Source organism: Cupriavidus sp. L7L (assembly GCF_004353535.1).
Classification (GTDB): Bacteria; Pseudomonadota; Gammaproteobacteria; order Burkholderiales; family Burkholderiaceae; genus Cupriavidus; species Cupriavidus oxalaticus_A.
In genome coordinates this window covers 449,679-507,349 of record NZ_SMNY01000009.1, presented here as the reverse complement: position 1 = coordinate 507,349, position 57,671 = coordinate 449,679, and the positions used below count along the sequence as shown (strand labels likewise).

Genomic DNA, 57,671 nt, shown 5'->3' with positions numbered 1-57,671 from the left:
GCTGAAGCTGCTGTTTCCGCTGATCTTCACGATCTTCCCGTCGCTGCTGCTGGTACTGCTCGGGCCAGCCTTTATCCAAATCTATCGCATCCTGCTGCCGACCATGACCGGACAGGGGGGGTAGAACTTCCGGGAAACCGCGAACGGTTCCCCCGGCTGTCTCCCGGTGCAACGCCGGCCAGACAGTCCCTTGCCCGGACCTGGTTCCGGGCTTTTTTGCGTGTTGCTCGTACTTGATGCGGGCCAATGGCTCCTGCCGCGGCCGGATGGACTTGACCAGATCGCCGGTCTTCTTAAAAATGCAAGCACCGTCGACCTTGGCGCGACGCATGCCGTCCGAACAAAATCGCCCCGGAGTTCCGATGAAGCTACGCATCCTGAGCGACCTGCATATCGAACACAACATGCCGCAGGCGGTGCCAACCTGCGACGCCGATCTCGTGGTGCTTGCCGGCGATATTGCCAACGGCCGCGATGGCATCGACTGGGCTGCACGCACCTTCGAGCAGCCTGTAATCTATGTGCCAGGTAACCATGAGTATTACGAAAGCAATTTCGACGCCGTAGACGAGCTGATGGCAGATGCAGCCGCAGCACATCCCGGCATGCATTTGCTCAATGGGGCTGTGACCGAGTTCAGCGGGGCGAAGGGACGGGTGCGCGTCCTGGGCACGACCTGGTGGAGCGACTACACCCTGTTTGGCACGGAGAGGCGCGACGCATCGATGCAGGCCTGCGCAGCAGTGATGCTGGACCACCGGCTGATAGAACTCAGCGGCAGCGACGGGCGCTTGCGGCATTTCATGCCCGAAGATGCGCTGGTGCGCCATGAGACCGCGTCTGCCTGGCTAGCAAAGCAGCTAGCCCAACCTTTCGACGGCAAGACGGTAGTAGTCACCCACCACGGCCCGGACCTTGGTAGCCTGGATCCACGCTATTCACACGATCTGGTCTCTGGCGGCTTCCTGTCGCGGCGGCCCGACCTGGTGGCGCAGGCCGACTTGTGGATCCACGGCCATACGCACACCAGTTTTGATTACTGCATTGATGACTCGCGCGTAGTGTGCAACCCACGCGGATACGTAAGCCGCCGCACTGGCGAGCCGGAAAACCGGTTCTTCGACTGGTGCTGCGTGATCGATATCTGACGCCCACACCGTCATCGCAGCCGATTTCCCGGCAACCCCAGCGCCAAAAAACAAAAAGCCCCCGCTGGCTCGCACCGGCGGGGGCTGCTGGACCAGGGCTTAGATGCCGCAAACAGCGCTGCTCCCGGGATCCTCGCCCATGATTTCGCGTGGAAGGTAAGTTACAAATCCGGGCACGGCCAAACTGGAAAATCCGACCCAGGCTGCCGGGGATACCGGAGAGGCAGTCAGTCCCGTCACGCTGACGGAGACACCCGTGCAGGAAGCGCTGTCGCAACTGGCACTGAGGCCGCTTGCGTCGTACCAGTCGACCGAAACGTTGCCGGACTTGAGGGTTGGCAGGATTTCCTGCATCTTGCTGAGCACTGACGACGATCCCCTGCCACAGACCACAGCCTGTCTTGCCCCCCACCGGGTAGCTTCTGCCACCGCATTCCAGGTGTACAGCACCCGCCCGAATTCCAGTATGCCAAGCAGCAATGAAAAGAAGAGCACTGCCGCAATGGCAAACTCCACCGCTGTCGCACCTCGCTGACGCTTATTCATAAGCCTGCCTCATCGTAGCTGAGATGTCACTGAAGGGAATTGACGTGAGAGTATCGCTGCCGCCGGTATAGAAGCGCGTGAATCCGAGCAAGTCCAGGATAGGTGTGAACGTATAGCCGCTGATCCGAACTGTTACGGTGTTGATGGCAGGGTTGCTGCCTTGGCCCATATTGGAAGTGCAAGCCGGATTTGCTGCATCGCAGATTGTCACCATACTCGTCTTCAGGCCCGGCGCCAGTGTCGGCTGGTTCTCGACAGCCACCGGCGTACCGTACACGACGAGCTGTTTGGCCATGCTATGGGCAGTCGTGCTGCCCGCTGCCTGCGTGCTCAGGTAGCGGGAAGCATCCCGAACCGACTTTGCCAGCGTGTTGTACGTGTAGATGGCCCGGCCAAACTCAGTCACGGCGAAACAGATCGCCAGCAGCAAGGAAATCGTGATGCCGAGCTCGACGAGCGCCACACCTTTTTGTCGCTTCTTCATCGATTCCCCCTACTGGACAAGTGCCGGGATCATGGGGCCGAAATTGCCGCCGGCCAGGCCGTTAGTCGTGCAAGCGCTACTGATCGTAGCCGCATTACCCAGGTATTCGAACTGAACTGATTCAGTGGGTCCGCTGATCGGCTGCAGCATGAGCATGCAGGCAAAATCGACGACTTTTGAAGCCGCCGAGACAACCGGCACGATCACAAGCCGGCGGCTCATCCCCAGCGTTGCATGCTCGCCAGTACTACCTGGCTTGGCCAGATCTTTGTATCCACCTTTCATGTTCAGATTGGTGATGGCGTCGCCGACCTGAACATCCGTGCTTGTATCCGCATAGCTTGCGAACGAGAGCCGCTTAATCTTGAAATTGGCTGCAGTCGGGTCGGTACCACCTGATGACCCGGAATACGCCTGCTTGCCATTCGGCCAGTTTTTAATTGTGTAGGCGTAGCCGGTAAAGTCCGGCCGCATGAGCGACATGTCGCCGTTGTTCTTGTAAATACCAAAGCGGCTGTTCCACTGGTCATCCACAGCAACTTTCGCCCCCGGAGTCCCAAGCGTATCGCCAATCTTGGAGTCACAATAGCCGACGGCCATTTCCTTCTTTGTCTCATTGGCGTCCTTCGAGCCATCCAGGTTGTACCAGCCCATTTCCCCGGGGGAGGCCGACTTGGCACCATCGTAAAGTACGGTTACCCAGTCGCCAGGTGCGAAGCCATAGTCGGGAGCCGTGGCGCCGGTCTTAGGCAGCAAGCCAACGGGGATTGGGCAAGTGCTCTGGGCATGGGTGCGTGTTGCAACGCCAAGCGCCGCCACAGAATTGCTCGCAGGCCCCCCAACCATCTGGATCAGGTAAGCCGCGATCCCGTTCGTCACGTGATGGCACTTTGCGTAGCGCGCGTTGGCGACAGGCGTGAAGGTCGAACTGTAGGAGCCGTTGAGCGTATCGCTGAAAGTGATGTCCGTGTCGACGATAGCTGCCGAGCCCTTCTGGTATTTGACCTTGTTGGCATTCCCAGCGGTCATTCCGGCACTCGTGGCCCGTGTCAGGGCATCCGGAGCACCATCCAGTTCCTGCGCCGCCGCCAGCGCGCAGCTGTCCACCGCGGACTGCAGCTCGGTCTTCGCGACGAACATTGCCCCGAGGTCGATGACCAGCCCGGCCATGCCTAGCAGCACGGCCAGAGTCAGGCCGACAATTGGAAGAATGACCCCTTTTTCCTTCTTGTTGCTGTACCTGGACATATGGCATCGTCCTTTGATAATAGGTATGAGCATCGGGACCGGTCCGCAGGCCTCTTGTCTTAGCCTCGCACTACGGCAACCAGCGACGCATGCGCGTACGGCTGACAATGCCGAAAAGATCCCGATACCAGCTTCGTACAGGCATTCTTGGCCATGCCAACGACAATTGGTATCGATCCAATGGCGGAACAAGTAGGTGCGCTCACAGCGCGGCGGGGAGTACGAAGACAGACCTGAGCACTGCTCATTGAGGTACTACGCCCGAGTTACAGCCTGGGTAAATCAGTGTTGCAGATCCTAATTATGAAACCAACGTCACTTGCCGAATGCGAAAGTCGGGAATGCGTACCAGCCGAGACTGAAAGCAAGTGGGAAAGGGATTCCCGCACCGATGAAGAGCGTTACAGATTTGACTCATACCTTCGGCGGCAACTTAGCATCTCGTGGTCAACCGTAGTTCGATAGCCCGATCATCTTCACGTCCAGCGGCATGCGTCGGTCCAGCCTCGTGACACATGCACCTCCTGTCAAACCGGCGTTCCCACACCCCAAACAAAAACCCCCGCGGATTCACACCCGCGGGGGTTTTTGCTGTGACAGCCTGCCAGCCCGGGTTATGACACCCCGCCAGCAGTCGGTCGGCACAAATTACATCATGCCTTCCATGCCGCCCATGCCGCCCATGCCGCCCGGCATTGCCGGAGCCGACTCTTCCTTCGGCGTTTCGGCAACTGCGCAGTCCGTGGTCAGCATCAGCGAAGCCACCGAAGCGGCGTTCTGCAGTGCGGTGCGGGTGACCTTGGTCGGGTCCAGCACGCCCATTTCGACCAGGTCGCCGTACTCGCCCGAAGCAGCGTTGTAGCCGTAGTTGCCCTTGCCTTCGATGACCTTGGCAACGACCACCGAAGCTTCTTCACCAGCGTTCAGCACGATCTGGCGCAGCGGCTCTTCCATGGCGCGCAGCACGATCTTGATACCGGCGTTCTGGTCGGCGTTGTCGCCGGTCAGTGCCGAGATCGCAGCGCGGGCACGCAGCAGGGCCACACCGCCGCCGGGGACGATGCCTTCTTCCACCGCAGCGCGGGTGGCGTGCAGGGCGTCTTCCACGCGGGCCTTCTTTTCCTTCATTTCGACTTCGGTGGCAGCGCCAACCTTGATCACGGCAACACCGCCGGCCAGCTTGGCCACGCGCTCTTGCAGCTTTTCACGGTCGTAGTCCGAGGTCGCTTCTTCGATCTGGGCGCGGATCTGCTTCACGCGGCCTTCGATCGCACCTGCGTCGCCGGCGCCGTCGATGATGATGGTGTTTTCCTTGCCGATCTCGATGCGCTTGGCCTGGCCCAGGTCGTTCAGGGTAGCCTTTTCCAGCGTCAGGCCGATTTCTTCAGCGATGACGGTGCCGCCGGTCAGGATGGCGATGTCTTCCAGCATGGCCTTGCGGCGGTCGCCGAAGCCCGGGGCCTTGACGGCGGCGGTCTTCAGGATGCCACGGATGTTGTTGACCACCAGGGTCGCCAGGGCTTCGCCCTCGACGTCTTCAGCGATGATCAGCAGCGGGCGGCCAGCCTTGGCCACTTGCTCCAGCACCGGCAGCAGGTCGCGGATGTTCGAAACCTTCTTGTCGAACAGCAGCACGAACGGGCTGTCCAGCTGGACAACTTGCTTTTCCGGGTTGTTGATGAAGTACGGCGACAGGTAGCCGCGGTCGAACTGCATGCCTTCCACGACTTCCAGCTCGTCGGCCAGCGACTTGCCGTCTTCGACGGTGATCACGCCTTCCTTGCCGACCTTGTCCATGGCTTCGGCGATGCGCTCACCGATCGAGGTGTCGCTGTTGGCCGAGATGGCGCCAACCTGGGCGATTTCCTTGCTGGTGGTGGTGGGCTTGCTGACCTTCTTCAGCTCTTCCACGGCGGCGGCGACGGCCTTGTCGATGCCGCGCTTCAGGTCCATCGGGTTCATGCCGGCGGCAACGAACTTCATGCCTTCGCGCACGATCGACTGGGCCAGCACGGTAGCGGTGGTGGTACCGTCACCGGCGTTGTCGCTGGTCTTGGAAGCCACTTCCTTGACCATCTGGGCGCCCATGTTCTGCAGCTTGTCCTTCAGCTCGATTTCCTTGGCCACGGACACACCGTCCTTGGTCACGGTCGGGCCGCCGAAGCTGCGCTCCAGCACCACATTGCGGCCCTTCGGGCCCAGGGTCACTTTAACGGCGTTGGCGAGGATGTTCACGCCTTCGACCATCTTGGCACGTGCGGCGTCGCCGAACACTACGTCTTTAGCTGCCATTCTTGAAATCTCCTGAAATCTGTACGGGTGGCGGTCAGTTGGTGATTACTTGTTCACCACGGCCATGATGTCTTCTTCGCGCATGACCAGCAGTTCCTGGCCTTCCACCTTCACGCCCTGCCCGGCATACTTGCCGAACAGCACGCGGTCGCCAACCTTGACGTCGAGGGCGATGTTGTTGCCCTTGTCATCCTTCTTGCCGGGACCGACTGCCAGCACTTCGCCTTGATCGGGCTTCTCGGCAGCGTTGTCGGGAATCACGATACCGGACGCGGTCTTGGTTTCGTTGTCCAGACGCTTCACGATCACGCGGTCGTGCAGAGGACGCAGGTTCATACGGACTCCTAGATACAAAAGTGAGTGTTTAATCACAATCGGCCGGCTACCGAGGCGACGGCCGTCTGATATTTTCAGGTGTCGCAAGGGGCACAGAATGCTGTTAGCACTCACCCCCGACGAGTGCTAATTATAGGGACGGGGTATGGCCATTTCAAGACAGCGGCCAAATGGGGGTTTTCCCGGACGGAGGGAATTTGAGGTGGGAGCGGCGGGAACGGCGGGTCTCAACAGTCCCGGGGGCAACGGGTGGCAAGCCTTCAGGCCGTCAGGTGCTTGTCCCGTGCCATGGAAAGCGGAGGGAGGACAGCCATGGCTTCCTCCAGCCTCTGAACCAGCGCGGAACTTGCCGGGCGCAACGGCAGGCGGTAGATCAGGCCGACGCATTAAATCGATATCGAAAACCGGCGGCATCAAAACCAGCGGCGCCGGCAAGGCGCGCTCAGAACGTCTTGGTCAGGGAAGCCCATGCGGTGCCACGGCCCATGTAGCGGCCCTTGGCATTGGTGTACACCGCCTTGTCGGCATTGTGTCGATATAGGCCACAGCCAGCGCGAGTCCCTTGCCCAGGTCCTTGGTCAGGCCGATCTTCCAGTCCACGTACGAGGCATTGGCGACCTGCACCTTCTGGTAACCCAGGTGGGCGTTCAGCGTGAGGTCCCAGACATCGAGCGGCACGATGGCGGTCAGGTCTGCATACCAGCTGTGCTTCGTTGCACACAGGCGGGACGATCCCGCACGCAGCGAAATCGTCCCGCATCACCGGCACCGTGCTACTGCCGTGCCATGGCATCCAATGCAAGGTTCAGCTTCAGGACATTGACGCCTGGATCGCCCAGCACCGGCAGTAGCGGCGTGTCCGTGTTGGCGGCAACCAGTTGCTTCACCTGTTCAGTCGGTATCCCCCTGGCGCGCGCGACGCGCGCCACCTGGTATTCGGCGGCCGCAGGGCTGATGTGCGGGTCGAGCCCGCTGCCGGATGCCGTGACCAGGTCCACGGGCACCGGCGCCTGGTTGTCCGGATCCACGGCGCGCAGTGCGTCGAGGCGCGCGCGTGCGGCATCGGTCAACGCCGGGTTGGTAGGACCGAGGTTCGAACCGACCGAAGCCGCGGCGTTATACGGCATCGGCGCCGTGGCCGACAGCCGGCCCCAGAAGTACTTCGGGTCGGAGAACGGCTGGCCGATCAGTTCCGAGCCAAGCGTGCTGCCATCCTTTCCGATCAGCGAGCCGCCGGCCTGATGCGGGAACACGGCCCTGGCGATTGCCGTGATCACGCCGGGATACAGCAGGCCGGTCACCAGCGACAGGCCGACGAACGCCACCAGCATTGGCCGCAACAGGCCGCCCTGCACCGGAGCCGGCAACGGCTGCCGGGATTGCACTTGCGTATTCATGAATGCTCCGAATCGTTGGAGAGAAAATCAGACCCAGCCGAACAGGGCCAGGATCATGTCGATCAGCTTGATGCCGGCAAACGGCACCAGGATGCCGCCAACACCGTAGATCAGCAGGTTGCGGCGCAGCAGTACCGCGGCGCCGAGCGGCCGGTAGACCACGCCCTTGAGCGCCAGCGGAATCAGCACGACGATGATCAGCGCGTTGAAGATCACCGCGGACATGATGGCCGACGCCGGCGTGGCCAGCCCCATCACATTGAGCAGGTTGAGCTGCGGATACGTGGTGGCAAACGCCGCGGGAATGATCGCGAAATACTTGGCGATGTCGTTGGCCACGCTGAAGGTCGTCAGCGAGCCGCGCGTCATCAGCATCTGCTTGCCGATCTCGACGATCTCGATCAGCTTGGTCGGGTTGCTGTCCAGGTCCACCATGTTGCCGGCTTCCTTGGCCGCCTGCGTGCCGCTGTTCATCGCCACGGCCACGTCGGCCTGGGCGAGTGCGGGAGCGTCGTTGGTGCCGTCGCCGGTCATCGCGACGAGCCGCCCTTCGGCCTGGTACTGGCGGATCAGCTTGAGCTTGGCCTCCGGCGTGGCTTCGGCCAGGAAGTCGTCGACGCCTGCTTCTGCCGCGATCGAAGCCGCGGTCAGCCGGTTGTCGCCGGTGATCATCACGGTCTTGATGCCCATTTTGCGCAGCTCGCCGAAGCGCTCGCGGATGCCGGTCTTGACGATGTCCTTCAGTTCGATCACGCCCAGAACGCGCACCGAATCGCCGTTGGCGTCGGCAACCACCAGCGGCGTGCTGCCGGCGCGCGCAACCTCGTCGACCGCCTGCAACACCGCGTCTGGGAACTTGCCGGCGCGTTCCGTGACGTACCGGCGCACGGCATCGGCGGCGCCCTTGCGCACGTGGCGTTCGCCGCCGCCGTCGCGCAGGTCCACGCCGCTCATGCGCGTCTGCGCGCTGAATGGCACGAATTCCGGCTTCAGGCTTGCCATCGCCGGCGCGGCCAGCCCGGGCAGCTGGCGTGCCAGTGTGATGATGCTGCGCCCTTCCGGCGTTTCGTCGGCCAGCGACGACAGCCACGCCGCTTCCGCGAGCTGCAATGGCGATACGCCGGGCGCCGGGATAAAGCGCGAGGCCTGGCGGTTGCCATGGGTGATGGTGCCGGTCTTGTCGAGCAGCAGTACGTCCACGTCGCCGGCGGCTTCCACCGCGCGGCCCGAAGTGGCGATCACGTTCGCTTCCATCATCCGGCTCATGCCGGCCACGCCGATCGCGGAAAGCAGCCCGCCGATCGTGGTCGGGATCAGGCACACCAGCAGCGCCACCAGCACGGTGATCGTCACCGGCACGCCCGCCTTGGCCGCCAGCACGCTGTAGAGCGAGAACGGCTGCAGCGTGGCCGTGGCCAGCAGCAGGACAACGGTCAACCCGACCAGCAGGATCGTCAGGGCCAGCTCGTTCGGCGTCTTCTGCCGCTTGGCGCCCTCGACCATCGTGATCATGCGGTCGATGAAGCTTTCGCCCGGGTTGGTCGTGATGCGCACCACGATCCAGTCGGACAGCACGCGCGTACCTCCGGTCACCGACGAAAAGTCGCCGCCAGACTCGCGGATCACCGGCGCCGATTCGCCGGTGATGGCGCTTTCGTCGACCGAGGCCACGCCGTCGATCACTTCGCCGTCGCCGGGGATCATCTCGCCAGCCTCGACCAGCACTACATCGCCGCGTCGAAGCGCGGTCGCGGGGCGCGCTTCGGTGGCGCTTCCGCGTTTGCCGTCCTTTAGCACGCGTGCGGTCACCGTGGTCTTCAGCCCACGCAGCGCCTCGGCCTGTTGCTTGCTGCGGCCCTCGGCGAGCGCCTCGGCAAAGTTCGCGAACAGCACCGTGAACCACAGCCACACCGATACCGCCAGGATGAAGCCGGCGGATTCGCCGCCCGCTGCCGGCGCCGCCACTGCCTTCAGGAACAGGATGGTCGTCAGGATGCTGCCGGCGTAGACCACGAACATCACCGGGTTGCGCAACTGGTCGCGCGGCGACAGCTTGCTGAAGGCCGCAATCAGCGCGGGCTTCACCAGCTCCGGCGCGAACATGCTGCGCGCGGGCGGGCGATGATGGTGGGAACCGGGTTGCCGGTCCGACACCGGTGCGCTCTTCACCTGGGGCGTGTTGGAGGACGATGCGCCGGTCCTGTTGGCGCTGCCCTTGGCCACTGGGGCCGTCGATTCATGTTGCATGGTTTCTCCGCAATCCGCTAGAGACAGCGGCACCTGCATTGGCCGGGCCATGCAGGGGCTGAACTGGTGGGAATGCTCGCTATGTCTTCGTCAGTGATCGATCTACTTGGCTGCCGTTGCCGTCACCGCGCCCTGCAGTTGCTCGGCGACTGGACCCAGCGCCAGCGCCGGGACATAGGTCAGCGCGCCGACCAGCAGTACCGTGCCCACCAGCAGCACGACAAACAGCGGGCCGTGCGTCGGCATGGTGCCGCCGCTGGGCGGGATACGCTTCTTGGCCGCCAGCGATCCGGCCAGCGCCAGGACGGGGATGATGATCCAGAACCTGCCGAACCACATCGCCGCAGCCAGCAGCGTGTTGTAGAACGGCGTGTTGGCGGAGAGGCCCGCAAAGGCGCTGCCGTTGTTGTTGGCCGCCGACGAGAGCGCGTACAGGATCTCCGAGAAGCCGTGCGTGCCGGGGTTGAACACACCCGCGCGTCCCGCCTCGGCCATCACCGCCACCGACGTGCCGAGCAGCACCAGCAGCGGCGTGACCAGGATCGCCACGGCCACCATCTTCATCTCATAGGTTTCGATCTTCTTGCCGAGATACTCCGGCGTGCGGCCGATCATCAGCCCGGCGATGAACACCGCCAGCACGGCGTAGAACAGCATGCCGTACAGGCCCGAGCCAACGCCGCCGAACACGACTTCGCCCAGTTGCATCAGCAGCATTGGCACCAGCCCGCCGATGGCGGTGAAGGAGTCATGCATGGCATTGACCGCGCCGCAGGATGCCGCGGTCGTGATGGTGGCGAACAAGGCCGAGGCAGCGATGCCGAAGCGTGTTTCCTTGCCTTCCATATTGCCGCCGGCCTGCAACAGCGAACTGGCATGGTCGAGCGGCAGACCCGACAACGCGGGATTGGCCATCTGCTCGGAGATCGCCGCAACGCAAGCCATCGCCACGAAGATGACCGTCATGGAGCCCAGCACGGCCACGCCCTGCCGCCTGTCCCCGACCATCTCGCCGAAGGTGAAGCACAGTGCCGCCGGGATCAGGAAGATCGCCAGCATCTCGATGAGGTTGGCCAGGGCATTCGGGTTCTCGAACGGATGCGCCGAGTTGGCATTGAAGAAGCCGCCGCCGTTGGTGCCGAGCATCTTGATGGCTTCCTGCGAGGCCACCGGACCCATTGCCAACGTCTGCTTGTCGGTCTTCAGGTCTTCCGTCACCGGCATGCCTTGCGCATCGAGCACCGGCTGCCCGGCCGCGTCGACCTTCGGCTGGCTGTATTCGACTGGCGTGACCAGGCTCACTTCCTTGTAGGCATCGAAGTTCTGGATCACGCCCTGGCTGACCAGCGCCAGCGCGATCACCGTCGCGATCGGCGCCAGCACGTACAGCGTGACCCGGGTCATGTCGGCCCAGAAATTGCCGATGGTGGCGGCGCTCTGGCGCGCAAAGCCGCGAATCAGCGCAAACACCACGGCGATGCCGGTGGCCGCGGACAGGAAGTTCTGCACGGTGAGCGCGAGCATCTGCGTCAGATAGCCCATGGTCGACTCGCCGGCATAGCCTTGCCAGTTCGTATTGCTGACAAAGCTGATGGCCGTGTTGAAGGCCGAGTCCGGCGTGACCGCGCCGAAGCCTTGCGGGTTCAGCGGCAGCATGCCTTGCACGCGCTGCAGCGCATACACCGCCACCACGCCAAGCAGGTTGAACGCCAGGACTGCGATGGTGTACTGCTTCCACCCCATCCCGGACTCGGCACGCACGCCACCCAGGCGATACAGCAGCCGTTCCAGCGGACGGCCCCAGGCGGTCAGCGAATAATTGCCGTCCTCGACAGCGCGCCGGATATAGCGTCCGAGAGAAGGCGCGCATGCCAGCAGGACGGCGAGATAGAGGACCAGCAGGCCCACGAATTGGGAGGACATCAGAATTTCTCCGGCCGGAACAACGCAATGAGGAGGTAGACCAAAATGGCAACGGCCAGCGCGCCGCTCAACAGATCCGTCCAGCTCATCACAGCCCCCTGTCCGTTGCGCTGTTCTTGCCCAGCACCTGGTGGTGCGAGCCGGCATGTTCGCCGCCCGCGGAAGACTTCGGTGCAAGCACAGCGCAAAGCCCCAGCAGGGCCGCGCTCAGCACTGCAAAGCAGATCAATACGATCAAGTAGATCCCGTCCATGACAAAGCACCTTTGAATGGTTTCGGCTTGCAGCTTAGCGACGGGGTCGTAAAAACCGGGTAGAAAGGTGACGGGTGCGTGTAAAGAACGCATAAAGATTCGTTCGGCCGCGATGGCAACCAGATCGCCCGGCACGCCTACCGTGCCCTAGCGTTGTGCTCGGACTCGATGCACGGGACCAACCCCGGTTGTTTGCGGACCTTGGCGCGCTTGCCGCCCGCTCACTGCTGGCGGCGGCCCTTGCGCCCGCCGCCGCCGCGGTCTCGCCCAGTCGCACCATCAATTCGACGAACGCGCGCAGGTGCAGCGGCTTGTCGGCATCGCGCGGCGCTGCAAAGTGGCGTCCGGCGCTCTCCATCCGGCGTTTGTTGCGGCCAGGCATCAACGCGGCCATGTAGGAGTAATGCCGGCACCGCATCAGCGCGCGACTGACAGCGCAACACGGCCCCGCTGCCTAGACTGAGGGCTACCGCTGCACTGCCGCCACGGTGGCGATGCGCGGTCCCAGCCGCGCCGGACCCCTCCACTGCCGGCGCGTCCGACAACAACTCTGGAGGTTTTCCATGGATCCGAAACAGCCCGCTCGCCTTCCCAAGATCGTCGGCGCGATTGCCGCCGGCCTGGCAGGCCTCAGCTGTGCCACCGTTTTCGCCCAGACCACGGCCGCGCCCGCGGCACCCCCGGCCGGCGCGCAAGGCGTGCCGCCCGGCATGACCCAGATCGAGCCGCCCAAGGACCCGCTGGTCGAGCGCCGCGAGGCACGCAAGCGCGCCTCCGACGAATACAAGGCGAAGAAGAAGGCCGCCAAGGGCGAGTACAAGGAAGAAGTCGGCGAGGCCAAGCAGGAGCGCAAGGTCGAGAACAAGGCCGCGGACGCCGCGGCCCGCCAGGAAATGGCAGCGCCCAAGCAATAGCGCGATCACGCAAGCCGCGAATGAGATCGATGGCCGGCGCAAGCCGGCCATCTTCTTTCCTGTCTCAACGCGTTCCTACTACTCTGCCCATGTCTGCGCTTCCTGCAGGCTGCGTACTGCCTCCCCGCTCTCGAGTCGCGCGCTTGCAAGTCCACGCTTGCAAGTCCATATTCCGCGCCTAGACTCCATATGGGCAAACCGCGCGCTTGCTTGCGCGGCTTGCAATCCCCGCCATGTCCGCTGTCCGCCCTTCCCGCTGGTTGGCAGGCCTGCTTGTGTCCGGCCTGATGGGCGCGTTCAGCCTTTGCGGACCTGCTGCCGTAGCCCAGCAAAAACCGCCATCGCAAAATCCGCCAGCCGCTGCGTCGGCCCCTGCCGCTACCGCTGCGACAGGCCAGGCAGCTCCCGCGAAGCCGCGCGGACTGAGCCTTGCCAACAAACCCCGTACCGGCGACTTCGACGTGATGCTCAAGAGCCGCGTCATCCGCGTACTGGTGCCATACAGCCGCACGCTTTACTTCAGCGACAAGGGCCGCGAGCGCGGGCTGACCGCGGAGCTGGTGCGTGACTTCGAGCGCTATCTGAACAAGAAGTACGCCGACCAGCTCGGCAAGCGCCCGCTGACCATCATCATCATCCCGACCACGCGCGACCGGCTGCTGCCCGACCTGATGGCGGGGCTTGGCGATATCGCCGCCGGCAACCTGACCGAAACCGAGAGCAGGCTGAAGCAGGTGGACTTCACCGCGCCGCGCGACCGCAAGCCGGTGCGCGAGCTGGTGGTCACCGGGCCGAAGGCGCCGCCGTTGCAGCGCCTCGACGACCTCGCGGGAAAGACCGTGCACGTGCGGCGCGCCAGCAGCTACTTTGAAAGCCTGACCGTGCTGAACGACGGCCTGCGCCACGCCGGCAAGGCGCCGATAAAACTGGTCATGCTGCCCGATGCGCTCGAAGACGAAGACGCGCTCGAGATGCTCAACGCGGGCGTGCTGCAGATCCTGGTGGTCGATGACTGGAAGGCCGCGATGTGGGCGCAGATCCTGCCGAACATCAAGGTGCGCGAAGACCTGGCCGTGCGCGAAGGCGGCTATACCGGCTGGGCCTTCCGCAAGAACAGCCCGCAGCTGCGGCAGGCGATCGAAGACTTCTACGTCAATTTCGTCAAGAAACAGGGCGGTGCGGAGTACCGGCTCAAGCAGACCATGCTGCGCATCAAGCAGATCAAGAACAACACCGACGATGCGGAGTACAAGCGCTTCCAGCAGACCATCGCCTTCTTCGAGAAGTACGGCAAGGACTATGGCTTCGACCCGCTGATGCTGGCCGCGCAGGGCTTCCAGGAATCACAGCTGAACCAGGAGGCGCGCAGCCATGTCGGCGCGGTCGGCATCATGCAGATCATGCCGGCCACCGGCAAGGAGCTGAATGTCGGCAATATCCGCATGGCCGAGGCCAACGTCCACGCCGGCGCCAAGTACATGGACCGGCTGATGACGAAGTACTTCCCCGACGCGCATTTCTCGGAAGCGAACCGGCCGCTGTTCGCCTTTGCCAGCTATAACGCCGGGCCGGGCAATATCGCGAAGATGCGCAAGGAAGCGGCGGCGCGTGGACTGGATCCCGACAAGTGGTTCAACAATGTCGAGATCGTGGTGGCGGAGAAGATCGGCATCGAGACCACCACCTATGTGCGCAATATCTTCAAGTACTACGCAGCGTACCGGCTCATGCAGGACATGCAGGCGGCGCGCGATCGGGCGGTCAAGCAGATCCAGAAATAGCGGCTGGCGCGTCCCGCCAGCCGTGGCGGTCCGCGCGGCGCCCGATGCGCTTTGTGCCTGCTTAGTCAGCCAGCCCGCTGGCGTCGATGTAGCCGAGCGCTTCGGTCACGGCGCGCCGCGCCTTGAGCACATAGCAGACCTTGCGTTCCTGGATCGACAGCGCCAGTACTTCGGCCTGCACCAGTTCCTGGAACAGGTGGCCGGCGCGCGCCAGGCTGACCTGCGCGATGTGGGCCAGGTCGGCCGCGGGCAGCCCGTTCTCGCCCGCATCGAGCAGCGCGCGGCACACGCGGGCCCGCGCGGGCTCCGTCATCAGGGCAAGGGTTAGGGTACTTTCCTGGGTCTCCATGGCCACACCTCGAACGTCCGGCGCGCCGGCCCGGTGCTGCCCGGGACGGCCGCCGCCAGTAGGCAGGGGGGCAGCGGGGCAGCCGGACGGCGCAGTGTCTCCACTTTCTACGCGGCCCGGCGCGCAAACGCAATAGGGTGCAGCCATGCCGGCGCAAACACTGGTGCGGTTACAACAAACGCACCCGCCAGCCGCGTTCGGGGGATGCGCCGGCGCGGCGCCCGGTGCAGGGCGCCACGCCACCCCTTGCGTCAGGCCGGTCAGGCCAGCACGAACGGCAATTGCCGCTGCCGCTTGCCGGTCAGCCGGAACAGCGCGTTCGCCACCGCGGGCGCGATCGGCGGCACGCCGGGCTCGCCCAGGCCCGTGGGGTTGTCCTGCGACGGCACGAAGAACACGTCCACCACCGGCGCGTCGGTGATGCGCGGCGGCGGGAAGTCGGTGAAGTTGCTGTTCTTCACGGCGCCATTCTCGATCTCGATGGCAAACCCCGGCTTCGTCATCGCCAGCCCGAACACGCAGCCGCCCTGGATCTGGGCCTCGGCCGACAGCGGGTTGACCACGCGGTTGGCATGCACGCCGGCGGTCACGCGGTGCACGCGCGGCTCGCCCTTCACCAGCGACACGTCGACCACATAGGCCACCACGGTGCTGAACGACTCGTGCACCGCCACGCCCCACGCGTGCCCCTTCGGCAGCTTGCGCTTGCCGTAGCCGGACTTGTCCACCGCCAGCTGCAGCGCGGCACGGTGGCGCGCGTGCTTCTTGTCGTCGAGGCGCGCCAGCCGGAACGCCACCGGGTCCTGCTTCGCCGCGGCGGCGATTTCGTCGGCCAGCGTTTCCTTGACGAAGGCGGTATGCGTGTTGCCGACCGAGCGCCACCACAGCACCGGCACATCCACCTGCGGGTGATGCACCGACATCTGCAGCGGCAGGTCGTAGTCGTTCTCGACGATGCCCTCGGTCATGGTCGCGTCGACGCCGTTCTTGACCATGAACGGTTCGAACGGCGTGCCCTTCAGGATCGACTGCCCGACCACGGTGTGCTGCCAGCCCACCACCTTGCCCTGCGCATCGAAGCCGATGCGCGCGCGGTGCAGGTGCAGCGGACGGTAGTAGCCGCCGCGGATATCGTCCTCGCGGCTCCACATCACCTTGAGCGGCTCGGTGTGTCCCGCGGCCACCCAGGCCTTGAGCACGTTGGCCGCTTCGACGAGGTAGTCGGAAGTCGGCACCGCGCGCCGGCCGAAGCCGCCGCCGGCCATCATGGTGTTGAGCACGACCTTGTCGGGCGACAGGGCCAGCGTGCGCGCGATCGCGGCCTGGTCGACGGTCTGGAACTGCGATCCCACCCACACCTTGACCGCCTGCAGCTTGCCGCCCTGCACGTCGGGCTGCAGCGTGCAGTTGAGCGGCTCCATCGGCGCGTGCGCGAGGTAGGGGAAGCGGAAGTCGGCTTCGATCTTGCGCGCGGCACTGTTGATGGCCGCACCAATATCACCCTCGCCCGCGCGCGCCACCGTGCCCGGCTGCGCGGCCAGCCTGGCGTACTCTTCGAACAGCGCCTGCGACGAGACGCTGGAGCCCGCGTCTTCCCACTGGACCTCCAGCGCATCGCGGCCCATTTTGGCCGGCCAGTAGCCGCTGCCGATCACCGCCACGCCGGTGCCGCCGCGGTCCACCGGCACCTGCATCACGCCATGCACGCCCTGCACCGCGCGCGCCTTGTCGGCGTTGAACGACTTCACCTTGCCGCCGAAGCGCGGCGGGCGCGCGACCACGGCCACCACCATCTTGTCGAGCCTGGTGTCGATGCCGAACGGCGTGGTCGCCGCCATCTTGCCGCGCGCGTCCAGCCGCGGCGTGGGCTTGCCGACGATGCGGAACTGCGCCGGGTCCTTCAGCGTGACCCGCTGCGGCACGGGCAGCTCCATCGCGGCGTGCGCCAGGTCGCCGAAGGTGGCGCGGTGGCTGCCTGAGGTCAGCACGCCCTGCTCGACCTTGATGCCGGCCGGATCGACCTGCCACTTCTGCGCGGCGGCAGTCACCAGCATGGCGCGGGCGCGCGCGCCCAGTTCGCGGTACTGCTGGAACGAATGGTTAAGCGCGGTCGAGCCGCCGGTCATCTGCATGCCGAAGGCAGGATCCTTGTACGCGTCGCCCGCGGGTGCCAGCGTTGCGCGCACGTTGCGCCAGTCGGCGTCCAGTTCTTCGGCCAGCGCCATCGGCAGCGCGGTATGCACGCCCTGGCCGAATTCGAGCCGGTTCACGGCCACCGTGACGGTGTTGTCGGGCGCGATGATCAGGAACGCCTGCGGCGACGGTGCCCTGGACCTGCCCGCGTCCTGTGCCTGTGCCTGCGCCAGCGGGGCCACGCCCAGCGCCAGCCCGCCGCCGGCCAGGCCGGTGAGTTTCAGGAAACCGCGTCGGGTGAGCGTGGCTATGCCACCGCCTTGCGCCGCGCCGCAGTTGTCGCCCTGGCCACCCTGGCCGCCGGCCAGTGCTTCAATGCCTCGGATTCGCATGATCGGCTCCTCGTGTTCAGGCCAACGACGCCAGCGCGCGCGCGGCGTCCTTGATCGCCGCGCGGATGCGCTGGTACGTGCCGCAGCGGCACAGGTTGCCGGCCATGGCCTGGTCGATATCGGCGTCGGTGGGGCGCGGCTTGCTGCGCAGCAGGCCGATGGCGCTCATCACCTGCCCGTTCTGGCAGTAGCCGCATTGCGCGACATCGTGCCTGATCCACGCGTCGAGCACGGCGCGGCCGACGCGGTCGGTGTCCACGCCTTCGATGGTGGTAATGCTGGCGCCCGCGGCGGCGGAAACCGGCGTCACGCAGCTGCGCGTCGCCTGGCCGTTGACATGCACGGTGCAGGCGCCGCACGCGGCCACGCCGCAGCCGAACTTGGTGCCGGTCATGTCGAGGTTGTCACGCAGCGCCCACAGCAGCGGCGTGGACGGATCCACGTCGACCGTGCGGGTCTTGCCGTTGACGTTGATGTCGAGGGTGGTCATGGGGGACACTCCTTGGGTACGTTTGCCCACTGGTCATGGCGTGTGCCCGGGCCCGCACGCGGCCCGCGCCAGCAGGGGCCGGCGCAGGGCGAACGCGTGGGGATGCGGGGGCACTGCCCGCGCGCGCAGCTTGGCGCACGGGACAAGTGAGGATAGTGCAATTCCGGTCACCTTGCCGGAGGCCGTGCGCCGGGCTCGGCGCAAACGCGCGTTTTGTCGGGCTTTGCACGAACTTTGTGCATCCTGCCGCTGTCCCTCATGGATTCATCGCTTGCGGATTCCTGCCGCTGAAACAGTGCCGTCGACTATTCCAGAACGCCATCATCCGGTGGCGGGTACGCCAGCACCGCCACGCGCCGTGCAGCCCGCTGCCGCTCACGCCGCCGAAGCTCCCGCCGCCTCCCGCACCTCCCCTGCCATCGCGCGGCTGGACAGCATCCAGGCGCTGCGCGGCCTGGCCGCGGCCTTCGTGGTCGTCTACCACTCCGGCCTGGCGCTGGGCGGCGCCGACGCACCCGTGCTGGACTGGCTGACCGCCAACGTGATCAAGCGCGGCCATGTCGGCGTCGATGTGTTCTTCGTCATCAGCGGCTTCATCATTGCCTGGGTCGCGGTGCTGGCGCGGCCGCGCCCGGAGCGTCCGTTCAGCTTCCTGGTGCGGCGCGCGTTCCGGCTGGCGCCGCCGTACTGGGCCATGTCGGTGCTGCACGCGCTGCTGCTCAACCCGGTGACGCCGGCGCTGTTCGCCGCGTCGCTGGCATTCCTGCCCACCACCACCGCGCATGCGCCCTACTACGGCTATCCGGCGCTGTATGTGGGCTGGTCGCTCAACTACGAGATCGCGTTCTACGCCGCGTTCGCGCTCGGGCTGCTGCTGGCCGGGCGGCGCGCGCTGTGGGTGGTGCTGGCACTGTTCGCGCTGGTGACGCTGGTGCTGCCGTGGTGGCGCTTCGGCACGCTGGTCGCCGATCCCGCGCAGGGCTATCCGTTCGCATCTCCATGGCTGGCGATGGCGAGCAATCCGCTGGTGCTGGAATTCCTGCTCGGCTGCCTGCTCGCGTGGGCCTATGCGCGCTGGCGCCACCTGCTGACGCCGTCGATCGCGCTGGCGATGCTGGCCACCGGCTGCGCGGCGTTCGCGCTGTCGCTGCCGCTGGTCGGCCCGGACTTCAGCCTGGCCGGCCGCGGCCTGCCCGCGGCGCTGCTGCTGGCGGGCGCGGTCGCGGCGGAGCATACCGGCATGCTGCGCGTGCCGCGCGCGCTGGTGTGGCTGGGCGAGCTGTCGTACGCGCTCTACCTGGTGCATCCCACGGTGATCGAAGGCGTCAAGCGATTGATGCCCGAACTGACGCCCGACCAGACCGGCCTGCAGCTGCTGCGCTTTGCCATCGACGCCGGGCTGGCGCTGGGCCTGGCGCTGCTGCTGCACCGCTGGGTGGAGCTGCCGGGCATCGCCGCCGGGCGCAGGCTGGCAAGGCAATGAAGCGCGGCAAGCCCGGCAAGCCCGGCCTTAGCGCCGGGGCATGTCGGCGAGGAACAGGTACAGCGCGGTCAGCTCGGTATCGTTCATGCGCCCGAACGAGTCAAACGGCATCACGCGGCTGATCTGCGAGCCGTCGGGCCGCTTGCCGCTGCGCATCATCTCGATAAAGGCCCCAGCCTGGCCATAGCGCGACATGGCGCCGCCCGAGACCGGGCGCAGGTCGGCCGCCGGCGGCCAGTCGGGCGGCGCGCCAGGGATCTTGCCGCCGCTGAAATCGTGTCCGTGACAGCCCAGGCAGGCATTGGCCACATAGCCGCCATACTTCGCCGTGGGCGCCGGCACCTGCGCCGGCTGCACCGGCAGGCTGTGGTCGATCTTGGAAGCCGCGTCCCGCACCATGCCCACGCCGTACAGCGCCCGCACCAGCCACGGCAGGTTGACCTCGGCAGGCGCGCCCATGCCTGGCGGCAGGCTGCGCAGGTAGGCCACCAGCGCACTGAGGTCTTCGTCGCTGAGGCGGTTGTAGTCCTCGCTCGGCATGATCAGCAGCGGCCGGCCCGATGGCGCCACGCCATGGCGCACGCTGCGCACCCAGTCCTCGGCGCGGTACGCCGCGATGGCGGGGTTGCCGCGGGTCAGGTCGGGCGCACGCACGCGCAGGCCGTTGGGATCGTCGAACACCTGCTTGCCGCCGGCGCCGGCGCCGTGGCATTCCATGCAGCCGCGCGATTCATAGAGGTATTTGCCGTGGGCGATGGCGGCGGCGTCGTCGCGCAAGGCCAGCGGCGCAACCTGCACCGCCACGGTCCGCGACGCCTTGCGCTCGCCGACCCAGACCGCGGCGTAGGCCGCCACTGCCACGGCGGCGGCCACTCCGGCCAGCCCCCACGCCGCCACTCGCAGAACACGCGCCATCTTCGCTCCCCTGTCCGCCGCACTGGATGCAACAGCTTGCAGCCAGCGGGCAGGGGGCTGTCGGTGGGGCAGGCCACACAGGCGCGCGCTTGCCGCGTTCAGGCCAGGCCGGCGGGGGCGCGGTCGATAAAGCCGGTCATGCGCGCCAGCCGGCCGTCGGCGCCGACGGTGGCGAAATCGGTGCCGACCACCAGCGCCGGCTCGCTCGCGGGGCCGAGCTCCCAGGTAAAGCGCAGGTGCTCGCCGTGCGCGTCGACGGGGCTGACGCGGGTGAAGCGGAAACCGGGAAACCTGCCCTGCACCGCCGCGATCATGGCATCGATGCCGGCATGGCCGTCGCCGCGCATCAGCGGATCGACATAGCTGGCCGATTCGGTCCACGCCAGCGCGATCAGCTCGCGGCGGCGCGCGGGGTCGGTTTCGTTCCAGGCGGCAAGGTAGCGGTCGGCGAGGCTGGCGGGATCGGCGGGCATGGCGGCAGCGGTGGACTGCGAGGACGGGACGGCAGCTGACATGGTGTTCTCCTGTGCTGGTTGGGGTTCCGGTCGGCCCGGCTGGCAGGCCATGGCTGCATGATGGATGCCGCCGCGCCGCGCCGCGATTACCCGCGAGGTCATCGCCGGACTGACTCCGCCACCCCGCCCGCCCCGCTGCCCTACCAAAAAATCGGCGCGAACACCAGTGGCAACAACGCCCACGGCAGCCCGCTGTCCGGCTTTTGCTCGGGTACCCATCCCCGTTACAGTTGCCGCTACGCTGGGCGGCAGTCCGTCCGCGCGCCTTGCCCCGATCGATTTGCACCGCCCTTTGCTCCGCCCTTTGCACCGCACCCGTCCATGACGCCAGATACGGCCCCGCCGCGCCACCAGGCCGCCACTGTCCATTCCGCCACGCCGCGCCGCTGGCAGCCGCTGCTGCTCGCCGCTGCCGGCTATTTCGCCCTGGCGGCGGCGGGCCTGTGGCTGGCGCGGCTGCCGGGCAACGTGGCCGCGGTATGGCTGCCCAACGCCTTCGCGCTGGGGCTGCTGCTGCACCGCCCGCGCCGCGAGACGCCGTGGCTGCTGGCCGGCATGCTGGGCGCGAACCTGCTGGCCAACCATGCCGCCGGCGACAGCGCCGCGAGCGCGCTGATGCTGGCCGGCGCCAACCTGGCCGAGATCCTGTGCGCCACCGGCCTGCTGCGGCTGCTCGACCGGCACGCCGGGCTGGTCCGCCACGGGCCGCTGGCATCGTTCGCGGTGATGCTGGCGGTCGCAGGCATCGTCGCGCCGGCGCTGGGCGCCACTGCCGGCGCCGCAGCCATTGTCAAACTGCACGGCACGCCCTTTGCGTCGGTGTGGTGGACCTGGTGGCAGGCCAGCGCGCTGGGCATGGCGCTGCTGCTGCCGATGATGCTGTCGATGACACCGGCGCGCGTGCGCACCGCCTTCGCGCGGCCAGTGCTGGTGCCGCAGGCCAGCCTGCTGGCGCTGTGCCTGGCGATCGGCGCGCTCGCGCAATGGCAGGGCCACGACCCGTTTGCCGCGATGTCGCTGCCGCTGGTGCTGGTGGCGCTGGCGGGCAACCCGTTCGCCACCGCGCTGCTGACGCTGGTGGCGACGCTGTCGCTGCAGGCGCTGATGGTGGTCGGGCACGGCCATGAAGCGGTGCCGCTGTCGGCCGCGGTGATCATGGTGTTCCCGGTCTGCATCGCCTACCTGACCGAACAGAACCGCCATGGCCGCGCCAGCCTGCGCGGCAGCGAGAAGCGCTTCCGCCAGGCCATGGAGCATTCGGCGATCGGCATGGCGCTGGTTGGCATGGACGGCCGCTGGGAGATCGTCAACCGCGCCATGACCGAGCTGCTCGGCTACAGCGGCGAGGAATTGCGCGCCATCACCTTCCAGCAGCTGACCCACCCCGACGACCTGAGCGACGACCTGCGCCAGGCGGCGCTGCTGGTGGACGGCAAGATCGAGTCCTACCGCATGGAGAAGCGCTACCGCCACAAGGATGGCCAGTACCGCTGGGCGCTGCTGGCGGTCTCTCTGGTGCGCGACGAAGACACCGGCGCGCCGCTGCACTACATCGCCCAGGTGGAAGACATCCATGCGCGCAAGCTGGTGCAGGAAGAGCTGGAACGGCTGTCGCGCCGCATCCAGCTGGCGGTGGAAGCCGGCGGTGTCGGCATCTGGGAATGGGACTTCGGCAGTACCGCCATCACCTGGGATGCGCGCATGCATGCGCTGCACGGCACCGATCCCGCGCAGGGCACGCCGCAGGCCGAGCAATGGATCGCCATGCTGCACCCCGAAGACGTCAGCCGCGTCAGCACCGAGATGCGCCAGGCCATCCGCGGCGCCGCGCCGTTCGACACCGAATACCGGATCCTGCGTCCCGGCGGCGCGGTGCGCCATGTGCGCGCCATGGCCACGGTCACGCGCGGCGCCGACGGCATCGCGCACGCACTGGTCGGCACCAACTGGGACATCACCGAGCAGCGCCGCCTGACCGAGGCGCTGTTCGAAGAGAAAGAGCGACTGCATATCACGCTGCGTTCGATCGGCGACGCGGTGATCTGCACCGACGCCAATATGCACGTCACCTTCATGAACCCGATCGCCGAGCAGCTGACCGGCTGGACCATGTGCAGCGCCGGCGGATTGCCGCTGGAGCAGGTCTTCCGCATCGTCGACGAAGCCAGCGGCGACCCGATCCCCAGCCCGGTCGAATCGTGCCTGCGTACGCTGACGCCTGCCTACCTGCAGGACGGCGCGGTGCTGCAGAGCCTGACCGGAGAACGCCACGACGTACAGGACTCCGCCGCGCCGGTGCTGACTGCCGCCGGCGAGGTGCTGGGGGCGGTGCTGGTGTTCCAGGACATCACCACCGCGCGCGCGCTGCAGCGCGAGCTGGCGCGCTCGGCCATGCACGACGCGCTCACCGGCCTGCCCAACCGCACCTGGTTCGAAAAGCGCCTGCGCGAGGCCTGCGACGCCGCGCGGCTGCATGGCCACCGCGCCGCGCTGTGCTTCATCGACCTGGACCGCTTCAAGATCGTCAACGACACGGCCGGCCACGGCGCCGGCGACGTGCTGCTGCGCGAGCTGGGCTACCTGATCCGCAACCACGTGCGCCCCGACGACCTGCTGGCGCGCCTCGGTGGCGACGAGTTCGCGCTGCTGCTCAAGGACTGCACCGTGGACCAGGCCGAGCAGGTCTGCCAGGGCGTGATCGACGCGATCCGCGGCCGCCGCTTCCCGTGGGAAGGCCGGGTCTATGACGTCGGCGCCAGCATCGGCATCGCCGCGATCGACCTCGACGTGCCGCCCGTCAGCGAGCTGATGAGCCGCGCCGACGTTGCCTGCTACGCCGCCAAGGCCGCCGGCCGCAGCCGGGTCTCGGTCTACCGGCGCGACGAGAGCGACGCGCGCCGCCACCATCGCGAACTGGAAGTCGCCGCGGGCATCCACTCGGCGCTGGAAGCCAACCGCTTCCGCCTGTTCGCGCAGGAGATCCGCGCGCTGCAGCCTGCCGGCGCGGGCCGCGGCGAATCCCGCCACATCGAGATCCTGGTGCGCATGGTCGACGAGAGCGGGGACATGATCCTGCCCGGCGCCTTCATTCCCGCCGCCGAGCGCTACGACCTGATGGGCCATGTCGACCGCTGGGTCATCCACAACGTGCTGCACGGCTACGGCGAGCGGCTGCGTGCGGTGCCGGGGCTGTCGGTGTCGATCAACCTGTCGGCCAACTCGCTGGGCGAGCCGTTCCTGCTGCCCTTCCTGCATGCCGAGCTGGACGCCAGCGCGCTGCCCGCCAGCCGCATCCGGCTGGAGATCACCGAGACGGCGCTGATCAACAACATGGCGGCGGCCAACCGGCTGGTGTCGGAGATGAAGCGCGCGGGCTGCACCGTGTCGCTCGACGACTTCGGCTCGGGGCTGTCGTCGTTTGCCTACCTGAAGCAGTTCCCGGTCGATTTCCTGAAGATCGACGGCAGCTTTATCCGCCAGCTGGCGGACAACGCCGTCGACCGCGAGATCGTCAGCTCGATCAACGACATCGGCCACCGGCTCGGCGTGAAGACCGTGGCGGAGTGGGTGGAGGATGAGCGCACGCTCGACGCGCTGCGCGCGATCGGCGTGGACTTCGCGCAGGGCTATGCGATCGGGCGGCCGACGCCGCTCGATGCGTTCCTGCAGGCGTGCGGGCCGCGCGGCGTCGAACAACGCCAGGGGGCGTGATACATTCGGCGGCTGTCGCCACCCGGGGGAAACCGTTGCCGCTCGAATCCACGCCGGCGCCGCTCTATGCGCGCGTCAAGCAACACATCAGCAGCAGGATTGCTGACGGCAGCTGGCCGCCTCACCATCGGGTGCCCTCCGAGGCCGAGCTGGTCGAAGCGCTGGGCGTCAGCCGCATGACCGTGCATCGGGCGCTGCGGGAACTGACGGCGGAGGGGCTGCTGGTGCGGCTGCAGGGGGTTGGGACCTTTGTTGCGGAGCCCAAGCTGCGGACCGCGCTTTATGCGGTCAACAATATTGCGGATGACATTGCTGCGCGGGGGCATTGGCATCATGCGCGGGTGGTCAGCGTGCAGGAGGAACGCGCCGGCGCGGCGCAGGCTGCTGCGCTGGATGTGCCGCTGGAGCAGCGCGTGTTTCACTCGGTCATCGTGCACTACGAAGACGATATCGCGATCCAGCTGGAAGACCGCTACGTCAATGCCGCCGTCGCGCCGGATTACCTGGAGCAAGACTTCTCGCGCGAAACGCCCTACCAATACCTGACGCGCGTCGCGCCGCTGACCGAAGGTGAGCACGTGGTGGAGGCGGTGCTGGCGCATCCGGAGGAATGCGGGTTGCTGGACATCGACAAGGGTGAGCCGTGTTTGCTGATCCGTAGACGGACATGGTCGGCGGGGCGGGTTGTGACGTCGGTCAGGCTGGTGCATCCGGGGTCGTTGCACCGGTTGGAAGGCCGGTTCACTTCATAGCCCGGCCCCGCGATCCGCATCCTGTCCTGAGAGTTTCGGCGCAGCGCAGGCTAATGCGCAGGCCGCGCGGCCAGCCCCAAACGCTCGGCGACCGCGAGCAGGCGACGATCCCGCGTCCATAGCGCACTGCCGGGCGTCAATCGGGTGGCGGCCAGCAGATGCGCATCCACGTAGCCAATCCCTATCCCGTAAAGCTTCTGGTCATCGATCATCCGGTCGACTTCGTCGTCCGTCGCCACGACGGCGCCTGGCAAATCACGCAAAGCGCCCAGCACCTCGTCCCGCTGCCGCAGGCTACCCAGCGCGATCTCGCCGATCACAAACGGATGCACCAGGACCCGGCTGGCGTCGAGCAAAGCCGCTAGTGCCGCGTCGCCGGTTCGCAGATGGTCGATCCATACCGAAGTGTCGACCAGGATCATGCCGGCTCCGGGCGGCGGCGCGGCGCGGATTCCAGGTCAGGCTCGGTACCGCCGAGACGGCTTAGGCGCCGCGCGCTTTCGCGCTCGATCAGTGCCCGTAGCGCTTCGCGCACGAGCGAGGATTTTTCTGACAGGCCCGTCAGGGCCTGGGCCTTGCGCAGCAAATCATCGTCCAGGGCAAGCGTGGTACGCATGGAAACCTCCGCTAAGCATCCTGCATCGATTTTAGCATCAATCAATGCCTGAATTCGTGCCCACCAGCGTCAGCTTCTTACGAAGGCTCGCCGGCAACATCACATGGCACTAGCCCGGCAGTTCATCTACGGGATAACCCCGATTCATCCGTACCTGTATATACAAGAATATACATGCCTATGCGTCGCAAAAAAAGCGACACCCAAAGGCAAAGCACAGAGACACCGAAGGAGCCGTCCCAATGACCACCACCCGCTTCCGCGACACCGAAATCCGCGCCCCGCACGGCACCAAGCTCACCGCCAAGAGCTGGCTGACCGAAGCGCCCCTGCGCATGCTGATGAACAACCTCGACCCCGAGGTCGCGGAGAATCCAAAGGAACTGGTGGTCTACGGCGGCATCGGCCGCGCCGCCCGCAACTGGGAATGCTATGACCGCATCGTCGAAGCCCTGACCCGCCTGGAAGACGACCAGACCCTGCTGGTCCAGTCCGGCAAGCCGGTCGGCGTGTTCCAGACCCACCGCGACGCCCCCCGTGTGCTGATCGCCAACTCCAACCTGGTCCCCCACTGGGCCAACTGGGAACACTTCAACGAACTCGACGCCAAAGGCCTGGCCATGTACGGCCAGATGACCGCCGGCAGCTGGATCTACATCGGCAGCCAGGGCATCGTGCAGGGCACGTATGAAACCTTTGTCGAAGCCGGCCGCCAGCACTACAACGGCGACCTGAAGGGCCGCTGGGTGCTGACCGCGGGCCTGGGCGGCATGGGCGGCGCGCAGCCGCTGGCCGCGACGCTGGCCGGCGCCTGCTCGCTCAATATCGAATGCCAGCAGAGCCGCATCGATTTCCGCCTGAAGACCCGCTACGTCGACGAGCAGGCCACCGACCTGGACGACGCGCTGGCCCGCATCGACCGCTACACCTCGCAGGGCAAGGCGATCTCGATCGCGCTGTGCGCCAATGCCGCCGAAGTGCTGCCCGAACTGGTGCGCCGCGGCGTGCGCCCCGATATGGTCACCGACCAGACCAGCGCGCACGACCCGCTCAACGGCTACCTGCCCGCCGGCTGGACCTGGGACGAATACCGCGAGCGCGCGCAGCGCGAGCCGGCCGTGGTGGTGAAGGCCGCCAAGGCCTCGATGGCCGCGCATGTGCAGGCCATGCTGGATTTCCAGAAGCTGGGCGTGCCGACCTTCGACTACGGCAACAACATCCGCCAGATGGCCAAGGAAGAAGGCGTGGCGAACGCCTTCGACTTCCCCGGCTTCGTGCCCGCGTACATCCGCCCGCTGTTCTGCCGCGGCATCGGCCCGTTCCGCTGGGCCGCGCTGTCGGGCGATCCGCAGGACATCTACAAGACCGACGCCAAGGTCAAGGAACTGATCCCCGATGACGAGCACCTGCACCGCTGGCTCGACATGGCGCGCGAGCGCATCAGCTTCCAGGGCCTGCCGGCGCGGATCTGCTGGGTCGGCCTGGGCCTGCGCGCCAAGCTGGGCCTGGCGTTCAACGAGATGGTCCGCAGCGGCGAGCTGTCGGCGCCGGTCGTGATCGGCCGCGACCACCTGGACTCGGGCTCGGTCGCCAGCCCGAATCGCGAGACCGAGGCCATGCAGGACGGCTCGGACGCCGTGTCCGACTGGCCGCTGCTGAACGCGCTGCTGAACACCGCCAGCGGCGCCACCTGGGTGTCGCTGCACCACGGCGGCGGCGTGGGCATGGGCTTCTCGCAGCATTCCGGCGTGGTGATCGTGTGCGACGGCACCGATGAAGCGGCCGCGCGCATCGCCCGCGTGCTGCACAACGACCCCGCCACCGGCGTGATGCGCCATGCCGACGCCGGCTACCAGATCGCTGTCGACTGCGCCCGCGAGCAGGGGCTGGACCTGCCGATGCTGCGTAACGAATCGCGCGGCTGATCCCGGCCGACAGGCCACTACAGGCCACTACAGGCCACCAAGAGCCGTCTTACCGGCCGGGGCGCCACGCGCGCACCCGGCCGTCGCCATACCCTTCACGGAGACACCCATGTCCATCGACACCACCGCCGGCGTGGCGGTCGCGGCGCCGCAGCCGCCGCTGTCGCGCACGCGTGCCATTGCCGCCATCACCATCGGCAACGGCCTCGAGTTCTACGATTTCGTGGTCTACAGCTTCTTTGCCACGCTGATAGGCCGGCTCTACTTCCCTGTCGACAATCCCACCGGCCAGTTGCTGATGTCGTTCGCCACCTTTGGCGTCGGCTTCCTGATGCGACCGCTCGGCGGCCTGCTGATCGGCATGTACGCCGACCGCGCCGGCCGCAAGCCGGCTGTCGCGCTGACGCTGTGGCTGATGGGCCTGAGCTCGCTGATCTTCGTGGTCACGCCGCCGTACGCGCAGATCGGCATCCTCGCGCCGATCATGGTGGTGATCGCGCGGCTGGTGCAGGGCTTCGCCATCGGCGGCGAGATGGGCGCCTCCACCGCGCTGCTGCTCGAATACGCCGACGACCGCACGCGCGGCTTCTATACCGCCTGGCAGCCGTTCAGCCAGGGCCTGGCAGCGCTGCTGGGCGCGATCACCGGCCTGGTGCTGAGCAACGTGCTGGCACCGGCCGACCTTGAAGCGTGGGGCTGGCGCCTGGCCTTCCTGATCGGCATTCTGGTGATCCCGGTCGGCCTGCTGATCCGCCGCCGGCTGGAAGAAACCGCCGCGCCCGCGCGCCACGGCGAGCACGCCGCGCAATGGCCGCTGCTGCGCCGGCATGGGCGCGAGGTGATTGCCAGCATCCTGCTGATGATCGGCCTGGCCTCGTCCACCTACATCGTCGTCTACTACATCAGCAACTACGCCGTGAGCGTGCTGAAGATGCCGCTGTCGCTGAGCATCTGGGCCGCGTGCATCGCGGCGCTGGTGCAGGTGGCGCTGTCGCCGTTCGCCGGCCGGCTGGCCGACCGCATCGGCCGCAAGGCCGTGGTGCTGTGGTCGCGCGTGGCGCTGCTGGTGATGGTCTACCCCGCGTTCGTGCTGATCAATGCCGAGCCGTCGCTGGCGCGCCTGCTGCTGGTGGTGGGCTGCCTGTCGGTGCCGATGTCGATGACCGCGCCGGCCTCGATGGTGCTGGTCAGCGAGGTGCTGCCGCAGCGCCTGCGCGCCACCGGCCTGTCGATCGCCTATTGCGTGGCGATCGCGATCTTCGGCGGCTTCGCGCAGTATTTCTCGACCCGGCTGATCCAGATCACCGGTGACGCAAATGCCCCGGCGCTGTACGTGATCGGCTGCGGCCTGGTTTCGCTGATCGGCCTGGCGATGGTGCCCGAAACCCTGGGACGCCGCCTCAAATGAGCGGCCTGGCCGAACTCGTGCAGGCCGGCGACACGGTCTGGCGCGGCCGGCGCGATGCCGGCGAGGCGGGCGATACCCGCCGCCTGTTCGAAATCGTCGCCGGCCGTCACACTCCGCGCACGCCTGGCGTGCCGGTGCTGCTGGGCTTCTGCTGCGATGCCGGCGTGCTGCGCAACCAGGGCCGCCCCGGCGCCGCCGGCGGCCCGCGCGAGATCCGCCGCGCGCTGGCGGGCGTGCCGGCCCACGGCATCGGCCGCCTGATCGACGGCGGCGACATCCATTGCGAAGGCGATGCGCTGGAAGACGCGCAGCGGCGGCTGGGCCAGGCCGTCGCCGCCGAGCTGGCGGTGGGCGCCTGGCCGCTGGTGCTTGGCGGCGGCCACGAGGTGGCATGGGGCACGTGGCAGGGCCTGCGCACGCACCTGGACGCGCACGGCGACCGCGGCCGCGTGCTGGTGGTCAACCTGGACGCGCACTTCGACCTGCGCGGCAGCCGGCCCGCCAGCTCGGGCACGCCCTTCGACCAGATCGCCATCGACTGCCAGCGCCGCGGCGTGCGCTTCGACTACGCCTGCCTGGGCGTGAGCCGGCTCGGCAATACAGCCGCGCTGTTCGCGCGCGCCAGCACGCTCGGGGTGCGGTATGTGGAGGATGTGGACCTGCAGGAGCGCCACCTCGACGCACGGCTGGCCGCGCTGGATGAATGGGTCGCGGAGGCCGACCATGTCTACCTGACGATCGACCTCGACGTGCTGCCCGCCGCGGTGATGCCCGCCGTCTCGGCACCGGCGGCCTACGGCGTGCCCTTGCCGGTGGTCGAAGCCATCGCCACGCGGCTGCGTGACAGCGGCAAGCTGCGCGTGGCGGATATCGCGGAATTCAATCCGCTGTATGACCGGGATGGGTGTGGGGCGCGGGTGGCGGCAAGGTTGTGCTATCGGTTATTGGGCGGCTGAAACGCGCCCAACAAAACATCGAGCTGGCCTGAGCAAGGTGTTCTCCCTCTCCCCTCATGGCCTCATGGGGAGAGGGGTGGGCTAGCTAGGCACCACATCAAGCAAGGCCCCCGGTTTTAACCCACAGGCCTCAGCCTTTGACCCTCCTGCCCTCTCCCCCAACCTCTCTCCCGCAAGCGGGAGAGGGCAGCAAACCGGCGGCAATTCAAACCCCTTCCGCCCCTCCAAACCCTCGGGTTTACACCTACACCACCGTTCGGATTCCCGAACACCACTGCGCGCCGCCCATCCGGATCTCCGAATCGTGCGCCGGAGTCACTTCAATTTCTCCTTTGAATTCAACGGGTTGCACAACCCGAAAGACCCCTCTCACCTGGCACGCCGCGTGCAATATAGGCCGCCGCTAACAGCGCCCAGACAGGTCGGCCGGCACGTTTCCCAGCGCGCCGGCCCCGCCAAAAAACAAAGGAGGAAACACATGACTGACCCCGCCTTGCCCACCCCCCCTCTCGCCGCCCCGGCGACCCGCTGGCACCTGTTGCCGCGCTGAAAAAAACCGCATGGCCGGTGCGGCGCCCTCAAAAGCCCTCCAGCCATCCCGCAATACCGACGTCCGACCCTGTCCGCGGGGAACGGACGCACAGGCCTGATCCACGATGAAACTGAATCGACTGCCCACCCTGATCTTCATTGCGATGCTGCTAGGCGTGCTGGCCGGCACCGCCGCGCACAACATGGCGCCGGACGCCGACACCGCCAAATCGATTGCGAACCACCTGTCCATCCTGACCGACATCTTCCTGCGGATGATCAAGATGATCATCGCGCCGCTGGTGTTCGCCACGCTGGTGACCGGCATCGCCAGCATGGGCGACGGCCGCGCCGTTGGCCGCATCGGCACGAAGGCGATGATGTGGTTCATCGGCGCCTCGGTCACCTCGCTGCTGCTGGGGCTGGTGATGGCCAACGTGCTGCACCCCGGCCACGGCATGAACCTGCCGCTGCCGGCCGCGGACGCCACCTCGAACCTGAAGACCGGCGCCCTGAACCTGCGCGACTTCATCGCCCACATGTTCCCCAAGAGCTTCGCCGAGGCGATGGCGCACAACGAGATCCTGCAGATCGTGGTGTTCTCGCTGTTCTTCGGCTTTGCGCTGGGTACCGTCAAGGACGGCGTGGGCAAGCCGGTGCTGCAAGGCATCGAGGGCTTGGCCGACGTGATGCTGAAGGTCACCAACTACGTGATGGCGTTCGCGCCGGTGGGCGTGTTCGGCGCAATCGCGGCGGTGATCACCGCGCAGGGCCTGGGCGTGCTGGTCGTGTACGCGAAGCTGATTGGCAGCCTGTACCTGGCGCTGGCGCTGCTGTGGGTGGCGCTGATCGCCGGCGGCTACTACTTCCTGGGCCGTGACGTGTTCCGCCTGCTCAAGCAGATGCGCGCGCCGCTGATGATCGGCTTCGCCACCGCCAGCAGCGAGTCGGCCTACCCGAAGGTGATCGACCAGCTGACCCGTTTCGGCGTCAAGGAGCGCATCACCAACTTCGTGCTGCCGCTGGGCTATTCGTTCAACCTGGACGGCTCGATCATGTACACCTCGTTCGCCGCGCTGTTCGTGGCCCAGGTGTATGGCATCGAGCTGTCGCTCTCCCAGCAGATCACCATGCTGCTGGTCCTGCTTGTCACCAGCAAGGGCATCGCCGGCGTGCCGCGCGCCTCGCTGGTGGTGGTCGCCGCCGTGCTGCCGATGTTCGGCCTGCCGGAGGCCGGCATCCTGCTGGTGCTCGGCATCGACCACGTACTCGACATGGGTCGCACCGTGACCAATGTGCTCGGCAATGCCATTGCCACCGCCGTCGTCGCCAAAAGCGAAGGCGCCATCGGCGCGCCGGTACTGTCCGACGAGGATGAACCCGTCGTCGCGGATACCACCACCAGCCTGGCATCGGTCCAGGCCGTGGCGGGCAAGTAATACAGCCTGCCAGGCGTGCCAAGGCCCGGTTGCCGACAAGGCAACCGGGCCTTTTTGCATCCATGACGCGGGCACGGTAGCGCCGGTGTGGTAAAAGTAGGCACCCGCGCCGCCCTGGTCTCCGAAAAGACTGCCATGGATCACTGTCCCGCCGGCGCGGCCGCTTCGCCCTTGCCTGACCAGACTTCCTGATGACCGGCCCGCTCCACCCTCCCGGCGACACTCCGCACGCGCCCGCCGCCACACCCGCCACGCCCTCGCGCCTGCCCCACGTCCTGCGCGGCGCCGCGCCGCTGCTGGCGTTGCTGGCGCTGGCCGTGCTGATCGGGCTGGCCGGCGCGCTCGGCTACCGCTACAGCTACGACAACGCGCTGGCGCGCCAGGCCGAGCGCGGCCAGGTGCAGCTGCGCCTGTACACGCAGGCGCTGGAAAGCGAGCTGGCGCACTACGACTACGTGCCCGGCCTGCTGTCGCTGGACGAACGCATCTCCGGACTGCTGCTGCGCCCGGACGACGCCGCGCGCGTGGCCCGCGCCAACGAATACCTGACTTCTCTCAATGCCCGTGCCGGCACGCGCGTGGTCTATGTGCTGGACGCCCACGGCAGGGTACTGGCCACCAGCAACTGGCAGCGCCCCGACAGCTACCTGGGAGAGGACCTCAGCTTCCGCCCCTACTTCCAGGCCGCCATGGAGGGCCAGCTCGGCCGCTTCTACGGGGTCGGCACCACGCGCAGCGAGTCGGGCTACTACCTGTCCGCGCCGCTGGGCGAGCGCGACAACCCGGCCGGCGTGGCGGTGGTCAAGATCGGGCTGGAGCCGCTGGAGAACCGCTGGCAGGGCGCCGACAGCCAGATGCTGCTGAGCGACGAGAACGGCGTGGTGATCCTGGCCTCGGACCCGTCATGGAAGCTGGCCGCGCTGCGCCCGCTGTCGGACGAGGCGCGCCAGCGGCTGTCGCGCAGCCTGCAGTACAACCGCGCGCCGCTGCCGCAGCTGCCGCTGGAATCGGTGCGCAAGCTTGCCAACCAAAACGGCGGCAGCAGCGACGAACTGGTGCGCCTGCGCCGCGGGCCGCCGATGCTGGCGCAGCATGCCGCGCTGCCCGGCACCGACTGGCAGCTGACGCTGCTGACCAATACCTCGCAGGCGCGCGTGGCGGCGCTCAACAGCGCCGCGCTGGCGGGCGTACTGACTGCCTTCGTGCTGCTGCTGGGCGCGGCCTGGAACGTGCGCCGGCGCATCGTCAACGAGCGCCTGGCCGCGCGCGCCGCGCTGGAAGCGGCCAACAGCGAGCTGGAGCGCAAGGTGGCCGAGCGCACCGCCGACCTGTCCGCCGCCAACCACCGGCTGCAGGCCGAGGTGACCGAGCGCATCCGCGCCGAGACCGTGCTGCGCCAGGCGCAGGACGGCCTGCTGCAGGCCGGCAAGCTGGCCGCGGTGGGCCAGATGTCGACCGGCATCGCGCACGAGCTGAACCAACCCCTGGCGGCGCTGCGCACGCTGTCCGGCAACACCGGCAAGTTCCTCGAGCGCGGCGACTATGCCACCGTGCGCACCAACCTCGACACCATCATCGGGCTGGTCGAGCGCATGGGCCGCATCACCGGCGCGCTCAAGTCGTTCGCGCGCAAGTCGGGCAACGGCCGCAACCAGGCCCGGCTGGGCGAGGCGGTGGACAATGCGCTGTTCCTGCTGCAGACGCGCGTGGACGCCGTGCAGCCCGAGCTGCAGCGCGACATCGATCCCGAACTGGCCGTGGTCTGCGACCCCAACCGGCTCGAACAGGTGCTGGTCAACCTGCTCGGCAACGCGCTCGACGCGGTCATCGGCCGGCCCGCGCCGCGCATCGCGCTGCATGCGCACGTGGGCGGCGGCATGGTCCACCTGACCGTGCGCGACAACGGCGCGGGGCTGTCCGAGGAAGCCTTCGCGCGGCTGTTCGAGCCGTTCTTCACTACCAAGCCCGCCGGGCAGGGGCTGGGGCTGGGCCTGACGCTGTCGGCCGGCATTCTCAACGAAAACGGCGGCAGCCTGTCCGCCGCCAACCACCCCGACGGCGGTGCCTGCTTCACGCTGGTGCTGCCGCTGGCGCCGCACGAGGCCAGGCCACAGGATTCCACGCATGCCGGCTGAACTGACCGTACTGATCGTCGAGGACGATGCCGACGTGCGCCTGGGCTGCGAGCAGGCGCTGCGCCTCGAAGGGCTGGCCACGCGCGGCGTGGGCAGCGCCGAGGCGGCGCTGCGCGAGGTCGGCCCCGGCTATGCCGGCGTGGTGGTCAGCGACATCCGCCTGCCCGGCATGGACGGCATGGCACTGCTGGCGCAGCTGCGCGAACGCGACCCCGCGCTGCCGGTGATCATGATCACCGGCCACGGCGACGTGGGCCTGGCGGTGCAGGCGATGAAGCAAGGCGCCTACGACTTCCTGGAAAAGCCGTTCTCGCCCGAGCAGCTGGTCGACGCCACCCGCCGCGCGCTGGAGCAGCGCCGGCTCGCGCTGGAAGTGTCAGAACTGCGCGAACGCCTGGCCGGACGCGAAAAACTCGAAACCCGCCTGATCGGCCATTCGCAGGCGGTCGAGCGCTTGCGCCGACTGATCGCCGACCTCGCCGGCACCGACGCCAACGTGCTGATCCACGGCGAGACCGGCACCGGCAAGGAGCTGGTGGCGCGCTGCCTGCACGAGGCCAGCCAGCGCCATGCGCGCCACTTCGTCGCCATCAATTGCGGCGGCCTGCCCGAACAGCTGTTCGAAAGCGAGATTTTCGGCCATGAAGCGGGCTCGTTCACCGGCGCCGCGCGCCGCCGCATCGGCAAAATCGAGCACGCCGAAGGCGGCACGCTGTTTCTCGACGAGATCGAGAGCATGCCGATGCCGCTGCAGATCAAGCTGCTGCGCGTGCTGCAGGAACGCGTGGTCGAGCGGCTCGGCTCGAACCAGCCGGTGCCGGTCAACGCGCGCGTGGTGGCGGCGACCAAGGCCGACCTGCGCGCGCTGTCCGATGCCGGCCAGTTCCGCGCCGACCTGTACTACCGCCTGAACGTGATCACGCTGGAGCTGCCGCCGCTGCGCGAGCGGCGCGAAGACGTGCCGGCGCTGTTCGAGCATTTCGTCGCGCAGGCGGCGCTGCGCTTCGAGCGCGAGGCCGTGCCCGCCAGCGCGGCCGAGCTGGCGGCGCTGGTGGCCTACCCCTGGCCGGGCAATGTGCGCGAGCTGCGCAACCTGGCCGAGCGCCATGTCCTCGGGCTGGGCTGCAACCCTGGCCAGGGCACCGCCGCCCCGGAAGCGCTGCCGCTGGCGCAGGCGGTCGACCAGTTCGAGCGCGCGCTGATCGCCGATGCCATGCGCCGGCACGACGGCAACCTCAGCCGCGCCAGCGAGGCGCTTGGCGTGGCCAAGACCACGCTGTTCGACAAGGTGAAGAAGTACGCGCTGTAGGCAGGTGCTTCCTGCCAGCACGTGGTGCGGATTGAGATCCGTCTCATCGACCGACATTGGGCATCAAGGGAAACTGAGCGCTTCGCCGAAGACATCGGCGGACGGGTCGGGATACCCGCAAGGACCAGCGAACATCGGCCGCATCACAGGGCCAAATACATCGCACGCGCCCGTCAGTCTATCAACGGCGGGCCGGGCGGGGCCGGCCGCAAGGCCGACCGGAACGATTGTTCGCTTGTTCGCCGGTATCCCTCCCCGCTGTCAGGCCCGCCACCCTTTTTGCTTCCTGGCGGACCACCCAACCCACCCAGGAGTCTGCGATGTCCATTTCCCCTACGAAGGTTGAAGCCAACGATCCCACCCTGCTCGAAACAATCAGCGCCGGCATGCAAGGCGTGCTCGCCTTGCTCGAAACCGCCAGCGAGCGATCCGAGGACTGTTATGCCGCGCATCGCCTGCTGGCGATGCTGAAGACGCGGCTCGATGAAGCCTTGCAAGCGACATGTGAGGCGTGCTGAACCTGAATACGCTTTGCTCCATAGCCCATCGGAGAGGGGCAGGCCTCACGGGCCTCCTCTTTCTATCCCGTGGTCAGAATCCGGAAAACCGCACGCCAAACGAAGCGTAGCCGTAGTACCGATCCAGCCGCCCCGCCGTGGCGGCGTTGTACAGGAAAGGAATGGTGCCGACAAAGTTGTAGCGGAACGCCTGCCCACGCACGAACAGTTCCACGTTCTTCACCACGTTGTAGGACAGCTCAAGGCCCAGCGTATGGTTGGACTTGATCGGCGACACGCCGAAATTCGACAGCCGGTCGTCAATATTGTTGCGGAACAGGTATTGGAACTGATAGCCGAGCTGGGTTGAAAAGCGCTCGTACTTCCACCGCCAGGACGCACCGATCGTGGCAAAAGCAGCTGTGTAGTTCAGGTCCTTGTTGACATCAAGCCCGAACTGCGAGGCATTGGCCGAAAAGCTGGCTTCCTGCAGCACAGACCCGCCGATACGGCAGGGCGCGGCAAGGCTGCCACTGGCGATATTGTCAGAGTTGATATTGATATTGAAATTACAGTTTCCACGGCGTACCTGGGCGTGCACGTCGCCCACCGACACGCGGCTGAAGCCGCCGCCGATAAAGCCGGTCAGCGTACTGCGCTCGGTCGCCTGCCCCGAGAAAATCATGTCGGCCTGCACCTGGATATCATTGGGATCATCGACCCGCAACTGATTAAAGGTGGTGCCGCGTACCTGCGTGGGCGACGTCTTGCTGACAGCGCCCGAGCGATCGCCCCACAACGACAAACGGAAGATCAGGCGATCCCGGGCGCCCGGCTCGGCCAGCGGGTCGTAGTGCAGCGCCAGCTGCCAGCTATCGATGCTGTTGGTGTCCTGCCCATAGTCAATATTGCGGCGCCAGTAGGTGGCTGCGCCAGACCACGTATGCGAGAACTTGTAGCCGAGCATGAACCGGCCGCCGCGATAGTCGCCGGCGTTGTCCGGCGCCGGCCCCTGGCGGGTGCGCAGATTGAAGATATCCAGCGTATCGTTCACCGCATCGTAACTGGCCTCCGCGCGGAAGCCGGTGAACTCGCCAGTGGTCGGCTCGGCACGCAAAAACACATCTTCGGACGCTGCCTGCGCCAGGTCTGAGGCGGCCAGGCCGAAAGCCACCGCCGCAACGGCAAAACCATGGCGGGAACGAAACTCAAACATCATCAACTCCGGAGACGCCAGGCGCCCTGCAGCACCCGACTAAGCCGCGGACGCGCGGCAGCAGGTCCGTGATCGTCCGTAAACAAGAAAACCGGGCGACCACGACACGCGCCGCAAGGCGGTAGTGCGCGGACGCCCGGCTACGTCCCCCAGAACGGAGGGGGACGTCCGACAGAAGCGAAGACTGAAGCGAAACGACAGCTTAGTTGAGCGTGATGGTCGACTGCAGACCACGGCCGCTGACTTTGCTGGCTTCAGTGTCCACGGTAACCTGCGCCGTTTCCTTGGCCAGGTTACCCGTGCCGGTACCCAGCTTGACCTTCGCGCCGTCGACACCAGACACCGCAACAGCCACTTGCACAGTGCCAGGTGCCTTGGGTGTCAGCGCGTCAATCTGCGCGGCGGTCAGGGCGCCGCTGTTCTTCACCTTGTTCAGGACAGTCGTGAACGGCACCGTGAACTGGCCATTGCCACCGGAGAACAGGAAGTCAGGGTCGATGTTGGTCAGCGTTGCGGACGCCGGCAGGTTGCCGATCACACGGAACGAGTAGTTGGTATTGGCCGGGAACGTCGCGGAAACCAGATTGGCTCCGCTGAAGACCAGCGACACCTTCTCAAAGACCACTTCGATCGTGTTGCCATTGTAGGCATAGCGCAGGCCAACACGAATGTCGGACGAGCCCGTACCGAACGGATTGCCGACTTGCGAGAGCACCGCCTTTACGTCGGTCAGGTTGCCACTGACGGACATATTCTCGGACAGCTCCACAGGCGTGCCATTGATCGAGACGTTGCTGACCTGCAGGTAGTCCTTCAGCGTGACCGCATCGACCACCTTGTCCAGCTGGCTGCTGTCGAGGCCGCTCACGGCGCCAGCGGCGGTTTGCACGTCAGACGCCGAACCGGTGGCCACGGCGTCACCCAGCGTGGACAGGCTGGACGTGTTGCTGCTGTTGGTCAGCACAGCCGGCGGAGTGCTGGTAGCCAGCGAGGTAACCAGAGTGGACTCGCTGCTATCCTTCAGGGCGACGAGTGCGCCGCTATCATTCAGCGCCTCTACGGTGCTGGCTGCATCCTTGCCCTTCTTGATCTGGCCCAGCGCCGTCTGCACGTCGCTGACCTGCTGGCTCACCACCGGTCCAGCCAGCGCGGCCACGTTGGTGGCAACGACATCGATATCGGCCTGCAAGCTTGCCGGCAGGCTGGACCGGACATTCTGCACCGAAGCCTTGATGGCCGCAGTCACGGTGGCGGCGCTGCCCAGGCTCACCGTGCCACTGGCACCGGCGACCGCGTTTGCCACTGCCTTGGCAGCAGCGTCGGCCGCCGCTTCCTTGCTCAGGCTGCCACCGGCACCGGCGGCCACGCCTTGCAGCGTCTTGCTGATCTGCTCAACCAGTTGCTGCACCACCACCGCCGCCTTCAGGACGTCCATGTCCTGCAGCGGATCCGCCGTGAGCAGATCCTTGCCGTTCAGGCCCAGCTTTGCGGCCACAGCGGCAGCCTGAGCTGCGCCCAGTTGTGCCACCAGCGTGGACAGCGGAGTAATCATGGGGGTGATGCCGCTGCGATATTCCAGCGCGGGGGCCTGCATCACGCCATTAAACGGCAGACCAGTACCGATATCGGTACCGCCGGTCACCGAGAGGGCGCTCCTGGTGCAGTTTGCGGGGAACGTGAAATCGCCGGTCGCGTTGGTCGTCGCGGTCTGGGCCTTGCCAGCCGAGTCCTTGCAGTCCAGGAAGCTTACTGTCGCACCGGACAGATAGAAATCGACAGCCTTGCCGCTGACGGTGGCACTGGGAGGCGGAGAGGAATCACCGCCGCCGCCGCCGCAGGCGGCCAGCAGGACGGCCGCGGAGGCGACAGCCGCCAGCAGGAAAGGTTTCGAAAGGCTCGCTTGCATGTTTATCTCCAAATCCGGTCGACGATCAAAGTTTACAGCACAAACCTAGTAGAAATACCAAATCTATCACATTGTCAAATTATGCAATATCTTCCGGGCACGATGCAGTATCGTCAACCTCCACGACAATTCGATGGCAAGGGCGAGCATGCCGCTTCAAGTGCGGCTGGGCTGTTTCAGCCATTGCGGCCGTTTGCTGGCAACGGTTTCCTCGTGCCAGACCACGGCTCATCAGCCCTCCGCCGGAAAGGCAGCAAAGTCAGCCGGCACCAGCCACTGCGCGACATGCTGCCCCATCGCATCGAGCAGCACATCCGAATTCAGGCCATGTGCCCCGCCAAACGCGGGGGCAATCATCATTGCCGTGCCCTCGTGCCAAAAACACTGCAGCGTCCTGGTCAGATCCGCCGGCTGCAGGATGACCTCATTGCGGCACACCCCTTCAAAGCCGAATGCACGCACATAGTCATCAGCCTGCCGGGCGCCAAGGCAAACGAGCACCTTGGGCCGCATGTTCCGCCGCAGTTCCGCCAGAAAGCGGAAACGTCCGCCCAAGCGACACAGATTCAGAAACTGCTTGCGAGTACTGAGCTCCGGCTGGCTACGGAAGACAGTGGACCAGGCCTGTTCGCCGTCAGGCCGGCTGGCCATCGGGAACAGGCTGAGCTTTAACTCCCACCCTTCCGCAGCGTACAAGCGGGAAGCCAGATAGCGCATGCCATCAATGCGCTCGCTATCCTGCCCCAGCGTGGCCGCCCGCGCAGCAGCCATGATGCGCGCAATCTTGTAGTGCTTTTGCCAACGAATCAGTTCACGTTTGTGCCGCTGCCGGAATGCGCGATCCCAGGCGCCCGGCGCCCTCACCGGCTGTAGAGGCGCACTCAGCGCGCCATTTGCGTAGGGCGCGACATCGCAAATCCAGACGGCGGCAGACAAGTTGCCCCCCTCCATACCCGCAAAGGAAGCAAAGTAGTTGTCCAGCTCCTCGCGGGTATAAGCCGCCTTTTCTTCTTGCATCCTGCCCACTTTGCCCGGCGCACAAGTGCCGCAGCTAAAAAAGCCCCATGAATACCCCGCGACCTCTTGTATTGCAGCCGTCCAGCTTGCCCGGGCAAGCTGGTCTCGCCGTTCTTCTTCTTATTTCACAACGCGTGTCGGCTCACGCCTTTGCACGCAGGTAAGCACCAAACTCTTCCTTGACTTCCGCATGCCTGAGCGCGAACTCGACCATGGCCTTCAGATAGCCGAGCTTGCTGCCGCAGTCATAGCGCACGCCTTGGTAGCGGTAAGCCAGAACCTGCTCGTGAGTCAGCAACGACTGGATGGCATCGGTCAGTTGATACTCACCGCCCGCACCCGGCTTGAGTCGACGGATATGCTCGAAGATGCGCGGGGTGAGTATGTAGCGGCCCACCACCCCGAGATTGGAGGGCGCCTGCTCAGGCGCCGGCTTTTCCACGATGCGCGACATCTTGATGATGTTCGGGTCCCATTCACGGCCGTCGACCACGCCATAAGAGCGGCTTTGCTCCGGCGCAATCTCTTCCACCCCGAGCACGGAGCAGTTGTAGTGGTTATAGACGTCCACCATCTGCTTCATCACCGGCGGCTGGCCATCCAACAGGTCATCGGCAAGCAGCACCGCAAACGGTGCGTTGCCCACCAGCTTCTCGGCGCACAGCACGGCGTGACCCAGCCCCAGCGCCTCTGGCTGGCGCACATAGAAGCATTCCACGTGCGAAGGCTTGATCGAGCGAACCATGCTGAGCAAGGCCTGCTTGTTCTTGGCCTCCAGCTCTGCCTCCAGCTCATAGGCCTTGTCGAAATGGTCTTCAATGGCGCGCTTGGAGCGGCCAGTGACGAAGATCATCTCGGTAATGCCAGCGGCCATGGCCTCTTCCACTGCGTACTGGATCAGCGGCTTGTCCACGACCGGGAGCATTTCCTTGGGGCTGGCCTTGGTAGCCGGCAGAAAGCGGGTGCCGAGTCCTGCTACGGGGAAAACGGCTTTGGTGACGCGAGAGTCCACGATTCTTGATCCTTGTTGGTTCGGGCTAGTCGCAGCCTGAATGTTCGTGCCAGCAGTTTGTCGCTCTGGCGCGAAAGCTTGGATTGATGACTAGTGAGCTGGCCACTCAGCAGTGACGTTCGCCCCCACCCCGGCCTCTAGTCCACCCTTCTTGTTGCGCCATAGCAAATTTCTCTTGAAATCAGTCCCTTCAAGCCCCCGTTTCGCCGAGCCGACCGGGCCTCTTCCGCGATTTTCCACACAAAAGGGAGACTCGCACCCCCTGATCGGGTGACGTGCTGCACTGCCGCAACAGCGTCCCGCCGGGGATCGAAAAAAGCAGCGCGCGACATTGCCGCAGTCGGCAGAGCTATGCTAATGTGCCCTCAACACAAAAAATACCAAAAGTATCACGACGATCAGTTTTCGCACCTGCAGGCTGCGAGCCTTGTCGTGGTTCATACCCTTGGGGTCTTCTAATTGCCGGGGAATACAGCCCGCGCGACATCCGCGCTGGCTGGAGCGACGACGTTACCGGGAGAGAAGCATGGGGATCTATCGAGAGATGTTTGTGAGGCACCACGATCGCCTCTCTCTGGCCGTGCGTCTGGCAGACGTAGGAACCATATGGCTGGCCGGCTTTCTTGCCACGGAACTGCGCTTTCCGCCAGACTTCACGGTAGCTGCCCCCATCCATCAGTTCATTCTTTACTTCAGCTGTGTGGTAGCGTTCATCGTGCTGCCGGCCTTCGACTTGTACAACTCCTGGCGTGGCCGCAGCTTTATTTCGCTCGGCGCCCGCCTGCTGGCCGCATGGTCCGTTGTCTGGCTTATCGGCATCATGATGAGTTTCTTGATGCATCAGACTGGATCGCTGTCGCGGCTGTGGGTGGGGTACTGGTATGTGGGAACAGTCATTGGCCTGTTCGCCTTGCGAAGCGCTAGCTACACCCTTCTCGTTCTGGCGCGCGGCCTTGGTCGAAACTCCAAACATATCCTGATCGTGGGATTTGGGACGACCGGCCAGGAAATGTACCGTCGCGCAGCAGCAAGCCGGTGGAGCGGCTTCCGGGTAGCCGGTATCTACGCCGGGCCGGACGACTTCACACCAGAGGGGATCCCCCGCATCGAAGACAGCGACCATATCGCCACCTTCGCTCGCGAACACTGCGTTGATGAAGTCTGGATCACCCTCCCCATCAGCGCCACGCGCCAGATGCAAAGCATTGCCTATGCGCTGCGCAACGACTTTATCGATATCAAGTGGATGCCCAGTTTGCTGGACTTCCAGCTGCTGAATCACCGGATGCAGGACTTTATGGGAATGCCGGCGGTGGAACTGAACCGTCCGCCCTCGCTTGGCGTGCGGGGCGTCCTCAAGGGCGCATTCGACAGAGTTTTTGCGGCTCTGGTATTGGCCCTGCTCTCCCCCCTCTTCCTGTTCATCGCCCTGCTCATCAAGAAAAGCTCGCCCGGCCCGGTGTTCTTCAAACAGGAACGTCTTGGACTGGATGGCCGTGTCATCCATGTCTACAAGTTCCGTAGCATGAAGGTCCACCATGAGCATGGCGCTGTCACCCAAGCAAGGAAGGGCGACAGCCGCGTTACGCCCATCGGCGCCCTTCTCCGGCGCACCAGCCTAGACGAACTGCCGCAGTTCATTAACGTCCTCCGCGGCGAAATGAGTGTGGTCGGACCGCGGCCGCATGCCATGGCACACAATGACATCTACAAGGATCAGCTCGATTTCTATATGCTGCGGCATCGGGTTAAGCCAGGCATTACTGGCTGGGCTCAGATCAACGGATATCGGGGTGAGACCGATACGCTCGACAAGATGGCCAAGCGGGTGGAGCATGATTTGTTCTACATCCGCAATTGGTCGTTCCTGATGGACCTGAGAATTATTTTCTGGACGGCGTTCAAGGGGTGGACGGGTCGGAATGCGTACTGAAAAAATCCGACCGCCAAGCCAGAAAACTATGCATCCAATGAAAGTATTGCATTTGATTAACGGAGAGTTCTACTCCGGGGCCGAAAGAGTTCAGGATCTCCTTGCATTGCGACTGCCTGAGTTCGGCGTCGAATGTGGATTCGCTTGTCTCAAGCCGGAACTGTTTCCAAGCTGTCGGATGTCGGTCGATACGCCCCTTCATAGGGTATTGATGCGTTCCAGATTCGACACGTCTGTAGCAGGCCATGTCGCGGATCTCATCAGGCAGCACGGCTATCGCCTGCTCCACACTCACACGCCACGTACTGCACTCATTGGAAAGTTCGCCGCAAGCAAAGCGGGCATTCCCATGGTTCATCACGTTCATAGCCCTACCCGTCGTGACAGCGATAGCCGCGCTCGCACCTTCATCAATACGATCGTGGAGAACTGGAGTCTCTCAAAAGCCGCGAAGCTTATCGCTGTGTCCAACAGTTTGAGCCAGTATCTTCGCGATTGCGGATTCTCGTCGAATCAGATTGCAGTAGTCCCCAACGGGGTACCCGCAATCGCCGATCAAGCCATTCCGAACGGTAAGTCATCAGAATGGGTGATCGGTACGGTCGCCCTATTCCGTCAGCGTAAGGGGCTCGAGGTGTTGCTACAAGCCATAGCCTTGCTACGAGAGAAGGGCCAATCTGTGCGCCTCCTCGCGGTAGGAGCGTTTGAAACTGTCCAGTATGAGATGCACATCCGCGAGGTCACAGCAAGGCTAAATCTCGATGACGTTATTACTTGGACAGGATTTACTCGCGACGTCCCCACCGAGTTCAAGAAGATGGATGTGTTCGTCTTACCTAGCCTGTTCGGCGAGGGACTACCAATGGTTGTCATCGAGGCGATGGCCCTTGGTCTACCTGTAGTGGCCACAAGGGTCGAAGGAATTCCGGAAGTCCTAGAGCCCGACGGCGCCGGAGTTATTGTCGAGCCCAATCAGCCTCACGCAATGGCCGAGGCAATAGAGAAGCTGATTGAATCACCCGACCGGCTCTACCGGCTTGCGGAGTGCGGGCGGGCTAGACAGCGCTCCCACTACTCGGATCTAGCAATGGCAAGAGAGGTAGCAACCATCTACCGGCAAATCGTAAAATGACCAAACGCCTACATGCATTTGGAATAGAGATCGATGCGATTGACAGAACCGATGCGGTCGCGGAGGTGTTGAAAAAACTCGAATCGGACAAACGTACCTGTGAGTATGTTGTCACGCCGAATGTTGATCACATTGTAAAGCTCGGACAATCAGAGGATTTTCTACGAGCATACCGATCTGCCAGCCTGATACTTGCAGACGGTTGGCCACTTGTCGCGGTGTCCAAGCTCCTAGGGACACCTCTCCCCGAGAGAGTCACCGGAAGCGACCTGGTACCAAATATTTTTGCGCACGCCTCCTCGACATGGCATCGCGACCTCACGGTCTATCTACTAGGCTCAGCGCCCGGAGTGGCTGAGTTAGCTGCACGCAACATCGAAGAAATGTGGAGAAATATTCGCGTGGTCGGCACATATAGCCCTCCATTCGGCTTCGAAAATGATTCGGGAGAGTGTGCTTCCATTTGCGCGAAAATTGCACAATCCGGCGCTGAACTGCTCGTCCTAGGAGTAGGCGCCCCAAAACAAGAACTCTGGGTTGAAAAGTACGCACCCCAACTTCCGGTTAAAGTGGCTCTGTGCGTTGGCGCTACCATCGACTTCCTTGCTGGCGTTAAGCGGCGGTCACCTAAATGGATGCAGCGGGCTGGATTGGAATGGCTGCATAGGATGGGATCTGAGCCACGAAGATTGGCCAAGCGGTACGCTTACGGTGCTGTTACTTTCCCGTTCCTCGTCATTAAGGAGCTGATTGTTGGCCGTTGGCGCAGCGCATAATCCTCTTGCTAGGAACCTATCGGAGCCTTAGCATGGACGAGTAATTGTCCGAATTAATTATTAAGTATTTTTCGCGAGTTGCAGGGCGGTGGAAGAGCCAAAACCGTTGTATCGCCTTGTCATGGGTATCGTTTGTTCAAGTCCGACAATCTCCTAGCCTAACTCTTGTGAAGAGGGAAAGGTTGGTTCAACACCCCCCTATTCGATCTGGGTTACCGGCCGGTGTAACCCATTTCTACCGACAGATATTTACGCTCACGCGTATTTCCTCGCGTCAACGATCACGGTCACTTGAGACGAAATGGCCATGCCCTTTCAGCATAGACTATTTACCTATAGTCGAAGTCGGGCATGCCCCTCCGCCAGAGACGAAAATATATGAGAGCGGCGGACCTGTATCCGTGCACCCCGCGATCGTGCCATGTGCACCTTGCAAACAATCACTATAGTGAAAGTCACGACCGAGCCCGAAATTATTGCTGCATGCTGACGGCATCGGAGGCAACATGGAAAAAACTCGACGTACTGCAATTGCGACGCTTTGCAGCCTCGGTATCTTGTATTTCGGGCGCGCCGTAAGCGCTCAATCGGCCTTGTCCGTGACGCCGTTCCGCGGCCAAATTCTCCGGTTGACAGACTTCGGCGGCAAGGCCGATTGGAACGGTAGCGGCGGCACAGACAACCAAGCGGCACTAAATTCCGCCCTCGCTAGTGGAGCGGCAATCGCAATCCCACCTGGCCGCTTCATGCTCGGGACAACGGTCAAACTACCACCTGGTGCGCGTATCATCGGCCAAGGCGGCGAATTAGTCTTTATCGAGGGCTCACTTCAGGTGAATGCCGGGTGCATCTGCGATGGAATATTTATCTCCGGCAACGGGAGGACTAATCGTGGCAGTGGCTTCAGTATTTTGGCTGGCGCAAATGGCGTGACCCTCATAAGGCCCAAAGTCCGCGACGTTCACTACAACGCTGTTGACAATAGCCACGGCGCCGCCGATCTCATGATTATTAATCCAGATCTTTCGAACATTGGCGGCGAGAACATCAACCCTACCTACCAAGGATGCGGCGTCTACTCAACCAACGGAGTCCGGCTTTGCGTTCGCGGCGGCGAAATGCAACGCACGTATGGTCAAGGCGCGGTCTTCGTCAACGGAGGGGAGGATTATGAAATATCGGGCGTCGACATTCATGACACCTATTATCGCGGAATAACGACCTATAACAAGCCTACCGGTGGACTGATAGCACGTAATACGATCAAGCGCACTGGCGGCTTAAAGCCAAAAGGTTCATCTGGCGTTGGTACCAATGGAATTTATTTGATCCATTCCACGGCAAACGACTGTCTCGTAATTGGCAACAACATCGAAGACGTCGGGGAAAACGGGATCGAAGGGAACGGCATTATTCAAAACAACAAGATAACTCGCACGGGTTATAATGATCTAATAACACCCAGTAAGGAAGGCATCTATTTATTTAGCGATGCAATCGCCCGAGGCAACATAATTCGCGACTCAGCTGGCGACGGCATCAAGTGTTACACAAACGGCAGGACCCGTCATATAGTCGCCACTAATAATGTCATCTACACACCAGCAGAGAGTGGGATATCAATTATTAGTGACGGCGCATCGACAATATTCGGCGAATTGAAGATCGAAGATAACATCGTGTACGGAGATAATAACACCACCAAAGCCGGCATCAGCATTACCAGCAAGAATGGTGGGCGTTATTCTGAGGAGAATTCGGTAGTGCGGAACAACCGCGTCGTCGGTCGCTCTAACAATTCAGTAGATCGCGCTATTACGGCAGTCTCCGGAAATAGCTTTGATAATACAAAGCAACAACAGGAAAAGCCCAATTAACTACGAACGATCTACCGAATCAAGGAAAATACTGGTTGGAAAGCTACATCTACGCTCTGAAGCCAGCGGCGAACAATTCGGTTCCCGCCCAAACGACTGTCTAACTCGAGAGGGCCCGCGCGCGCTGGGTGCCGTTGCGCCACGATCAGGCGCAAACCGTCCAATGACATCGCCCGGGACTTCCTCGGTGGCTGGCGTTGCTGCGTGTGGTAGGCCTGTTTTGATCACGCCCTCCATGCGCTCTCGCCGAGTTGGCGGAGGCGGCCGAGGGTAGCGACGGTGCGCTGCTTGGGCTGAACGTTGTCGTCGCGATAGGTCCGCGCGCATGAGGCAATTTGCCTTATGGCACCGATATTCTGTATCGGGTGATGCAAATGCACCTGCAAGCCGCCGCCAGCGAGCTGCCGCCCACGCGCTTGCCGCTCAATCGATTTGGCACCACGTTTGTCCCCGACCAGACCAAATCCGTGGCTGCACCGTCGACTATCAGTCAAGTCAAGAGCAGGCTCGGGTTCTATCCGCATTGAGGGTTCGCGAGCCAGTCAAACAGCGCAACTGACCATTCTGTATTGGAGCGTTTTCAGTCGGTTCTAATGAAATCAGCGGGCCTACACTCCTAACTGACGATCGGTAGCCCGGAGAGGCAGTCCCTTTCGCCCCGATTTTCGCCTAAAAACCTCGGCAGTCCTTGTCGCCCGGGCAACCGCCCGCTGCTGACTTGTCACAATCTGAAGAGACGCTACCACCAATGCCACCGTCATCACGATAAGACTAACCAAATAAAAGGACGAAATATTATTTTCCAATGACAATCTAAAGACGAGAACAAACACTATAGGTACCCACGCGCGATGATGTTTCCAAACCAGCCTCAAGCCCATCCCAATAGAAAGCACTAGTGCCAGCAGAGCTAACAGGCCAAAATCGACTAGCACGAGCAGAAAGTCGTTATGAGGCATCATCCCCCCCCAAACGCGGGTATAGCCGCCGAAGCCTAGCCCGAAAAGTAGATCCTGTAAGGATAGCGATTTAATGAAATCACCAAAAATCACGTATGCGTAGAAGCGCCATGTAAGTGAGCTCTGATACTCATCGCCCAGTTCCTGGATAGGACGGCCGAGTCGCGCCAACTGCACGACCTGATCCATTGCACCGTTCCAAATTAGCTGAAATGGGCCGAATATCTTACTGAACAACTCAACATCCATCGCATAAATTACGTATCCAGATACCCCAATGCCAATCATCCCAACGAACAGAAGACGCATAATGGAAAAAAATCCAAATCTTCTCATATTCAGAAGGGCGGCCAGACTTAGAATACTAGCACCAGTGGATGTTGAAAGCATACACATTACAACCGGTATTACTTTCTGCCTCACGCGCGCGAAAGAGATGGAATTAATAATATAAACAAAAGCCAAGCTACACAGAGCGTAACTTCCGAGAATATTAGCATGCTCGAAATTAAAGAACTGCCTTCTCAAAGGGTTCGCCACACCAAGAGACACGACGAACGAAATACTAAAGAAGAAGATAAAGCAATTCAGCACGATTCGGCAAACCGCAACTATCTTCTCTTGGGAGAGATTGAGGACAAGTAGCTTTACGCTGTAGTAAATCGGCACCAATGACACGTATCTCAAAAAAGAGTCGAAATCATCGCTTAGAAGATACCACCAAGTACACATTACCAAGTAGGACGAGGCGAGCAGTATGCCGGCCACACCAACTCGCGGCAATGTACGCGGCTGGGCCAAAAGCACAAAGCAAACGCCAATTGCAGCGCCGCTTGTAAGCAAGAAGTTGGCTGCTCGCAAAGGAGATAGAAAATCAATTGATAGTTTCATAAAGAAAAGAACTACCAATAGTACATCCGATCTCATGCAGCCTCCGATCGAATCGGCCTCGCAGGATTTCCAGCAACCACGAAACAAGTTTTTACATCATGGACTACAACAGAGCCCGCACCAATTTTGGCATGGGAGCCGATCGAGATTGCACCTAGAACTGTGCTACCGCAGCCAATATCCACATGGTCCCCTATGATCGGCGCGTCGACTGAGGTGAGCCGGGCCCCGATAGTCGTATTATGACGAATGATGCAATGCGCCCCAATTACCGCGGCTGGATTTATCACAATCCCTTGCGCGTGATATATGGTCAAGGGGCCATTTACCCTGGTCTTCCACGGCAATTCACAACCGAAGAACCATTCCACCAAGACTCTATAAAATACAAAGAGCGGGAAGGCAAAAATTCTAACCACGCGACCTTTCAGATAAAGGCACGACGTAACTCTGTACATGAAAAGTATGAACTGTATCCTCCCACTATGGCGGTTACAATGCCAATCCAAAAATAGAAACCTGATTGCCCTCATAATTTCAGTCTATTCCAACCCAACGATTCCAATTCGAGATATATCACTCTCAAAAAGATGTCATAAAGCAGATCTCGCGAAAATCGATCTACCGATATTTTTCACAACAATAACTCCTGCTCTTCGCGCCATTCTCCAGCGATCTTCAGCTGACGAGCGAATGACTTTCATGGGAATTCGCATTGCACGAACAATGTACCCGAGCGAACCTATTGGCCTCAACCTCCCTGGCCAGAGGAAGTCATAGATATCTGTATGCGAGACCTCCACACCAATCTTTCTCAGGTTACTTTTGACCAAATCCGTATGCCTCTCCTTCTGCAATACCCGCTTTGTCACCCCAATCTGCTGAACATGCATTCTATAATTCAGAAGAACCTTCGGAATGTTAGCGAGCTCACCGTATTGGGACAGGTCTAACCACAGCTTGAAATCTTCGGTATACTCCCACTCCCTTCTATAGCGCAGGCTATGGAGTTTGAGCGTTGCCGACCTGATCATTACCGTTGGATGAGCAAAACAGCTGTGGAACTGCAAATAGGATAGGCATTGTTTATTCAAAACTGGCATCTTGACAATTCCCGTAGCAGCGCCGACTTTCTCATAAAAACTCCCGCAAGCCACAACGGCTTCGTTCATATCCATCAGTTCACACTGTAGCTGGAGGCGATCAGGCAAAGCCTCATCGTCTGCGTCCATACGTGCGATGTACTTACCTCGTGCAAGATCGAGCCCCCTATTAAGCGCCGATACGATCCCACCATTCGCCTGATGGATCACCTTAACACGAGGGTCTCGGTCCACCAACTCTCGAATAATCCTGGCAGTCTGATCGGTGGAGCCGTCGTCAATCACTAAAAGCTCGAAATCGACGAAACTCTGAGCCAAGATTGACTCGATAGCGCTTCGCACGTACTTTTCGCCGTTATAGACCGGCATCACCACTGAAACCTTCGGCATTTACGTCACCCAACCAAGCTGACAAGTCTGCTTTCTTTCGTCCACGAATTTATGTAGCGCGAATTCTTTCCATATGAATTATCGGACACCGTATTGGGTAACTCTAGGAGACAAGCTAAGATATGCCCATGCAAGCGATCCGTGATGACACGCTCGTGGGAAGTGAAGAGGTCAACCGCCTCTGCTATGAGACGATCTGCGTATTGCATCCACAGCATCATCGCCTTCATGGAAAATGGCTTGTCTACGCGCAACAAATGAAGTGCTTTCGTTACACGAAAGAACAGTAGAATTCGCTGAGTACGATCAGCACCTACCAACTGCGGCCAATCGGTCTGTGTTCGCGATTCACTAACGAACTGCTTTCCAATTTCGTCATCTGTTCTAAAAAACCCCAATACCCCGCTTCCCACGCTCACATCCTGCCTTAATGGCCACAATTGGTGAGCCATATCCGGCACGAGATATACATATTTCGACATCGGCTTTGCAAGTTCGTAAGAAGCCGAATCCCTAACAAATATATGAAGATCCTGATGCTTAGATAATAAATCTACGGATCTTTTATAATTCTGCGAGGATTGAAAATGTATCGACTGAGGAAGTATTATTATTCTATTATTTTTCAGGCGATCAATCGTGCTCTCTCTGATTTGCTGCGGCCCCAGATATAAATCACCAAAATTTCCGCCTCCGTGGAACACTACTACTTCCCCGGGCTTAGTCCAATTCGGTCGGTAGTTGTAGTAACCAGCCATTAGTGAGGGTCTGATCTTATTTCGCGAGAAGAAATTCATCGTCCCCTTCATGATCAGTAGATCACCAACATTTCCATGAACAGGCAAATCGATATAGTTAACCGGTCGATCGTCAATAAGGTCAGAGATCATGCAATGCAAGCCTTGGAGATGCAGCATCACTTCTCGGTGCTCTTTCTTCATTACTCATACCTTCCGAGTTTTACGGGAAATTTTTCGCCAATTATCTTGGATATCAGCTTGAAATCGGCCCTCGATGGTGTAATTGACGGGATTGGCTGAGCTAGGATGATCTTGTACATTATAAGAGTGACAACTAGTCGTATGCACGACCCTAACAATAGAAGGAGGGCCAATGTGACCGTGAGGTTTTCCTGCGAGAGAAATGGGATCAGAAACAACACGGGCAATACTGCCGCTAACTGTCGCGTCAGCACGACGCCTGGTCGACCGGTAGCATGGAATTGCTGCGCAAGAATCCACGAGGCGCCCCCGATAACGCTTTCAAAGAGCAATATATTGAACGGGAGAGCAGCCGCTCCAAATTCGCGACCGAAAACAAAGACAATCAAATGAGTGCTAGCAAGCGATATAATCACCGCTAGTGCCAGCAGTGGGAGCAAGGTCATTCGGAACACCATGAGAATGACGTCCTTGGCATCGCCGCTTTCCCGGCCAGCAAAATGCGAGAAGAGCGCAGTGGACGCCGTTTCTTGGATAGCACCGATCAATCTAGAAGTAGAGACTGCTACGCTATACAACCCAAAGTCAGCCAATCCACCGCGCAATAGCAAATAGACTTTATCCAAATTGTTGGTGACCAAACCCAGAACCACCACTGAATGATACTTTAATGCTAAGGGAACAAAGCTGACCACGACATTATTCGAAACGGCAGTTTCGCTAGCACTCCCTGCTTTTCTGATGATTTTTCTCAAAATAATCACCATCAAGGCTATGGAGCAAACTATCGAGAGGACCATTTGCGCAGTCAATGCATACTCAAGCGTCAACCAGCCGCCCAGGAAGCCTGAGAGAAATACAATTAGGCTTAGAAAAGGAAATAACAGCTTCCCGATATTATAAACATTCAGGTCGGATTGCAGCTGCGCTGCACTAACATATAGGGTGTACAGCGAAAATGCAGCAGAAAAAGTGATCGCTAGTGTCGCATGCCCCCCACTCAATTTTGGTGAAGACAAGAGGAACAACTGACCAATCACAACCGCACTAAACAGCACTGCGGCACTACATTTCCAAAGCAAGGCTCGCTGGTCTAGGCCATTATTGGTCCTACTAGCAAAAACAAATGCTTGACCAAAACCGAATTGGGCCAGTCCGGAAACCAGCGTCGTAAGCAATATCACTGCAGAATATGATCCGCGCCCCTCTGGCCCGAGGGCTCTGGCCGTCAGCAAGTTTGATGAAAACCCTATGACGACCACGGCAGCAACGGAACAAATCGATTTAAACCAGGCTTTCGCGATCATCAAGTCATCTCATTTTTTTGGTCGATTCGAGTCTTCTTTGGAAAGCGTTATGATAACTTTGCGAAAATTATGCGCGCCCATAGATATCCTCGAAACGGACTATATCGTCCTCTCCCAGATATGCACCCGACTGGACCTCAATCAGTTCCAATGGGATCTTTCCGGGATTTTCTAGGCAGTGAGGCTCACCAACTGGAATGTAGGTAGATTGATTTTCGGTTAACAAGTAATCCCGCTCTCCATTGCGAATCCGGGCAGTTCCAGACACCACGATCCAGTGCTCGGCGCGATGATGGTGCATTTGGAGGGAAAGCTTTCCCCCCGGCTTCACAGTAATACGCTTCACTTGATAACGCTCCCCGTTGTCGACGGAGTCGTATGCACCCCAGGGTCTGTAGACCTTCCGGTGTTCTTTTATTTCACGGCCGCCTCTCTGCCGTATCTTTTCAACGAGCGCCTTTACATCCTGTGATTTTTCCCTGTGCACTACAAGCACAGCATCCGGTGTCTCGACTACCATTAGGTTATCAAGTCCAGCAACCGCCACCAATCGATGTGAAGAGTGAACAAGACAGTCCTTTGTGTCGTGGATAAGCACATCGCCAGTTGCAAGGTTGCCATCCTCTCCTTTCTCCCCGGCTTGCCAAAGGGCATCCCAGGAGCCCACGTCGCTCCACTCCGCGGACATGGGTATCATGCGAGCTCTATCCGTGTGCTCCATTACCGCATAGTCGATTGAGTCACTACGACACTGCTTGAACGCCTCCTCTTCAAGACGAAAGAAGTCAAGATCCTTGCGCCCTCTGTTTACAGCGTCTTGCACTGAGCGAAACATGTCTGGCTGAAACTTCTCGAGTTCTCCAAGATACGTGGATGCCTTGAACAGGAACATGCCGCTGTTCCAGAAATACCCGTCTTGGGATAGATATTCCTTGGCTGTTGCCACAGAGGGTTTCTCGACAAACCTATCAACCTCAAATGCTGCATTTTCGTCACACGGCCCCGTTTTCATATAGCCGTACCCCGGGGCAGGCTCCGTTGGCACGATGCCGAAAGTCACTATCGCACCATTCTGAGCGGAGGGCACGCCGGCCATTACCGCATGGACGAATGCGGGGATATTGCGAATTAAATGATCCGACGGCAGAAGAAGAAGGAGAGGATCCTTTCCATCAGCCATAGCTGAGAACGCTGCCACGGCAGCTGCCGGCGCAGTATTGCGCCCGTGTGGCTCCAGAATAAGGCTGGCGTTCTCAAACCCAGCTTCACGCGCTTGTTCGGCCACCATGAAACGATGTGCATGACCCGCCATTAAAATAGGAGAGCCGATGTCTGGCACCTCACTGGAGCGCAGAAGTGTATCTTGTAAAAGCGATCGATTGCCCAAAAGGCGAAGAAATTGTTTGGGATAACCTTCGCGTGATAACGGCCAGAGACGCGTGCCAGAGCCACCGCAAAGGATAACAGGAATAATTACAGGCGACGATACCATCCCTGTGCTCCTACTCTCTCATGTTTATATCGGGCGACCTGTACCAAAAAGGATACAGGCGCTTGAAGGAACCGCGCGATCTTTGTGGATTCACGCGCCAACTCCCCCAAAGACGGGAGGAGATTGCTTTATTGCATGGCGAAACAATGGTGCAGGTTACTAAGTCGAAAAATACTAGGTCACCGTTGCTCCGCAGTTTTCTCGGCAGGTGAAACGCTAATTGGCTGTCTTTGCGCTCTTCACCACCGACTCAAGCATCCAACGGATCTGAAGCACTGCAGGGCTACTTATTGCTTATCGGTCGCATAACCATAGTAGGCATAGCGATATCGGCCGTATTTTGAACCGTAACCATAACGGAAGGCTTCCGGATCCAGTCCATTAAAGATCACTCCCTTAACATCGACATTCGCATGACCTAATTGCTTTGTACTTTCCGTTATCTCGCCAATTGTAGTCTTCTCAAAGCGAGTAACTAGGAGTACTGTCCCGCAGCGCGCTGCCAAGATCGCGGAGTCAGAAACCGCTAGCACGGGAGGCGTATCGATGAGAACGAGGTCGTATTTTTCACTGACTTTTTCCAACAAACTCACCATACGCTCATTCATCAAAAGCTCGGCTGGGTTGGGAGGGATAGTGCCAGTCCCGATAAAGTCGAGGTTTTCAGTCACATTATGGTGGATTACTTGCTCCATGGTTGTCTTGCCCACCAGTACGTCAGACAGGCCAGGATTCCGATCCTTACCGAAATACTGGTTCAGATAGCCCTTACGCATATCGGCATCGATCACCAGCACACGTTTCCCACCTGAAGCCATGATGACGGCAAGATTTGCAGATATGAATGACTTACCAACACCCGGGGTAGGCCCGGTAAGAAGCACGCGATTGTTGCCGGCATCCAGCATTGCGAACTGTAACGCCGTGCGTAGACTGCGCAGGCTCTCAATAGAGGGCTCTTCCGGGAAATGCTGAGCAAGAATGTGCTGACCTGGTTTGCGTGAACGAAGCCTTTCTGTCAGATCAACTTGCGCTTGAGAAAGGGGCACCGTTGCGTAGACATTCAACCCAGTGTGCTGCTCGATATCCTGGGCATCCGTGATGCCGCCGTATAGCGCATTTCGCACAAACGCAACCACTACACCCAGCATCACACCAAGCACAGCGGCGAGCGCGATAACCAATGGCTTTTTTGGCTTTAAGGCTTCCTCCGGGATACGCGCGTTATCTACCAATCGAACATTTCCCACCTTTCCTGCTTTCACCAACTTGAGTTGCTGCATGTTGTTCAACAGCCCAACATAGAGGTCATTGTTCACCTGGACGTCACGCATCAAACGTAGCGTGTCCTGCTCGAGGTCAGGCAGCGACTTCATTTGTTTGGCCGCGCTCCCGACCTTTGCGCTCAGTGCGGCGATTTGCTGATCGAGTGCTACCAAGGATGGGTGATTTGGCCTGAATCGCGTCAGCAATTCGGTGCGCTTTTGTTTAAGTTCAAGAAGGCTAGTTTCTGATGTGACTGCTTCCTGAAGATATGCTTTGCCTTCCTCACTTAGATTAAATGTGCCGCGTTTATTGCGCATAGCATTAAACTTGACTTCCGCTCGTTCAAGTTCACTTTTAAGTTGGGGCAGCAGGTCACCGAGGAATATTAGTGATTTTTCTGCCTCAGCTGCTTTCCGCCTAATGTTCTGATCAACATACTCGGCGCCGATTTTATTCAGAATTGCGGATGTCAACGTAGGATTCTTTCCTTGAAGAGCGGCGCCGATGATGCCACTTTGCTTCCCCTTTTCCTCAATTCTCAAATCATCCTGGAGCTTCTCCAGCGTCTTCAGTTCGGAGTGCCGGACTAGCGAAAACGTCGCACCAGTCTTTCCCTTGAGCTCTGTGACCAGCAGCTTGATTTCTCCTACCTGGTGATTTACGACCAGAGGCTCTCCAACTTTGCCTTCAAGTGGATTATCTAGATCACTCTGTTCGAGCAGGAAGCGGCTGCCGTTAAGCACCGTGAGCCGAAACTTCTCGCCTTCCAGATTGGCTGGCACATCAAAGGTAGAAACTTTGATGGCTTCTATACCCCACACAAATCCGCCAATCCCAAATAGTCCGGGCTCAGATAACCGCTTTGAACGGCTTGCGAGCCACTCACCTATCACAGGGAAATACCGAGGCTTAGCATCGATGTATAGCCGCAGGTCATCGACGGCTTTGCCCACGACCATGCGCGAACGCAGAAGCTCGATTTCAGCCGTCGCTTGAGTTTTCACATCAAATAGCGAGGAGACGTCCCCTAGCAGGCTATTGGCACTATTTGGATTGTCCTCCACCTGAACAAGGATGTTTGCCTCATACACCGGCCGCGCCAGAAATGCGTAAGCGAGGCCAAGTCCGAGCACTACTGCTGCGATCGAAGCAATCAACCATCGACTGTTCAACAGGACATCCAAATACCGAACGAAATCGATCTCGCCATCATCCTGCTGTTGGGGAGGCGCAACTTGAACGTAGGTAGGATTCTGGTTCATGAGCTTCACTGCAAAATCTGTTTAACCCAGCGCCCGAATACGGGGCACCCAGGCTTCGACGCCCTGCTGAATAAGCTGGAGCACATGTTCAAATGCTGAACGCGGCTGGCGATAGGGGTCGGGGATATCGAATTTTCCCACTTCGCCCAAGCGAAAAACCTTGCCTGAAGCGGACGGGTAGCGGCGCTGGATTTCGCGCTTTTGCTCGCTGTCCATTACAAGGATCATGTCCGCCTGGCTAGCCAATGCTTGGGTGAGCTGTTGGGCTCGGTGCTGATGGATATTCAACCCAGCCTCGGTCATGAGGTCGGTGGCCATGGAGTCGGCAGGCCTGCCAACTAGCGCGCCCAGGCCGGCTGACTCGACCTGCATTTCCGGCAGGGCCTGGCGCAACTTCGCTTCGGCCATAGGGCTTCGACAAATATTGCCGATGCAAACGACAAGTACACGCTTAATCATTTCAGCGTATTCGCAGTGGAATTAAAGAAATTGGCGCTCGGGATAATCTGGTTGATCACGCGACTCCAGCGCACCACCCCGGCGGCGTCCACATACACCACGTCCTTGGGCTTGAGCTCAAACGATTCCGCCAAGGCCAGCGACACCGGAGACTTCCCGTCAAGGTGGAATACTTCAGCATCGCCGTCGGTGTTCTTACGGATGACGTAGACCTCTTTGGCATTGGCGGTAACCGGGTTCACACCACCCACGTCGCCAATGGCTTCGTTCAGGGTCAACCGGCCATTGCGGGGCAGTACCGTCGATGGCCTTACCACTTCACCGGTAACGAACACCTTGCTGTCCTCGCGTTGCTCCACGCGCACGATGTCGCCACCGCGCAGCAGGATGTTTGCTGGATCGACACCCTGCTGCAGCAGCGCGGGCATGTTGACGTAGTAATTCTTGCCGCCGCGTGAGACTCGGATACGACTGTTGTCGCCGGTGAGGACGTTGATCCCGCCGGCTCGGTTTAGCGCTTCCACCAGGGTCATGGGAACGTCGTCGATGTTTTGCGGCCCTGGCGTCTTGACTTCGCCATCCAGGTAGACCCGCTTGCTGCGATAGG

The 57,671-nt window shown here is 62.2% G+C and carries 48 protein-coding genes and 1 pseudogene (2 of these 49 cut by a window edge); 19 read left to right on the top strand and 30 right to left on the bottom strand.

What is annotated here, in order from left to right:
* On the top strand, positions 1 to 124 hold the 3' end of the coding sequence (locus E1J61_RS10250; RefSeq protein ID WP_133093943.1) for a type II secretion system F family protein. It extends 851 nt beyond the left edge of the window; the window shows 124 of its 975 coding nt (coding positions 852-975); its start codon lies off the left edge, out of view; the stop codon is at positions 122 to 124.
* A 238-nt stretch (positions 125 to 362) separates the two neighbouring features.
* Positions 363 to 1,148 carry a metallophosphoesterase gene (locus E1J61_RS10245; protein ID WP_133093942.1) on the top strand — a complete coding sequence of 262 codons (786 nt, stop codon included), beginning with the start codon at positions 363 to 365 and terminating at the stop codon, positions 1,146 to 1,148.
* A gap of 99 nt (positions 1,149 to 1,247) precedes the next feature.
* Here E1J61_RS10245 and E1J61_RS10240 read toward each other — a convergent pair whose 3' ends face one another.
* The 11 genes and pseudogenes from E1J61_RS10240 to E1J61_RS10185 form a co-directional block, all read right to left on the bottom strand.
* Positions 1,248 to 1,694 carry a TadE/TadG family type IV pilus assembly protein gene (locus tag E1J61_RS10240; protein WP_133093941.1) on the bottom strand — a complete coding sequence of 149 codons (447 nt, stop codon included), beginning with the start codon at positions 1,692 to 1,694 and terminating at the stop codon, positions 1,248 to 1,250.
* Positions 1,687 to 2,178, bottom strand: a complete 492-nt coding sequence (locus E1J61_RS10235) for a TadE/TadG family type IV pilus assembly protein (protein WP_133093940.1) — start codon at positions 2,176 to 2,178, stop codon at positions 1,687 to 1,689. The genes E1J61_RS10240 and E1J61_RS10235 overlap by 8 nt, the downstream gene beginning before the upstream one ends.
* A gap of 9 nt (positions 2,179 to 2,187) precedes the next feature.
* On the bottom strand, positions 2,188 to 3,426 hold the full coding sequence (locus tag E1J61_RS10230) for a Tad domain-containing protein (RefSeq protein ID WP_133093939.1): 1,239 nt from the start codon (positions 3,424 to 3,426) through the stop codon (positions 2,188 to 2,190).
* A gap of 648 nt (positions 3,427 to 4,074) precedes the next feature.
* The gene (groL, locus tag E1J61_RS10225; RefSeq protein ID WP_133093938.1) at positions 4,075 to 5,718 is read right to left on the bottom strand and encodes a chaperonin GroEL; all 1,644 of its coding nucleotides are present in this window, start codon (positions 5,716 to 5,718) and stop codon (positions 4,075 to 4,077) included.
* A 45-nt stretch (positions 5,719 to 5,763) separates the two neighbouring features.
* Positions 5,764 to 6,054: a co-chaperone GroES gene (groES, locus tag E1J61_RS10220; protein WP_063237002.1), complete on the bottom strand. Its 291-nt coding sequence runs from the start codon at positions 6,052 to 6,054 to the stop codon at positions 5,764 to 5,766.
* Positions 6,055 to 6,496: 442 nt separating this feature from the next.
* Positions 6,497 to 6,768 (bottom strand): annotated as a pseudogene (locus E1J61_RS10210) (TorF family putative porin); the annotation flags it as partial.
* 59 nt (positions 6,769 to 6,827) lie between these two features.
* The gene (gene kdpC, locus E1J61_RS10205) at positions 6,828 to 7,451 is read right to left on the bottom strand and encodes a potassium-transporting ATPase subunit KdpC (RefSeq protein WP_133093937.1); all 624 of its coding nucleotides are present in this window, start codon (positions 7,449 to 7,451) and stop codon (positions 6,828 to 6,830) included.
* A 27-nt stretch (positions 7,452 to 7,478) separates the two neighbouring features.
* A complete protein-coding gene (gene kdpB, locus E1J61_RS10200; protein ID WP_243736839.1) occupies positions 7,479 to 9,554 on the bottom strand; it encodes a potassium-transporting ATPase subunit KdpB in 2,076 nt (691 codons plus the stop codon).
* Between the two features lie 246 nt (positions 9,555 to 9,800).
* Positions 9,801 to 11,621 (bottom strand): potassium-transporting ATPase subunit KdpA, encoded by a 1,821-nt coding sequence (gene kdpA, locus E1J61_RS10195; RefSeq protein WP_133093935.1) that lies wholly within the window; start codon positions 11,619 to 11,621, stop codon positions 9,801 to 9,803.
* Positions 11,621 to 11,710 carry a K(+)-transporting ATPase subunit F gene (gene kdpF / locus E1J61_RS10190; protein ID WP_133093934.1) on the bottom strand — a complete coding sequence of 30 codons (90 nt, stop codon included), beginning with the start codon at positions 11,708 to 11,710 and terminating at the stop codon, positions 11,621 to 11,623. The genes kdpA and kdpF overlap by 1 nt, the downstream gene beginning before the upstream one ends.
* Positions 11,710 to 12,009, bottom strand: a complete 300-nt coding sequence (locus tag E1J61_RS10185) for a hypothetical protein (RefSeq protein ID WP_133093933.1) — start codon at positions 12,007 to 12,009, stop codon at positions 11,710 to 11,712. Before E1J61_RS10185 ends, kdpF begins: the two co-directional genes overlap by 1 nt.
* Before the next feature lie 428 nt (positions 12,010 to 12,437).
* Between E1J61_RS10185 and E1J61_RS10180 the strand changes: the two genes are divergently transcribed.
* Positions 12,438 to 12,788 (top strand): hypothetical protein, encoded by a 351-nt coding sequence (locus E1J61_RS10180; RefSeq protein ID WP_133093932.1) that lies wholly within the window; start codon positions 12,438 to 12,440, stop codon positions 12,786 to 12,788.
* A 233-nt stretch (positions 12,789 to 13,021) separates the two neighbouring features.
* Complete coding sequence (locus E1J61_RS10175; RefSeq protein WP_133093931.1) at positions 13,022 to 14,569, top strand: transglycosylase SLT domain-containing protein; 1,548 nt, start codon at positions 13,022 to 13,024, stop codon at positions 14,567 to 14,569.
* A gap of 61 nt (positions 14,570 to 14,630) precedes the next feature.
* Here the strand turns inward: E1J61_RS10175 and E1J61_RS10170 are convergent, their stop codons facing one another.
* The 3 genes from E1J61_RS10170 to E1J61_RS10160 all read right to left on the bottom strand — a co-directional run bounded on the left by E1J61_RS10170 (position 14,631) and on the right by E1J61_RS10160 (position 17,933).
* Entirely contained in the window at positions 14,631 to 14,918 is a 288-nt protein-coding gene (locus E1J61_RS10170; protein WP_133093930.1) for an ArsR family transcriptional regulator, read from the bottom strand.
* 260 nt (positions 14,919 to 15,178) lie between these two features.
* Entirely contained in the window at positions 15,179 to 17,443 is a 2,265-nt protein-coding gene (locus E1J61_RS10165) for a xanthine dehydrogenase family protein molybdopterin-binding subunit (protein ID WP_133093929.1), read from the bottom strand.
* A 16-nt stretch (positions 17,444 to 17,459) separates the two neighbouring features.
* On the bottom strand, positions 17,460 to 17,933 hold the full coding sequence (locus E1J61_RS10160; RefSeq protein WP_133093928.1) for a (2Fe-2S)-binding protein: 474 nt from the start codon (positions 17,931 to 17,933) through the stop codon (positions 17,460 to 17,462).
* 418 nt (positions 17,934 to 18,351) lie between these two features.
* Between E1J61_RS10160 and E1J61_RS10155 the strand changes: the two genes are divergently transcribed.
* Positions 18,352 to 19,416, top strand: a complete 1,065-nt coding sequence (locus tag E1J61_RS10155) for an acyltransferase (RefSeq protein WP_133094226.1) — start codon at positions 18,352 to 18,354, stop codon at positions 19,414 to 19,416.
* Between the two features lie 27 nt (positions 19,417 to 19,443).
* Here the strand turns inward: E1J61_RS10155 and E1J61_RS10150 are convergent, their stop codons facing one another.
* Together E1J61_RS10150 and E1J61_RS10145 are read right to left on the bottom strand one after the other, a co-directional pair.
* Positions 19,444 to 20,331, bottom strand: coding sequence for a cytochrome c (locus E1J61_RS10150; protein ID WP_133093927.1), 888 nt, complete (start codon positions 20,329 to 20,331; stop codon positions 19,444 to 19,446).
* Between the two features lie 98 nt (positions 20,332 to 20,429).
* The gene (locus tag E1J61_RS10145) at positions 20,430 to 20,804 is read right to left on the bottom strand and encodes a nuclear transport factor 2 family protein (RefSeq protein ID WP_133094225.1); all 375 of its coding nucleotides are present in this window, start codon (positions 20,802 to 20,804) and stop codon (positions 20,430 to 20,432) included.
* A gap of 363 nt (positions 20,805 to 21,167) precedes the next feature.
* On the opposite strand from E1J61_RS10145, the gene E1J61_RS10140 reads away from it, so the two are divergent.
* Positions 21,168 to 24,557, top strand: coding sequence for a diguanylate cyclase (locus tag E1J61_RS10140; RefSeq protein WP_133093926.1), 3,390 nt, complete (start codon positions 21,168 to 21,170; stop codon positions 24,555 to 24,557).
* Positions 24,558 to 24,592: 35 nt separating this feature from the next.
* Positions 24,593 to 25,309 carry a histidine utilization repressor gene (hutC, locus tag E1J61_RS10135; protein ID WP_133093925.1) on the top strand — a complete coding sequence of 239 codons (717 nt, stop codon included), beginning with the start codon at positions 24,593 to 24,595 and terminating at the stop codon, positions 25,307 to 25,309.
* Between the two features lie 50 nt (positions 25,310 to 25,359).
* On the opposite strand, the gene E1J61_RS10130 is transcribed toward hutC, so the two are convergent.
* Positions 25,360 to 25,731, bottom strand: a complete 372-nt coding sequence (locus tag E1J61_RS10130; protein ID WP_133093924.1) for a type II toxin-antitoxin system VapC family toxin — start codon at positions 25,729 to 25,731, stop codon at positions 25,360 to 25,362.
* Positions 25,728 to 25,925: a type II toxin-antitoxin system VapB family antitoxin gene (locus tag E1J61_RS10125; RefSeq protein ID WP_133093923.1), complete on the bottom strand. Its 198-nt coding sequence runs from the start codon at positions 25,923 to 25,925 to the stop codon at positions 25,728 to 25,730. The genes E1J61_RS10130 and E1J61_RS10125 overlap by 4 nt, the downstream gene beginning before the upstream one ends.
* 242 nt (positions 25,926 to 26,167) lie before the next feature.
* Between E1J61_RS10125 and hutU the strand changes: the two genes are divergently transcribed.
* The 7 genes from hutU to E1J61_RS10090 all read left to right on the top strand — a co-directional run bounded on the left by hutU (position 26,168) and on the right by E1J61_RS10090 (position 36,146).
* Positions 26,168 to 27,850, top strand: coding sequence for a urocanate hydratase (gene hutU, locus E1J61_RS10120; protein ID WP_133093922.1), 1,683 nt, complete (start codon positions 26,168 to 26,170; stop codon positions 27,848 to 27,850).
* A gap of 109 nt (positions 27,851 to 27,959) precedes the next feature.
* On the top strand, positions 27,960 to 29,258 hold the full coding sequence (locus tag E1J61_RS10115) for an MFS transporter (protein WP_133093921.1): 1,299 nt from the start codon (positions 27,960 to 27,962) through the stop codon (positions 29,256 to 29,258).
* On the top strand, positions 29,255 to 30,214 hold the full coding sequence (gene hutG, locus E1J61_RS10110) for a formimidoylglutamase (protein ID WP_133093920.1): 960 nt from the start codon (positions 29,255 to 29,257) through the stop codon (positions 30,212 to 30,214). Before E1J61_RS10115 ends, hutG begins: the two co-directional genes overlap by 4 nt.
* 656 nt (positions 30,215 to 30,870) lie before the next feature.
* Entirely contained in the window at positions 30,871 to 32,184 is a 1,314-nt protein-coding gene (locus E1J61_RS10105; RefSeq protein ID WP_133093919.1) for a dicarboxylate/amino acid:cation symporter, read from the top strand.
* A gap of 191 nt (positions 32,185 to 32,375) precedes the next feature.
* A complete protein-coding gene (locus tag E1J61_RS10100) occupies positions 32,376 to 34,319 on the top strand; it encodes an ATP-binding protein (protein WP_133093918.1) in 1,944 nt (647 codons plus the stop codon).
* On the top strand, positions 34,309 to 35,628 hold the full coding sequence (locus E1J61_RS10095; RefSeq protein ID WP_133093917.1) for a sigma-54 dependent transcriptional regulator: 1,320 nt from the start codon (positions 34,309 to 34,311) through the stop codon (positions 35,626 to 35,628). The genes E1J61_RS10100 and E1J61_RS10095 overlap by 11 nt, the downstream gene beginning before the upstream one ends.
* A 320-nt stretch (positions 35,629 to 35,948) precedes the next feature.
* Entirely contained in the window at positions 35,949 to 36,146 is a 198-nt protein-coding gene (locus E1J61_RS10090) for a DUF1484 family protein (protein WP_133093916.1), read from the top strand.
* A gap of 73 nt (positions 36,147 to 36,219) precedes the next feature.
* On the opposite strand, the gene E1J61_RS10085 is transcribed toward E1J61_RS10090, so the two are convergent.
* The 4 genes from E1J61_RS10085 to galU all read right to left on the bottom strand — a co-directional run bounded on the left by E1J61_RS10085 (position 36,220) and on the right by galU (position 41,276).
* Positions 36,220 to 37,341: a hypothetical protein gene (locus E1J61_RS10085; protein ID WP_133094224.1), complete on the bottom strand. Its 1,122-nt coding sequence runs from the start codon at positions 37,339 to 37,341 to the stop codon at positions 36,220 to 36,222.
* 202 nt (positions 37,342 to 37,543) lie between these two features.
* The gene (locus tag E1J61_RS10080) at positions 37,544 to 39,247 is read right to left on the bottom strand and encodes a hypothetical protein (protein WP_133093915.1); all 1,704 of its coding nucleotides are present in this window, start codon (positions 39,245 to 39,247) and stop codon (positions 37,544 to 37,546) included.
* Positions 39,248 to 39,478: 231 nt separating this feature from the next.
* Positions 39,479 to 40,264 (bottom strand): transcriptional regulator, encoded by a 786-nt coding sequence (locus E1J61_RS10075; protein WP_133093914.1) that lies wholly within the window; start codon positions 40,262 to 40,264, stop codon positions 39,479 to 39,481.
* A 142-nt stretch (positions 40,265 to 40,406) separates the two neighbouring features.
* Positions 40,407 to 41,276, bottom strand: coding sequence for a UTP--glucose-1-phosphate uridylyltransferase GalU (gene galU, locus E1J61_RS10070; RefSeq protein ID WP_133093913.1), 870 nt, complete (start codon positions 41,274 to 41,276; stop codon positions 40,407 to 40,409).
* Between the two features lie 544 nt (positions 41,277 to 41,820).
* Here galU and E1J61_RS10065 point away from each other — a divergent pair.
* The 5 genes from E1J61_RS10065 to E1J61_RS37360 all read left to right on the top strand — a co-directional run bounded on the left by E1J61_RS10065 (position 41,821) and on the right by E1J61_RS37360 (position 47,521).
* On the top strand, positions 41,821 to 43,209 hold the full coding sequence (locus E1J61_RS10065; RefSeq protein ID WP_133094223.1) for an undecaprenyl-phosphate glucose phosphotransferase: 1,389 nt from the start codon (positions 41,821 to 41,823) through the stop codon (positions 43,207 to 43,209).
* A complete protein-coding gene (locus tag E1J61_RS10060) occupies positions 43,199 to 44,341 on the top strand; it encodes a glycosyltransferase (protein WP_207951194.1) in 1,143 nt (380 codons plus the stop codon). The genes E1J61_RS10065 and E1J61_RS10060 overlap by 11 nt, the downstream gene beginning before the upstream one ends.
* Positions 44,338 to 45,117: a WecB/TagA/CpsF family glycosyltransferase gene (locus E1J61_RS10055; protein WP_133093912.1), complete on the top strand. Its 780-nt coding sequence runs from the start codon at positions 44,338 to 44,340 to the stop codon at positions 45,115 to 45,117. The genes E1J61_RS10060 and E1J61_RS10055 overlap by 4 nt, the downstream gene beginning before the upstream one ends.
* Positions 45,118 to 45,623: 506 nt before the next feature.
* The gene (locus E1J61_RS10050) at positions 45,624 to 46,994 is read left to right on the top strand and encodes a right-handed parallel beta-helix repeat-containing protein (RefSeq protein WP_133093911.1); all 1,371 of its coding nucleotides are present in this window, start codon (positions 45,624 to 45,626) and stop codon (positions 46,992 to 46,994) included.
* Positions 46,995 to 47,368: 374 nt separating this feature from the next.
* The gene (locus E1J61_RS37360) at positions 47,369 to 47,521 is read left to right on the top strand and encodes a hypothetical protein (protein WP_165971450.1); all 153 of its coding nucleotides are present in this window, start codon (positions 47,369 to 47,371) and stop codon (positions 47,519 to 47,521) included.
* 81 nt (positions 47,522 to 47,602) lie between these two features.
* Here the strand turns inward: E1J61_RS37360 and E1J61_RS10045 are convergent, their stop codons facing one another.
* The 8 genes from E1J61_RS10045 to E1J61_RS10005 form a co-directional block, all read right to left on the bottom strand.
* Positions 47,603 to 48,880, bottom strand: a complete 1,278-nt coding sequence (locus E1J61_RS10045; RefSeq protein WP_133093910.1) for a hypothetical protein — start codon at positions 48,878 to 48,880, stop codon at positions 47,603 to 47,605.
* Positions 48,881 to 49,437: 557 nt separating this feature from the next.
* A complete protein-coding gene (locus tag E1J61_RS10035) occupies positions 49,438 to 50,337 on the bottom strand; it encodes a glycosyltransferase family 2 protein (RefSeq protein WP_133093908.1) in 900 nt (299 codons plus the stop codon).
* Positions 50,338 to 50,342: 5 nt separating this feature from the next.
* Positions 50,343 to 51,278 (bottom strand): polysaccharide pyruvyl transferase family protein, encoded by a 936-nt coding sequence (locus E1J61_RS10030; RefSeq protein WP_133093907.1) that lies wholly within the window; start codon positions 51,276 to 51,278, stop codon positions 50,343 to 50,345.
* Positions 51,278 to 52,585, bottom strand: a complete 1,308-nt coding sequence (locus E1J61_RS10025; RefSeq protein WP_133093906.1) for a lipopolysaccharide biosynthesis protein — start codon at positions 52,583 to 52,585, stop codon at positions 51,278 to 51,280. The genes E1J61_RS10030 and E1J61_RS10025 overlap by 1 nt, the downstream gene beginning before the upstream one ends.
* A 67-nt stretch (positions 52,586 to 52,652) precedes the next feature.
* Positions 52,653 to 54,077 (bottom strand): mannose-1-phosphate guanylyltransferase/mannose-6-phosphate isomerase, encoded by a 1,425-nt coding sequence (locus tag E1J61_RS10020; RefSeq protein ID WP_133093905.1) that lies wholly within the window; start codon positions 54,075 to 54,077, stop codon positions 52,653 to 52,655.
* A 287-nt stretch (positions 54,078 to 54,364) separates the two neighbouring features.
* Positions 54,365 to 56,605 carry a polysaccharide biosynthesis tyrosine autokinase gene (locus E1J61_RS10015; protein WP_133093904.1) on the bottom strand — a complete coding sequence of 747 codons (2,241 nt, stop codon included), beginning with the start codon at positions 56,603 to 56,605 and terminating at the stop codon, positions 54,365 to 54,367.
* Positions 56,606 to 56,626: 21 nt separating this feature from the next.
* Complete coding sequence (locus E1J61_RS10010; RefSeq protein ID WP_133093903.1) at positions 56,627 to 57,064, bottom strand: low molecular weight protein-tyrosine-phosphatase; 438 nt, start codon at positions 57,062 to 57,064, stop codon at positions 56,627 to 56,629.
* Positions 57,061 to 57,671, bottom strand: the 3' portion of a protein-coding gene (locus E1J61_RS10005; protein WP_133093902.1) for a polysaccharide biosynthesis/export family protein. 523 nt of this gene lie beyond the right edge of the window; only the last 611 of its 1,134 coding nucleotides appear in the window; its start codon lies off the right edge, out of view; its stop codon occupies positions 57,061 to 57,063. Before E1J61_RS10005 ends, E1J61_RS10010 begins: the two co-directional genes overlap by 4 nt.

What these genes read in the sequence shown, in the direction of transcription:
- E1J61_RS10245 (WP_133093942.1), top strand. Translation starts at nt 363, where the DNA reads ATGAAGCTACGCATCCTGAGCGACCTGCATATCGAACACAACATGCCG.
- E1J61_RS10240 (WP_133093941.1), bottom strand. Translation starts at nt 1,694, where the DNA reads ATGAATAAGCGTCAGCGAGGTGCGACAGCGGTGGAGTTTGCCATTGCG.
- E1J61_RS10235 (WP_133093940.1), bottom strand. Translation starts at nt 2,178, where the DNA reads ATGAAGAAGCGACAAAAAGGTGTGGCGCTCGTCGAGCTCGGCATCACG.
- E1J61_RS10230 (WP_133093939.1), bottom strand. Translation starts at nt 3,426, where the DNA reads ATGTCCAGGTACAGCAACAAGAAGGAAAAAGGGGTCATTCTTCCAATT.
- groL (WP_133093938.1), bottom strand. Translation starts at nt 5,718, where the DNA reads ATGGCAGCTAAAGACGTAGTGTTCGGCGACGCCGCACGTGCCAAGATG.
- groES (WP_063237002.1), bottom strand. Translation starts at nt 6,054, where the DNA reads ATGAACCTGCGTCCTCTGCACGACCGCGTGATCGTGAAGCGTCTGGAC.
- kdpC (WP_133093937.1), bottom strand. Translation starts at nt 7,451, where the DNA reads ATGAATACGCAAGTGCAATCCCGGCAGCCGTTGCCGGCTCCGGTGCAG.
- kdpB (WP_243736839.1), bottom strand. Translation starts at nt 9,554, where the DNA reads ATGTTCGCGCCGGAGCTGGTGAAGCCCGCGCTGATTGCGGCCTTCAGC.
- kdpA (WP_133093935.1), bottom strand. Translation starts at nt 11,621, where the DNA reads ATGTCCTCCCAATTCGTGGGCCTGCTGGTCCTCTATCTCGCCGTCCTG.
- kdpF (WP_133093934.1), bottom strand. Translation starts at nt 11,710, where the DNA reads ATGAGCTGGACGGATCTGTTGAGCGGCGCGCTGGCCGTTGCCATTTTG.
- E1J61_RS10180 (WP_133093932.1), top strand. Translation starts at nt 12,438, where the DNA reads ATGGATCCGAAACAGCCCGCTCGCCTTCCCAAGATCGTCGGCGCGATT.
- E1J61_RS10175 (WP_133093931.1), top strand. Translation starts at nt 13,022, where the DNA reads ATGTCCGCTGTCCGCCCTTCCCGCTGGTTGGCAGGCCTGCTTGTGTCC.
- E1J61_RS10170 (WP_133093930.1), bottom strand. Translation starts at nt 14,918, where the DNA reads ATGGAGACCCAGGAAAGTACCCTAACCCTTGCCCTGATGACGGAGCCC.
- E1J61_RS10165 (WP_133093929.1), bottom strand. Translation starts at nt 17,443, where the DNA reads ATGCGAATCCGAGGCATTGAAGCACTGGCCGGCGGCCAGGGTGGCCAG.
- E1J61_RS10160 (WP_133093928.1), bottom strand. Translation starts at nt 17,933, where the DNA reads ATGACCACCCTCGACATCAACGTCAACGGCAAGACCCGCACGGTCGAC.
- E1J61_RS10150 (WP_133093927.1), bottom strand. Translation starts at nt 20,331, where the DNA reads ATGGCGCGTGTTCTGCGAGTGGCGGCGTGGGGGCTGGCCGGAGTGGCC.
- E1J61_RS10145 (WP_133094225.1), bottom strand. Translation starts at nt 20,804, where the DNA reads ATGCCCGCCGATCCCGCCAGCCTCGCCGACCGCTACCTTGCCGCCTGG.
- E1J61_RS10140 (WP_133093926.1), top strand. Translation starts at nt 21,168, where the DNA reads ATGACGCCAGATACGGCCCCGCCGCGCCACCAGGCCGCCACTGTCCAT.
- E1J61_RS10130 (WP_133093924.1), bottom strand. Translation starts at nt 25,731, where the DNA reads ATGATCCTGGTCGACACTTCGGTATGGATCGACCATCTGCGAACCGGC.
- E1J61_RS10125 (WP_133093923.1), bottom strand. Translation starts at nt 25,925, where the DNA reads ATGCGTACCACGCTTGCCCTGGACGATGATTTGCTGCGCAAGGCCCAG.
- hutU (WP_133093922.1), top strand. Translation starts at nt 26,168, where the DNA reads ATGACCACCACCCGCTTCCGCGACACCGAAATCCGCGCCCCGCACGGC.
- E1J61_RS10115 (WP_133093921.1), top strand. Translation starts at nt 27,960, where the DNA reads ATGTCCATCGACACCACCGCCGGCGTGGCGGTCGCGGCGCCGCAGCCG.
- hutG (WP_133093920.1), top strand. Translation starts at nt 29,255, where the DNA reads ATGAGCGGCCTGGCCGAACTCGTGCAGGCCGGCGACACGGTCTGGCGC.
- E1J61_RS10105 (WP_133093919.1), top strand. Translation starts at nt 30,871, where the DNA reads ATGAAACTGAATCGACTGCCCACCCTGATCTTCATTGCGATGCTGCTA.
- E1J61_RS10100 (WP_133093918.1), top strand. Translation starts at nt 32,376, where the DNA reads ATGACCGGCCCGCTCCACCCTCCCGGCGACACTCCGCACGCGCCCGCC.
- E1J61_RS10095 (WP_133093917.1), top strand. Translation starts at nt 34,309, where the DNA reads ATGCCGGCTGAACTGACCGTACTGATCGTCGAGGACGATGCCGACGTG.
- E1J61_RS10090 (WP_133093916.1), top strand. Translation starts at nt 35,949, where the DNA reads ATGTCCATTTCCCCTACGAAGGTTGAAGCCAACGATCCCACCCTGCTC.
- E1J61_RS10085 (WP_133094224.1), bottom strand. Translation starts at nt 37,341, where the DNA reads ATGTTTGAGTTTCGTTCCCGCCATGGTTTTGCCGTTGCGGCGGTGGCT.
- E1J61_RS10080 (WP_133093915.1), bottom strand. Translation starts at nt 39,247, where the DNA reads ATGCAAGCGAGCCTTTCGAAACCTTTCCTGCTGGCGGCTGTCGCCTCC.
- E1J61_RS10075 (WP_133093914.1), bottom strand. Translation starts at nt 40,264, where the DNA reads ATGCAAGAAGAAAAGGCGGCTTATACCCGCGAGGAGCTGGACAACTAC.
- E1J61_RS10065 (WP_133094223.1), top strand. Translation starts at nt 41,821, where the DNA reads ATGTTTGTGAGGCACCACGATCGCCTCTCTCTGGCCGTGCGTCTGGCA.
- E1J61_RS10060 (WP_207951194.1), top strand. Translation starts at nt 43,199, where the DNA reads ATGCGTACTGAAAAAATCCGACCGCCAAGCCAGAAAACTATGCATCCA.
- E1J61_RS10055 (WP_133093912.1), top strand. Translation starts at nt 44,338, where the DNA reads ATGACCAAACGCCTACATGCATTTGGAATAGAGATCGATGCGATTGAC.
- E1J61_RS10050 (WP_133093911.1), top strand. Translation starts at nt 45,624, where the DNA reads ATGGAAAAAACTCGACGTACTGCAATTGCGACGCTTTGCAGCCTCGGT.
- E1J61_RS37360 (WP_165971450.1), top strand. Translation starts at nt 47,369, where the DNA reads ATGCACCTGCAAGCCGCCGCCAGCGAGCTGCCGCCCACGCGCTTGCCG.
- E1J61_RS10045 (WP_133093910.1), bottom strand. Translation starts at nt 48,880, where the DNA reads ATGAGATCGGATGTACTATTGGTAGTTCTTTTCTTTATGAAACTATCA.
- E1J61_RS10035 (WP_133093908.1), bottom strand. Translation starts at nt 50,337, where the DNA reads ATGCCGAAGGTTTCAGTGGTGATGCCGGTCTATAACGGCGAAAAGTAC.
- E1J61_RS10030 (WP_133093907.1), bottom strand. Translation starts at nt 51,278, where the DNA reads ATGAAGAAAGAGCACCGAGAAGTGATGCTGCATCTCCAAGGCTTGCAT.
- E1J61_RS10025 (WP_133093906.1), bottom strand. Translation starts at nt 52,585, where the DNA reads ATGATCGCGAAAGCCTGGTTTAAATCGATTTGTTCCGTTGCTGCCGTG.
- E1J61_RS10020 (WP_133093905.1), bottom strand. Translation starts at nt 54,077, where the DNA reads ATGGTATCGTCGCCTGTAATTATTCCTGTTATCCTTTGCGGTGGCTCT.
- E1J61_RS10015 (WP_133093904.1), bottom strand. Translation starts at nt 56,605, where the DNA reads ATGAACCAGAATCCTACCTACGTTCAAGTTGCGCCTCCCCAACAGCAG.
- E1J61_RS10010 (WP_133093903.1), bottom strand. Translation starts at nt 57,064, where the DNA reads ATGATTAAGCGTGTACTTGTCGTTTGCATCGGCAATATTTGTCGAAGC.